Genomic DNA, 57,234 nt, shown 5'->3' on the forward strand with positions numbered 1-57,234 from the left:
GTATTGCTTGACCAGGGCCGCCGCGCTGCGCAGATAGTTCTTCATCGGCTCGCGCGCGATTTCCCGCGCGGTTTCGCGGTCGGCGGCCAGGCAGGTATGCAGCATCAGCGTGACGGTGAAATCCGCCGGGTCATGCCCCGCCTCGCGCAGGGCGGCATGATAATCGGCGATCCGCGCGGCAACCGTCTCGATGCTTTGACCCAGCAGATGGGTCAGGACGTTCATGCCAAGCCGACCCGCCTCGATCCAGGTGTCGGGGTTGCCGGCGACGGTCATCCACAGCGGCAATTCGCGCTGCACCGGGCGCGGCTGCGTCACGACGCCGAAGCTGCCGCCACCCGCGCGCGGAAACTCGACCGTCTCGCCCCGCCACAGGCGACGCAACTGGGCGATGCCCGCAATCATCGCCGTCTTGTTGTTCGGAGGCGCGTTTTCCGGGCGCAGCACGAAATCGTCCGGCTGCCAGCCCGAGGCGATGGCCAGTCCCGCGCGACCGCCGGTCAGGTTGTCGATGACCGCCCACTCCTCGGCCACGCGGGCCGGGTGGTGCAACGGCAGAACGCAGCTTCCGGCGCGTACGGCGATGTTCTTTGTCACCGCCGCCACCGCCGCGCCGGACACTGCGGGGTTCGGATAGGGGCCGCCAAAGGCGTGGAAATGGCGTTCGGGTGTCCACAGCGCGACAAAGCCGTTCTGGTCGGCAAAGCGTGCACCGTCCAGCAGAAGCTGGTATTTTTGCGGTCCCGGCCCGTCGTCATTGCCCCAATAGAACAGGCTGAATTCCATCCCGCCGGTCACATCGCGCCGCTTCATGGCAGGCGCATTGCCCGACACGGCCAGCCGCGACTCTTCGCCCGCGATGACCAGCCGCAGCCCGCGGGCGAGCGACCAGAAGATTTCCAGCACCGAGATGTCAAAGGACAGGCTGGTCACCGCCAGCCAGGTGTCGCCGGGACGATGGGGAATGACCGCATCCATGCCCACGAAGAAATTGGCGACGTTGCGATGCTCGACCATGACCCCCTTGGGCCGCCCGGTCGAACCGGAGGTATAGATCAGATAGGCAAGGTTCGCGGGCGTCACCCGTGAAGTGGGCAGCTGCGCCGCGACAGCCGGCACCCCCGAGGCGATGGGAACCGCGTGCGCCCCATGCGGGGGCAAACGGTCGCCCAGCCCCTCCTGCACCAGAACGACCTGCGCGCCGCTGTCCTGCAGGTAAAGCGCGATCCGGTCCGCCGGATAGTCGGGGTCAAGTGGCACATAGGCCCCGCCCGCCTTCCAGATCGCCAGCGCCCCGATCACCAGCTCGGGCGAGCGGCGGGCGAACAGACCGACCGGCTGGTCCGGGCCCACGCCCATGCCGGCCAGCTGCCCTGCCAAAGCGGTCGCGGCACGGTCAAGTTCGGCGCGCGTCAGCGTCCGATCCTCGAAGGCCAGCGCGATGGCATCGGGATCCTGCGTGGCCAATTGCGCGATCAGCTCATGGATGCAGGCCGGATCAAGCGGGACGGCGGTGTCATTGCGGGCGATCAGCAGGTCATCGCGCTCCGCCGGGTCCAGCAGAGACAGTTCGGACAGGCTTGTGCTGTCCGACATGGCAAGACCCGCATCCAGCGCGCGCGCGACCCGCTGCGCCTGCGCGGCACTGACCCGCGCCGGATCATGCAACAGCGCCGCGCCCGAAGGGGTCAGCGCCACCGTCAGGCCCGCTTCCCCAACCGGGGCGATTTCGGACAGGTTGATCGCCAGATCGGGCCGGGCGGCATCGCGCAATTCGGGTGCGCGATGGACAAGATCCGACATGAAATGGCGATGCGCCGCAGCTTCGGCCATTTGGACCTCGATCCCGGCGGCAAGCTCTGCCAGCGTCATTCCCGCCTGCGCGTCGATCGCCAGCGGCTGCCAGCCCGCGACGATCGCATCCTGCGGCAAGCCGACCGGACGCAGCGCCAGATCGAATTGCGACTGGGCGACAAGCCGCGCCAGCAAGGCGGCCGCCAACGCCACGCGATCAGGACCGGCGCCAGGGATCAGGTCGATGCGCGCCACCTGACCCGACCCTTCGCCCGGCAGGACGGCCGGGTTCATCGTGGCAAGCCGCCTGCGCCACCAGCCGTCATGCGGGGCCGCGGCATCGGCCAGCGCAGCAAGGTTTGCGCCATCTTCAGCCGTCAAGGCGGGCAGCACCGTACCCAAAGGCGGCAATTCGCCCCGCACATGCAGGCTGACCGCACCATCCGCGGCGGCAATGGTCACGGTGTCGCCGTCAAGGGCCAGCACCGTTCCCGGTGCGGCGGATGCGGCACCAATGCCTGCGAAGCCCACCACCGGACGCAAGGATCCGTCCGCCAGCCGGATTTTCGCCTCGGTCAACGGGTTCCAGTATCCGCCGTGGTCAAGCGCCCGGACCAGCGCACCAATCTGCGCCGCCGGACGCGCGAAATCGATGACCCCCGCCGCATCGGGGCGCTTGTCGCGCGCCATGTAGCTGCGTTGGGACAGATCCTGTCGCTGGCGCTGCGGGCCCGCGCCCTCAAGCTGGTCGACCACATCCGCAAAGCTTTCCGCCCCGCGGGCAAAGCAGCGGGCGTTCAGCGTCAGGGCAGTGTCATCCTCGCGCAGGTCGAACAGGCGCTGCGCCAGGATATCGCCTTCGTCAACGCCACCTTCGATCATGTGCCAGGTCACGCCATGTTGCGAGGCGCCCGCGTGGATCGCCCAGACCGGCGCGTTCAGCCCCGCCAGCCGCGGCAGCGGACCGTCGTGAAAGTTGATCGCGCCGCGCTGGCCCCGCGCCAGCATCGCGCGGCTGAGGATCGACAGGTTCGCGACGCTGAAAAGCCAGTCCGCCACCGGCGCCCCTTCGGCAAGGGGGGCGTCCTGATCCTCGACCGGCAGGCCCGCACCCTGCGCCCAGGCCTGCAATTCGGGATTGCGCGTCACCACCGCGACGACGCGATGCCCGCGCCCCAACAGCGTCTCGGCCGCGTGGCGCATGAGAAGTTCGTTACCGACCAGAATCGCGGAAAACTGCGTCATGGTTGACCCTTATCGACATGAACAGGCAATGGTTGGCGGCGCAGCGCGTGCCGCGTCAAATGCGACAAATGTCCGGGCGGCAGCTCGGTCCGCCGCCGCTGCAGCAGGCAGCGCAGACCCCACAATGCCGAGCCGCCCAAGACCGCCGCGGTGGCCCAAAGCGCGCCGCCGCGGCCATGATGCTTTTCGAAATAGCGCCGACGGGAATCGTACCAATAATCCGGCGCGCGCTTCCAGGTCTTCATCCCCGTGCTGGCCGAGCCGATATGCTCGACCTCGCTTTCCACGACGTAATGGGTTTCCCAGCCCGCCATCGCGGCGCGACGGCACAAGTCCGTTTCCTCGAAATAAAGAAAGAACCCCTCGTCGAACAGGCCGATGCGATCCAGCACCTCGCTGCGGATCATCATCGAGGCCCCCGCAGACCAGTCCACCCGCCCCGAGATCGGGGGCTGCGGCATGGCCACGACCTTGTCCCGCAAAAGCCGCGTCACCGGACCCGAGCGGCTGGCCGCCTCGAACTCTCCCGCGGCCGAGGGAAAGCGGAAGGCGGTCAGGTGCGGCGCGCCATCGGTGCCGCGCAATCGCGAACAGGCAAGCCCGACTGCGGGATGAGCGACCAGATAATCGCGCAGCACGCGGATCGCGCCGGGCTGCGGGATCGCGTCCGAATTCAGAAGATAGACCAGGTCGGGACGGCGCCCGTCCGGCAATCCCTGGCGGATGCCGTGGTTGTTCCCGGCCCCGAAGCCACCGTTCCAGCCCGATTGCAGCACCGCGACACGACCATCGGCAAGCCAGCCCCGCGCCTCGGCCTCGGCCTGCATCTTTTCGAACGAGCCATCGTCCGAACCATTGTCGACGATGGTGACGCCGCCATCCAGCCCTTCGATCTCGCGCAGGGCGGCTTCGGCGGCGACCAGCGACATGTCCGGGGTGCGCCAGTTCAGCACGACGACCTGCACCGAGGGATTGATCGCCATTACCAGTCCCCCTATTCCGCCGCCCGCGCCCGCGCCGGTGCGTCCGCATCGGCTTCAAGCAGGATGTCGCGCAGGACGCTGGCCATGCGGCGCACATTGGGCTCAAGCACCATCGAGTCGTGATCGCCCGGCACCTCGACGACGCGCAGACGCGGCATCCAGGGGCTCCAGCCGTTGTCGTCCAGCATATAGGTCCGGGCAGCAGTCACGAACCGTCCGGCCGAGACTTTCCAGCGCGGATCCAGCGGCGGGCGGAACATGGCAACAGGCCCGTCATAGGACGTGACCGTCATCCCCGGCAGCCAGGACAGGAAGGCCGCCTCGATCGCAAGATCGTGGAAGCTGCCCTGATCGGCCACCGCCCCGGCATCCAGCGCCTGCGATCGGCGCCGCTTGCCGATCTCATAGCGGATGCGGTCGCCGATCCATTGGCGCACAAAGCCCGCACCGCCTTCGCGCATCTCGCCCAGGCGGATCATCAGCCGGTCCTTGCGCGACAGCGGCTCGCGCAGGGGCAAGGGCGTGTCGAGCATCACGAGCATCGCGACCTCCTCGCCCTCGGCGCGCAATTGGCGGGCCATTTCATAGGCCGTCAGCCCGCCGCCCGAGAATCCGCCAAGCAGATAGGGTCCTTGTGGCTGCACTTCACGAATCTCGGCGATGTAGTCGCGGGCGGCCTCGGCAAAGCCGGGATGGGGTTCATCCTCGCCCAAAAGCCCGCGAGCCTGCAGGCCATAGAAGCGCCGGTCCGCACCCAGCCGCTGCGCAAGCTGCCGCAGGTTCATGACGTTGCCGAACATGCCCGCGACCATGAAGAAGGGCGTGCCTTCGCCGCGTCCGCCCATGTCGACCAGAAAGCGGCGGGACGGCCGCTCGGCCGTGGGCAGCGCACGGACATTGTCGGCGGCCGCGATCTCGCGCGGGCCGGTGCGTTGCTCGATCAGCGCGGCCAGTTCGGCAATGGTCGGCGCCTCGAACAAGGTCGAAATCGGCAGGTCCACCCCGAAGCCCTTGCGAACCTGACCGAACATGCGGACCGCGATCAGGGAATGCCCGCCCAGATCGAAGAAGCTGTCCGCCGCCCCGACCTGCGCGATGCCCAGAAGCTCGGACCAGATCGCGGCAAGCTCGGCCTGCACGCCCGGCGTCGGTTCCACGAAATCGCTGTCCAGATCCGGCCGCTCGAAGCCGCCTTCGGAAGGGGCTGCATCCTGCGTCACCCCCGCCTCGGCGATCAGCGCCGGAAGATCCAGCGACGAGACATAGACCTGTGCCAGTCCCGTCGAGATCGCGCGGGACAGCATCGCCGGGCCGATCGCGCCGGGAATGCCCTGGCTGATATTGTGGTGCAAGCGACGCTCGGCCGGGGACATGCTGCGCGTGGGCTGGACGCGCGTGCGTGGCGTCGCCGAAAGCGCGGCGGTCAGCTTGCGCAGGGCAAAGCCCCGGATCTCGACCGCGACCGTGCCGTCGGGCGCGGCCAGGGTGATGTCGAACTGCGCCATTCCCAGCGCATCGCTGTTTTCGGCGGCGTTGCGGATGCGGCTGACGACCTGAGCCGGAAGCGGGCGATGTATGCGGATCGCGCCATAACCCATCGGCACCCACAGGTGATCGGGCGACCAGCCCCGGATCAGCGCCATCGCCCAACCGGTCGCGATGTCCAGAAGCGCGGGATGGACCAACCAGCCCTGCCCGGCCTCGGCCGCGAATTCGGGGGAAAGCGACAGCTCGGCCACGCCTTCGTCCGCGGCGATGCGATAGCGGCGCAGCACCTTCCAGCGCGGGCCGAAATCCATCTGCCCCTCTTGTGCCGAAGGCAGCGCCTGCCCCTGCCCGTCCACGTCCCAGGGGCCCGAGACCACCAGCCGCGCCGGCTCTGCTGGGTCGTCCAGCGGGGCGACCTGGGCGCGGACATTCGCGCTGCCCTGCGGATCGTCAAGGATCTCGACCCCGAAGGCATCGCCGCGCGGGTCCAGTCGCGTCGTCACCAACGCGGTATCGGCGACCAGCACCGGGCGCTGGAACTCCAGATCGCGGATTTCCAGCGGCAGGCTCATGCCGGATTCCAGCGCGGCTTCGGCGATCAGTTCGATCCAGCCGGTGCCGGGCATCAGGGCCTGGCCCGCGGCGGTCTTGTGGCCGCCAATGATCCAGTGGTCCATCGACAGGGCCGTGCGGAACTCGCGCCCGCCGGGCATGGGCATGGTCTGATCGACAAGCGGCCGGTCGACCGGGGGTCCGGCGGCGACCGCATCCTCGATCCCGAGCGCGCGGGCGGCCATGCCGGTATCGGCCCAGACGCCCCAGTTCACGGCAACCACGCGACCCAACCCCGCAGGGGCGGCGCGCGCGACCGCGTTCAGATATTCGTTCGCCGCGACATAATCGGCCTGACCCGCCGGGGCGATGACGGAAGATGTCGATGCGAACAGCACCGTCAGCCGAACCGGATCGGCAGCCAATGCCTCGACCAGCGCGCGCGTGCCCAGCAGTTTCGGCGCCAGCACATCCCAGCTTTCATCGTCGGTCTTCGCCGCGATCAGGCTGTCACGGACAACGCCCGCCGCATGAAGGACCACGTCCAGCGCACCGAAACGATCGCGGGTGCCCGCAATGGCGCGGGCCATGTCCTCGGGGCTGGTGACATCGGCGCGAAGCGCGATCACCTCGGCCCCCATCGCCTCAAGCTTGCGGATCGCGGCGATGACCGGCCCCGCCTCAAGGCTGCCGCGGGTCGTCAGCGCCAGCCTTGCCCCGCCACGGCCCGCAAGTTCGCGCGCGATGGCCTGGCCGATCCCGCCGAAGCCGCCGGTGATCAGGCAGACCGAACCCGAGGGGATACCCTGCAAACCGTCATCAGGCAGCGGCACCGGCTCCAGCGACTGGACGAAACGTCTGCCATCGCGCCATGCGGCGATGGGCGCACCGGCCGGGGCCAGGGCCTCCTCCAGCAGCGTGGCGGCGACTGCGTCGGGGTTGGGACGCTCGGGCAGGCGGATATCGACCAGCCGTGCCGACACCCCCGGCATTTCATGCGGCAGCACGCGGACCGGACCGGCGGCGGTCGCCTTTTCGGGTGCGGGCGCAGCCTCGGCCGCCACGCGCAGGGCGTCGTTGCAGATCGCGATCAGGTCCAGCCGCGCATCGGGCATTTCCGCGCCGATCGCCTGCGCCAGATGAAGCAGGCTGAAGTAACCACGTTCAAGCCGGCTGTTCAGCAGGTTCGAACCGGCGCGGAACTGTGCGCCTTGCGTCAGCGACCACAGGTGCAGGATGCGGTCGGGCCGCATGTCCTGCGCCGCCAGCGCCGACAGCAGCATCTCGTAATCTTCGCGGTCCGATTCCAGCGGCAGGGTGAAGCGAGCATCACCCTTGTCGGCAAAGGTATCCGCGATCTGGACCGTCGCGACGCGCTGGCCCCTGCCCCGCAGCAGCGCGGCCAGCCGATCACCGATCCCCAGTTCGTCCGACAGAAGCAGCCAGTTGCGGGTGCCACTGACCACCGGACCGTCGGGGCCGATCTCCAGCGCGGGCGAGGCCAGCTTCCATGCGGGGCGCCAGCCCCATTCCGCAGGCTCGTCCAGACGCGCCAGTTCAGCCTCGGCCTCGGTCGCGGCATGGGCCGAACGCTCGATGAAATAGCGTTTGCGCTGGAAGGCATAGCCCGGCAGCGAAAGCCGCCTGCGCTGCGCGTCTCCCCAGATCTGGTCCCAGTCGATCGCGCCGCCACAGGCCCAGACCCGCGCCAGCGCCGCCATGAAGAACGTGTCGTCGCCCGTCTGGTGGTCGCGGTGGCGCAGGGCCGAGATCACCTGGTTCGCATTGACGGCAGGATGGGCCTTGGTCATGGCCTGCATCGCGCGCCCCGGCCCGACCTCAAGGAAGATCCGGTCGGGGTCCTGCGCCAGATGCGAGATCCCGTCGGCAAAGCGGACAGTCCCGCGCAAGTGCGCGACCCAGTAATCGGGGCTGGTCGCCTCGGCATCCGTCAGGGGCTGACCGCTGCGGTTCGAAATGATCGGGATCTGCGGGGCGCTTAGCCGGATCGAGGCCAGATAGGCGCGGAATTCATCCAGGATGCCGTCAAGCATCCGCGAATGCGCGGCAATCGAGATGGCGATGCGCTGGCATTCGATCTCTCGTGCGCTCACGCGGGCGGCAAAGGCGTCAAGCGCCGCATCCGGTCCCGACACGACGGACAGCCCCGGCCCGTTCACCGCGGCAAGGTCCAGTTGGCCCAGTTCCTCGGCGAGTTCCTCGGGCGGCAGCGGCACGCTCAGCATTCCACCCGCCGGGACACGGTCGAACAGCAGGCCGCGCAGGCGGACAAGCCCGATGCAATCCTCGAACGACATCACGCCCGCGATGCAGGCGGCGGTATTCTCGCCCATGGAATGGCCGATCAGGGCCGAGGGATGGACGCCCCAGCCGATCCAAAGCTGCGCCAGCGCATATTCGGTGATCATCAGCAGCGGCAATTGCAGCGAGGGCTGAAGCAAGCGGCGGTCCGCCTCGGCCTCGGCCCCGGGCTCGGGCAGCCACAGCGCGCGCAGGTCGGTTCCATGCGCGCTGGCCATGTGGTCCAGCCCCCGGTCCATCCATTCGCGGAAGACCGGTTCGGTTTCGTAAAGGCCTCGCGCCATGCCCGCATATTGCGCACCGCCGCCCGGCAGCATGAAGACCGCCGATGCCCCCGCGGCCACGGGCTGGTGGTCAAAGACCAGACGGGGGTCCAGCCCCTCCAGCAGGCCGGCCGCCTCGGCCGCATCATGGGCGACCAGTACCCGGCGACGGTCGAACTGGCGGCGGCCCTGCGTCAGGGTAAAGGACAGGTCGGCCATGTCCACGCCCGGATTGGCGCGCAGCCATTGCGCCAGCGCCGCCGCGTTCGCATCCAGCGCCGCCTTGCTGCGCCCGGAAACGGCGATGATGTGGAAGGGCCAGTCGGATTCCGCCGCCGCGGACAGGGCGGGTGGTTCCTGCAGCACCACATGGGCGTTGGTCCCGCCCACGCCCAGCGAGTTGACGCCAGCGCGGCGCAGACCCGGCAAGGGCCAGTCGCCCAGGCGGTCATTGACCCGGAACGGCCCACCGGCAAAATCGATGGCGGGGTTCGCGCTTTCATATCCAAGGCTGGCGGGAATCCGGCCGTGATGCAGGGCCAACGCGGTCTTGATCAGCCCCGCGCTGCCCGCCGCCGTATCGAGATGCCCGATATTCGTCTTGACCGAGCCGATGTGGCAAGGCCCCTGGCGCGTCCCGTCCGAGACCCGTGCATAGGCCTGATTCAGAGCCGCAACCTCGATCGGGTCGCCAAGCGCCGTGCCGGTGCCGTGGCACTCGACATAGCCGATCCCGTCCGAGGCGACGCCCGACATGACCAGCGCCTCGGCAATGGCCTGGGCCTGCCCTTCGACGCTGGGGGCCAGATAGCCCGCCTTGGCCGCGCCGTCGTTGTTGATCGCCGATCCCTTGATGACCGCCCAGACATGATCGCCATCGGCAATCGCGTCCTTCAGCCGGCGCAGCACCACGACCGCCGCACCGCTGCCAAAGACGGTGCCCTGGGCGCGGTGGTCAAAGGCGTGGCAATGCCCGTCCGGCGACAGGATCTCGTTCTCCTTGTAGAGATAGCCCAGGCCATGCGGCATCTCGATCGTGACGCCGCCCGCCAGCGCCATGTCGCATTCCCCGCTTTGCAGGGACTGGCAGGCCATGTGGATCGCGACCAGCGAGGTCGAGCAGGCCGTCTGCACGTTGACGCTGGGCCCGGTCAGGTCAAGGACATGGCTTGCGCGGGTCGACAGGAAGTCCTTGTCATTGCCGGTATGGCGCAGCAGGAAATGCCCGACCCCATCGACCAGATCGCGGTTCGAGCAGACGTTCCAGTAGAAATAGCTGCCCATGCCGCAGCCCGCCCAGACGCCGATCGGGCGGCGGAATTCCTCGGGGACATGGGCCGCGTCTTCAAGCGCGTGCCAGCAGGTCTCAAGGAACTTGCGGTGCTGGGGGTCCATGATCGCCGCTTCCTTGGGCGAAAGCCCGAAGAACTCGGCATCGAATTCGTCGAACTGGTCCAGGATGGCGGCAGCAGGAACATAGTTCGGATCGGAAAGCCTGCTCCTCGCCTCTCCGCGCGAGATCAGGTCGGCCTGGGACACGCGCTGGATCGATTCCACGCCCCGACAAAGGTTGTCCCAGTATTCGGCGACATTGGCCGCCCCTGGCAACTGCGCGGCCATCCCGACGATGGCAACATCGTTATCCAACACCTGGCTTTGATCCAAGGCCATGCATCCTTCAAAAAACTACGGTCCGCAGATTTCCTGCGACCGACACTAAACAACTGATGCGCGTATTCGGAATAGCGAATCCTGACCCCGCCACCAACCTATAAAACCGTTTGGAGGCCTGCCTTTTTCGGTAGAATCTGACTTGCGACCGGTCCATCGGCCGGTTCGTGGACACCGGCCAGCAGGCGCCGGGCATTCCCCATCAGTGTGCCGGCCATCAGCCATGTCACCGGCGTCAACGTCGCATTGGGGATCAGATCAAGGCAATTCATGGCCAGGATCAGCGCAAGACAGCCCAGAAGCCGGTATTCCGCCTGCGCTCCCGCCCCGATCCGCCGGGGCACGGCGCGCAGCATGGTCCAGATCGGCAGGATCAGCATCAGGAACTGCGCAAGATAGCCATAGACCCCTTTGGCCCCCATCCAGATCACCCAAAGCCCATCGGGAATTGCCGTCAACCTGCCGTTGAACGGATCAAGGAACAGGGAACGTCCCCAGCCCCCCCAGCCGAACAGCGGGCGTTCCAACGCGCGTTCGACCAGCTTCTCTTCGTTGGACAGGCGGAACTCCAGCGAACGCCCTCGCTCGGGCGAAAGCGACATGGCGGCGTCGACGATGCCGTTCAGCGGCACCAGGGACGAGGTGCGCAGCACCGGATAGGCAAAGGCAAGGCTGGCCACGACCGCTGCGGCGACGACCATCGTGCGCGGCCGTCCCAGCGCGACCAGCGGCGCGGCCATCATCGCCTGCAGCAGTGCCCCCGCCGACCGGCAGATCAGCAGGATGAAGGCCAGATAGCAGGCAATCAGCAGGTTCCGACGCGTCCGGTCGTTCCGCGCCACCACGATCGCCGAGACAAAGGCGCACATGGTCAGCACGGCCACCCAAAGCGGATGTTCCAGAAAGACGATGGGGCGGAACCCGCCATAGCGGATCGTCTGCCCGAAATCGTGCTGGAAATAGCCGTAAAGCATAATGTTCAACTGCGGGCTGAACCGCACCTCGAACAGCATCAGGACGCTATAGGCCAGGATGCCCAGCACCAGCGCGCGGACCAGGATCTCGGCCCCCTGCCGGTCCCAAAGCACGCGATAGCCCAAAAAGAACGGCAGAAGCTGGATATAGACCAGCATGGTTTCCGAAATGCCCTGGCTGATCGACAGCGCGGGACGATACTGGACCCCGCCGGGCAGAGGGTCGGAATTGGTCACGGTGGTCAGCATCGGGCTGGTGAAGTTCAGGATCAGCAGAAAGGTGACGAACTTGCCCCAATGGGGCGGCATCGGCGCGTCCTTGAACTTGTCACGCTGCAGGAACAGGAACAGCGCGGCGCACATCGCCGGGATCATGTGCTTGGTGATGCCCGGCACAGCCGGCAAGTCGATCGCGACTCCGGTCGGCAGCAGCAGATACCCTGCAAGCAGCGTCCAGACCACGGCCCTTTGCCGGTCCATCCGCGAAAACAATACTCCGGCCACCACCGGCCAAAGCAGCAGCATCATCAAGGCGACTGGCGGCAACCTCTCCCCCTGCCGGTTGGACCCGTCCGTCGGGGATCCGAATGTCGTTGCATTCGCTCCGACCCCGACCCATCCTGCCCAGGACCGGGGCCGGATGGGTCTTATCATGCAGTTCAGCTACCCCGACGGCAATGCCGTTCGGATCAATTGTCCAGATTCACCGACGCTGCTGGCCAAGGTGCGCGAACGCCTGGCCGAGGGTTATGGATTCGCGCTGGCAACGATCAATGTCGACCATCTTCAGCGCCTGTCCGAGGATGGGCACTTCCGCACCGCCTATGCCGCCCATGACCTTGTCTGCGCCGATGGCAACCCCATCGTCTGGCTGTCGCGGCTGGCCGGCCATCCGGTCAGGCTGGCCCCCGGCTCGGATCTGGTGCTGCCCCTTGCGGCCGAGGCGGCGGCGCTGGACCTGCCGATCGCTCTGGTGGGCAGCAACGACGAGTCGCTGGCGCTGGCAGCCCGCGCGATGCAGGCCCGCGTTCCGGGGCTGCGGGTGGCGCTGACCCATGCGCCGGGTTTTCCCTTCGACCCCGACGGGGCCGAAGCCCTGGGCATCATCGACAGCCTGCGCGCATCGGGCGCGCGGCTGTGCTTCCTTGCGCTTGGCGCGCCCCGGCAAGAGCTTTTCGCGATCCGCGCCCGCGATGCGCTGGGAAATGTGGGCTTCGCCTCGATCGGGGCGGGGCTGGATTTCCTGTCGGGGCAGCAGCGTCGCGCCCCCGCGCTGGTACGCCAGGCCAAGATGGAATGGCTGTGGCGGATGCTGTCGAACCCGCGGCGCCTGGCGCTGCGCTATGCCAAGGGCTTCGCGATTCTGCCCGGCCATGCGCTTGCCGCGATCAGGCAGCGCAGCGCGCGCCCCCAGGGCTGAGCGCGCCCCGCCCCGTTACGCGCCGGGGCTGAGAACCAACCAGTTCGATCCCTGAGGCGAGATATGGACCGTATCGCCCGCCTGCGGCAGCGCGGTCGCGGGCGCGTTGAAGCGGTCCAGAACGATATCGCGCTGACCCACCCGCGCCCGGAGCCGCTGGACCGAGCCCAGGAATTCGACCCCCGTCACCACCGCCGCGATGCCGGCATCGCCCAGCGCCAACCCCTCGGGGCGGGCGGCAAGGGTGATGCCCGCGGCGGGCAGCGGCCGGTTCAGCGCAACCTCGGTCCCTGCGACGCGCAGACGGCCGGTGGTGGGATCCAGAACCTCGGCATCAAAGCGGTTCAGCGTGCCGACAAAGCCCGCGACAAAATCGGTGGCCGGGTGGTCATAGATCTCGCGCGGGGTGCCGGTCTGGTCGGCGATGCCCTTGTGCATGACCACGATCCGGTCCGAGATCGACAGCGCCTCTTCCTGGTCATGGGTCACGAAAATGGTGGTGATGCCCAGCCGCTGCTGGATCTCGCGGATCTGGTTGCGCAGGCTGACGCGGATCTTTGCGTCCAGCGCCGAAAGCGGTTCGTCCAGCAAAAGGACACGCGGGCGCGGGGCGAGCGCGCGGGCCAGCGCCACGCGTTGCTGCTGCCCGCCTGAAAGCTGCCAGGGATAACGCCCACCCAGATCGGGCAGCCCGATCAGGTCCAGCATCTCGGCCACGCGGCTGGCGCGTTCGGATCGCGGCACGCCCGCGACCTTCAGGCCGAAACCCACATTGTCGGCGACCGTCAGGTTCGGGAACAGCGCATAGGCCTGAAACACCATGCCAATCTGGCGCTGGTTGGGGCGCAGCCGGGTCACGTCCTGCCCGTCGATCCTGATCCGCCCCTCGGTCGGGTCCTCGAAGCCCGCGACCATGCGCAGGACCGTGGTCTTGCCGCAGCCCGAGGGGCCAAGGAAGGACACGAACTCTCCCTTCTCGACAGACAGGTTGAAATCCTGCACGACCCTGGTCGCGCCAAAGGATTTCTGCAGGTGGTCGAGGGTCAGAAAGCTCATTTCGCGGTCTTTCGCACGCCCGCCAGGCGGGAGATCAGTTGCATGAGACCCATGCAGCCCCAGGTGGCGGCAAAGGCGATGACGGCCAGCGCGGCGGGTTCATAGGCGCGGTTCGCGCCCAGAAGCTGCATATAGGGCCCAAAGGCCGGGCGGTTCAGCAGCGCCGCCATCGTGAATTCACCGATGACGATGGCAAATGACAGGAAAGCCCCCGACATCACCGCGCCCAGCACGTTGGGCAGGATCAGACTGCCGATGATCCGCGCCCAGCCCGCGCCCAGGGACTGCGCCGCCTCGGTCAGGCTGCGCACGTCCAGGGTCGAAAGCCCGGTATCGACCGCGCGGTACATATAGGGCAGCGCCAGCGTGGCATAGCCGCACAGCAGCAGCAGGTTGGTGCCCTGGGCCGAGCCGGTCAGCGGCAGGATCGATGAGGTGTTGTAAAGCCGGACATAGCCGAAGACGACCACGATGGCTGGGATCACCAGTGGCAGCAGGGTCACGAACTCGATCACCGGGCGCAGTCGCGGCAGGCGCAGCCGCACCCAATAGGCCGTGGGCACCACCAGAAGTACGCCCAGCACGATCGTTGCCAGCGCCATGCCGACCGAATAGCCGAAGGTTTCCCGGAACTTCGGATCCGCCAGAACCGAGCGATAGGCGTCCAGCGTGTATTCCCCCCGCCGCATCCGCAGCGAGAATTCCAGAGTGCCGATCAGCGGCAGCAGGAAATAGATGCTGCCAAGGATGATCGCGCCCCAGGACCAGACCCGCTTCATCGCATCCACCTTTCGGCGCGGCTGCGCATGATGACATAGGCCAGGTTCGCAAGCCCCGTGACGACGATCATGCCAAAAGCCATCGCATAACCCAGATGCGGATCCTGCAGCACGTCGCCCCTGATCTGCGCGAACAGCATGATCGGCACGATCGATAGCGACGATCCTGTCAGCGCATAGGCCGTGGCCACCGCCCCGAAGCTGTTGGCAAACAGCAGCGCGAAGGTGCCCAGAAGCGACGGGAACAGGATCGGCAGCGCCACCATGCGCCAATATTGCCCGGTCGAGGCGCCCAGCACCTCGGCCGCCTCGCGCCATTCGCGCTTCAACCCCTCAAGCGCGGGGGTGATGATCAGGATCATCAGAGGAATCTGGAAGAACAGATAGGTCAGCGTCAGGCCCCAGAACGACAGCAGGTTGAAGCCCATCGCGTAGATGTTGATGCCGAACCATTGCCGCAGCAGCATGGTGACCAGACCTACCCGGCCCAGCGTCGAGATGAAGGCAAAGGCCAGCGGCACGCCCGCAAAGTTCGAGGCGACGCCCGAAAAGGTCATCAGCGGCGCCTTGATCCAGCCCGGCAGCCCGCCCATCACCACCGCAGCCGCCATCGCAAATCCGATCAGGCAACCCAGCGCCGCCGAAGCCAGCGAGATCTGGATCGAGATCGTGAAGCTGTCGACGATCCGGGGCGAGGACAGGCCTGCCAGATTGGCCAGCGTGAATTCGCCCTGCGGGTTCTGGAATGCGCCGATGACGATATTCATCGTCGGCAGCACCAGAAACAGCGCCGCGAAAGCGAAGAAGGGCACGACGCCCAGCCAGTTCCAGCCTGTTCTCATCCCCGTCCCTTCCGGCAGGCCCCGCCCTGAACGGGCGGGGCCATTCGCATCATTCCTTGACTGCGGCGCCCACGACGCTGTCCCAGCCCTCGGTCACGACCTTCTTGTTGGCCTCTTGCTGTTCCAGCGAGGGGAAAATCGCCTTTTCATAAGCCGCCGCCGGGGGCAGCGCGTCCAGCATTTCCTGCGGAACCTTGCCGTTCTTCACCAGGTCGTTGAAGCGGATCGGGTGGCAATAACCCTTGAGCCAGCCAAGCTGACCCTCATCCGAATACAGGTATTCCATCCACAGCTTCGCCGCGTTCGGATGCGGCGCAAAGGCCGAGATCGCCTGCACATAGACGCCCGCGACCACCCCATCCTCGGGGATCACGACTTCGACCGGGGGGTTGCCGTTCAGGCCGTCGCGCCAGCTGAGCAGGTTGTAATCCCAAGCCGTGACGATCGGGGTTGCGCCCTGCGCGATGGTCGCCGACTTGCCGATGACCGGGACGAAGTTCCCGGCCTTGTTGACCTGGGCCATCAGCTCCATGCCCTTCTGGCCCGACGCCTCGCCGGGTTCGCCGCCATTGGCGATGCCCGCCGCCATGACCGAGATGATCGCCTGCGCCGAGGCGCGCGGATCGCCGGCCAGCGCGAAGGCATTGGCGTATTCGGGCTTGGTCAGGTCTTTCCAGCTTGTCGGGACGGTGTCGACCAGGTCGGAGTTCACGCCAAAGGCCATGACGCCGTAATAGTCTCCGTACCAATAACCCTCGGCATCCTTCGCATCGTCCGGGATGCTGTCCCAGGTGGCGACCTTGTAGGGCTGAATCAGCCCTTCGGTCTTGGCCTGCGGACCGAAGGAAAGGCCCACATCGATCACGTCGGGCGCCTGCGGGCCCTTGTTGTCCTTGTTGGCGCGGATCGCCTCAAGTTCGTCGGCCGAACCCGCGTCGGGGTTCAGTTCGTTCACCTGGATGCCGGGGTATTTCGCCTTGAACCCCTCGATCACGGCGCCATAGCCGCACCAGTCATGCGGCAGCGCAATGGTGGTCAGCATGCCTTCGGCCTTTGCCGCCTGTTCCAGTGCCGCCAGATCCTGGGCCGAGGCAACCCCGGTCGAGGTCAATGCGATCATCGCGACAAGCCCGGTCGCGGTCGATTTACAGTTCATGTCGCAAACTCCGTTCGCAAACGAGCCGCAATCGGCGGCACCCCGTGCCACCTAGCGACGCCCAATGACAGTGATGCGACACAAGCCACTGCAACGCAAAGCTATTTCGATCTGCTTGCCTAAAAATCCAGGCGCTCAAGGAACAATCGTGGCCGAGACCTTCATCCCGCGCCCGAGCAGGTTGTATTCGACCTCGACCCTTTGCCCCGGAGCGAGAGGGCTGAAACTGGCAAAGGATCCCAGCGAAATGATCGAGCCGGGCTTCATCTCATACCCGCCCTCGCGGATCAGCCACAGCACCACATCCAGCGGATGTCCCATCAGGTGATCGCCGCGTGACACGGCCAATGTGGTGCCGTTCAGCTTCAGCGCGACGGTCATGCCCGCCAGCGCGGCAGCCGGGTCGGCAAATTCGGCAAGCGGGATGCCCTTGCCCATCACGCCGCGCCAGGGCGTCACGCCATAGGCCGCCATCAGCGGCCCGGTCGGAACCGAATTCCGCGCCAGGGCGATGTCGGGAAATTCGATGAAAGGGCGCACCTCGGACAGTGAGGCCGCGACTTCCTCGCGCGTCTGGGCCCGCATGATCGCGCTGTCCTTGACCACGACGACCAGGTCGGCCTCGTAATACGGGTTGCGACTACCCGTCAGGCTGAGGGTCGACCCGTCGGCTTGCAGCATCGGCGCAAAGAACAGTCCGGCGACCGGCTGGTCGATGGCAAAGCGCCGCTGCACCTCGGGCGAGGTGAAGCCCACTTTCACCCCGACAGGCGGGCCAAGTTCGGATTCCAGTACGGCGCGGAACGAGGCATAGGCGCAGCGCGCGTCGTCCATGTTCATGACCAGCGGGTCCGGCAGGCGCTGACCGGCAATCCAGCCGCGTGCAGCATTCTGCATCAGCGACGCGTCCGGACATGCGGCTTCTGCCGCCGACAGGCCGCAGCCAAGTGCCGCGGCCCAGATCACTGCTTTCATGCGGCCCTCGAACCACCGGTTTTGCCGCCACGATGCACCAAGGAAATCGCTGTGTCACCGCAGAATTCGCATCTTTTCAGGCGACAAGGTTTGCATCCCGCCCGCCATCCCATAGAAGGACTTACCCCAGCAGGACAGGGCAGCAGATGACCGACCAACCGACCCCGATGATGGCCCAGTATCTCGCGATCCGCGAGGCCAATCCGGGGTCGCTGCTATTCTATCGCATGGGCGATTTCTACGAGATGTTCTTTCAGGACGCGCTTGCCGCCTCGGCCGCGCTGGATATCGCGCTGACCAAGCGTGGAACGCATCTGGGCGAGCCGATCCCGATGTGCGGCGTGCCGGTCCATGCCGCCGAAAGCTATCTTCTGACCCTGATCCGCAAGGGTTTCCGCGTCGCCATCGCCGAGCAGATGGAGGATCCCGCCGAGGCCAGGAAACGCGGCGCGAAGTCGGTCGTCGCCCGCGACGTCGTGCGCCTTGTCACCCCCGGCACCCTGACCGAGGAATCCCTGCTGGAGGCGCGGCGGCACAATTTCCTGGCAAGCTTCGCCAATGTCCGGGACGATTGCGCGCTGGCGTGGGTCGATATCTCGACCGGCGAATTCCGGGTCATGCCCTGCCCCGCCCCCCGCCTTGCGCCCGAACTGGCCCGCCATGCCCCGCGCGAATTGCTGGCGGTCGAACGCTCGGGTCTGGACGAGATCGCAGCCGAAGCAGGTTCCGCCCTGACCGAGCTGCCGCCCGGCAGCTTCGACAGCGGTGCCGCGACCCGCAGGCTTTGCGCGCTGTTCCACGTGGAAACGCTTGAGGGCTTTGGCAATTTCGGCCGCGCCGAACTGGCCGCGATGGGCGCAATCGTCGACTATCTTGAGCTGACCCAGAAGGGCCGGATGCCGCTGCTGCGCCCGCCCGTGCGCGAAGCGTCGGGCGGGGCGATGCAGATCGACGCGGCGACCCGCCGCAATCTGGAACTGACGCAGGCCCTGTCGGGCGGGCGCGAAGGCTCGCTTCTGGCAGCGATCGACCGGACGATGACCGCGGGCGGCGCGCGCCTTCTGGAACGTCGCATCAGCGCGCCGTCGCGCGAGCTGGATCTGATCCATGCCCGCCAGTCCGCCGTCGCCCATCTGGGCAGCGATCCCCGCCTGACTGCCGACCTGCGCGAGGCCCTGTCGCGCAGCCCGGACATGGACCGCGCCCTGTCGCGACTGGCGCTGGACCGCGGCGGACCGCGCGATCTTGCCGCAATCCGCAGCGGGCTGACGCAGGGCGCCGCCATCGCCACCATGCTGGCCGAGGATGCGCCCGCCGTTCTGGCCGAGGCCGCGCGCGACCTGACCGGCCATGACGAGATCGTCGATCTGCTGGACGATGCCCTGATTGCCGAACCGCCGCTGCTGGCACGCGACGGGGGCTTCGTCGCCGCCGGTTACGACGCCGATCTGGACGAGACGCGCCGGCTGCGCGACGAAGGGCGCGGCGTCATCGCGCGGATGCAGGCGGACTATATTGCCGAAACCGGCGTCACCAGCCTGAAGATCAAGCACAACAACGTGCTGGGCTATTTCATCGAGACGACCTCGACCCATTCCGAGCGGATGCTGGCCCCACCGCTGAACGCGCGCTTCATCCACCGCCAGACCACCGCCAACCAGATCCGCTTCACCACGGTCGAACTGTCCGAACTGGAAACCCGGATCCTGAACGCCCGCGACCGCGCGCTGGAGATCGAGCGCGAGATCTTTGCCCGGCTGTGTCGCGCCGTGCTGGAGGCGGCGGGCCGGATCGGACAGGCCGCACGCGCCCTGGCGGAAATCGACCTGACCGGGGGCTTTGCCGATCTTGCCAGCGGTGAAGGCTGGGTGCGGCCCCATGTCGATGCCAGCCGGGCCTTTCTGATCGAGGGCGGCCGCCATCCGGTCGTCGAACGCGCCCTGAAGCGCAAGGGCGAAGCCTTCGTCGCCAATGACTGCGCCCTGACCGCGGGCGAAACTCCGGCGATCTGGCTGCTGACCGGCCCCAACATGGCCGGCAAATCGACCTTCCTGCGACAGAATGCGCTGATCGCGATCCTTGCGCAGGCAGGAGCCTTTGTGCCTGCCCGCAAGGCCCATATCGGCATGGTCAGCCAGCTTTTCAGCCGCGTCGGCGCGGCCGACGACCTGGCGCGCGGGCGATCGACCTTCATGGTCGAGATGGTCGAGACGGCGGCGATCCTGAACCAGGCGGACGATCATGCGCTGGTCATCCTGGACGAGATCGGGCGCGGTACCGCGACCTGGGACGGTCTCAGCATCGCTTGGGCGGTGATGGAGCATCTGCATGCCAGCAACCGCTGCCGCGCGCTTTTCGCAACGCATTACCACGAGATGACCTCGCTTTCCGCCCGCCTGCCGGGGGTCGAGAATGCCACCGTCGCGGTTCGCGAATGGGAAGGCGAGGTGATCTTCCTGCACGAGGTCCGCAAGGGCGCGGCCGATCGCAGCTATGGTGTGCAGGTCGCACGGCTGGCCGGGCTGCCACCCTCGGTCGTGGAACGTGCCAAGGAAATCCTGCACCAGCTGGAAAGCGGCGAACGCGAAGGCGCGGGCAAGCCCGCCGCCCTGCTGGACGACCTGCCGCTGTTTCGCGCCGCCCCACCGCCTCCGCCCCGGCCCGCAAAGGCACAGGCGTCCGAGGTCGAGGCGCGGCTCAAGGATGTGAACCCCGACGCGATCACCGCGCGCGAGGCGCTGGATCTGGTCTATGAACTGCGCGGGATGATGGTGGACCAGGCGGGCTGAGCGGCCTCAGATCTCGACCTTGCCGAAGCTTTCGCGAAGTGCCGCCGACCATGCTGCGGACATCGCCATGAAACCCGGATCGCCTTCAAGGATGCGGCGGCGATGGCTGACGCGCAGCGCGTCCTTTTCGATCACCGCAAGGTCCAGCGGCATGCCGACCGACAGGTTCGAGCGCAGGGTGGAATCCATCGACAGCAGCACCGCCTTTTGCGCATCGGCCAGGCTGGTCGCAGGCGTCACCACGCGGTCAAGGATGGGCTTGCCGTACTTATGCTCGCCAATCTGCAGGAAGGGCGTGTCCTCGGTCGCCATGATGAAGTTGCCCTGCGGATAGATCAGGAAAAGGCGCATCTCGCCCCCGCGACGCTGGCCCGCGACGATCATGCTGGCGCTGGCCTGCTGGGACAGTTCGCGGGTCTGTTCGGCGATCTCGCAGCGGGTGCGGTTCAAGGTGTCGCCGATGATCGTCGCGACCTGCAGCATCGAAGCGGCCTTCATGATCGAAGTCGTCTCATCCGCATCCGGATCCTCGATCGCCTCCTGCAGGCGGCCCAGCGTCGTCTGCGTGACGGACAGGCTGCCCGCGGTCAGGATGGCGATGACCCGCTCGCCCGGTTCCTCGAAGAAGAACATCTTGCGATAGGTCGAGATGTTGTCCAGCCCGGCATTGGTGCGCGAATCCGACAGCAGCACCAGCCCCGCATCCAGTATCAGACCGACGCAATAGGTCATGTCGCCCTCTCTCGTCACCTTCGTGAAGGATGCGTTACGATCCCGCCGTCTTCAAGGCAACAGGCCCGCGGACTATTGCTGAACCTCCTCGACATGGACGCGAACATCCAGGCTTTCGATGGCAATCCCGAAGGCCATGCCGCGCACCGGCGCAGCGTCCTGCGCGTCATAGCCCGAACCAAGCCGCACATAGCGGTCATCCGGGCAGCAGGCATTCGCCGCGTCGAAGCCGACCCAGCCCAGCGCACCGACATGAAGCTCGGCCCAGGCATGGGCGGCATCATGGGGCGTCCCGTCGACGGTCGAGTGCAGATAGCCAGAAACATATCGCGCGGGCAGCCCCGCCACACGCGCGCAGGCGATCAGGATATGCGAGAAATCCTGACAGACCCCCTGCCCACGGCCCAGCGCCTCGCTGGCAGTGGTCGAGGCGACGGTCGCGCCAGGGGTAAATGCCATTGCACCATGGACAGCGGCGGCAAGTCGGTGGGCCAGGTCAAGCCTGTCCTCACCGCTGACCGAGGCGGCAAGGCCGCGCAGCGCCTCGTCGGGGCGCGTCCCCGGCGTTTCGCGCAGATAGACAAGGGGGCTGACCGTCTCGCGATGGCCGCGCAGAACGCCCGCCGTGTCCCGCGTCTCGACCAGCCCGTCGATCGAAACCGTGACCGATTCGATCGGGCCGCGCACGGTCCAGGCCTCGATCCAGTCGCCCGCGCCGTCGCGGAAGCCCGCGCCCCGCTGGCCGTTGGTCACGCCGATGCGCCATTCGCCGACGCGCTGCCCTTCGTGGACCGAAGGCGTCAGGCGCAGGCTTTGGACCAAAGCCTCGACCGGCGTGTCATAGCTGTAGTTGGTCTCGTGGATGATCTTCAGTTTCATGCGGTCCCCCTTACATGCGGCCGCTCAGGTAATCGTCATGGACGGCATCCGAGATGCTGCCGATCTCGGCGATGAACCATGTCAGGAATTCGTGCAGGCCTTCGTCGAAGATGGCGTCGATATCGCGGGACATCAGCGCATCCAGCGTCACCCGCGCGCGGGCCGAGGCGGTGGCCGGCACACCTTCGCCATAGCGGCGGGTCAGGCCATCCAGGTTCCAGACCGCCTCGTAAAGCGAGGTCAGCAGCGACCGTGGGCTTTCGCCGTTCAGGATCAGGAAATCCGCAACCTTGTTTGCCGTGATCTCTCCGCCATAGGCCCAGTGAAAGGCGCGATGGGCCGACAGCGCGCGCAGGATCACCTGCCACTGGTAATTGTCCAAACCCGAGCCGATGAACTCGACCCGCGGCAGCAACACGTAATATTTCACGTCGAGCAGGCGAGAGGTCGCGTCGGCGCGTTCCAGCGAATAGCCCAGATTGATGAAATGCCAGCCGTCATTGCGCAACTGGCTGGCATTGATCGCGCCCCTGACCGTCGCCCCGTGACGGGTGGTGAAATCGGTCAGCATGGCGGTATCCAGCTCGCCCCGCGGGCGCCCCTTCAACTGGCGCAACTCTTGAAAGGCGGTGTTCAGCGCGTCCCAGACCTGGTTCGTCAACGCGGTGCGCACGATCCGGCCACCTTCCCGCGCCCGTTCGATGCACGAGGCGACCGAGGCGGGATTCTCGCTGTCGAAGAACAGCCAGGATTCGACGTTCTCCTGATTGATGGCGCTGCCATAGCGTTCGGCAAAGGTCAGCCTTGCGCCCGAGGCGCGCAGCAGCGACTCCCATTCGTTGCGATAGCCTTCCTCGGTATTCGGCAACAAGGTGATGCGCGCCCCCACGTCCAGCAGGCGGGCGGCGGTTTCGGCGCGTTCCAGGTGGCGGCCCATCCAGAACAGGTTGGCGGCGGTGCGGCTGAGCATGTGCGACCTTTCCTTATTCCGTCAGAACCCAGGTGTCCTTGACCCCGCCGCCCTGCGACGAGTTCACGACAAGCGAGCCTTCGCGCAATGCCACGCGCGTCAGCCCGCCCGGCACCAGCTCGACCCGGTCCCCGCACAGGCAGAACGGCCTCAGATCGACATGCCGGGGCGCGATGCCCTGATCGACAAATGTCGGGCTTGTGGACAAGGCCAGCGTCGGCTGGGCGATGTAATTGCCGGGATTGGCGCGGATCAGGGCGGCAAAGGCCTCGATCTCGGCGGCAGTGGCCTTCGGGCCGATCAGCATCCCGTACCCGCCCGAACCATGCACCTCCTTGACCACAAGATCCTTGAGGTTCTCCATGACATAGCGGTAATCGTCATCCTTCCACAGCGTCCAGGTCTGGACGTTCTGCAAAAGCGGCTCCTCGCCCAGATAGAAGCGGATCATTTCGGGGACGAAGGTATAGACTGCCTTGTCATCGGCGACGCCCGCCCCCGGCGCCGATGCGATCGCCACCCCGCCCGAGCGATAGACATCCATCAGCCCCGGCACACCCAGCATCGAATCCTTGCGAAAGCACAGCGGATCCAGAAACGGATCGTCGATGCGGCGATAGATGACATCGACCCGTTTCGGCCCCTGCGTCGTGCGCATGTAGACAAAGCCGCCATCGACGAACAGGTCGCTGCCTTCGACCAGCTCGACCCCCATCAGGTTCGCAAGGAAGCTGTGCTCGTAATAGGCGCTGTTGAAATGGCCCGGTGTCAGGATCACGACCGTCGGCGTCCCTTCGCATTTCGCCGGCGCGACCGAGGCAAGCGTGCGGCGCAGCAGTTCGGGATAGCGGTCCACCGGTTCGATCCGGTTGTTGCGGAACAGCGCCGGGAACATGCGCATCATGATCTCACGGTTTTCCAGCATGTAGCTGACTCCCGAAGGCGTGCGGCAATTGTCCTCGAGCACGAAGAATTCGTCGCGCCCGGTGCGCACGATGTCGATGCCCACGATATGGGAAAAGACGCCGCGCGGCGGCACGAAGCCGACCACGGATTTCTCATAGGCCGCGTTCTGGAACACCAGTTGTGCCGGAATCCGGCCCGCGCGCACGATTTCGGCACGGGAATAGACGTCGCGCAGAAAGGCGTTCAGCGCCCGCGCCCGCTGCTTGATCCCGCGTTCCAACCGGCGCCATTCGCTTTGCATGAAGACGCGCGGCATCATGTCGAACGGGATCAGCCGGTCGGGATCGCCGCCCTCGCCATAGACGGCGAAGGTGATGCCGATCCGGCGGAACAGGGCCTCGGCCTCGGCCTGCTTCATCTGGCGGATCTCGGCGGGCATCGAGTCGACCCAGTCCGACAGCATGGCATAGGGGGCGCGCACCTGCCCGCTTTCCATCATCTCGTTGTAATACATGCCCACCCCGGCTTCCCTCACCACTGCCCACGATCTTCGCAATCGGGCGGTCGGTGTCCATCTGGGCAACAGGAATTGCCCCTGTCGAGTTCCCGGCTGGCGCGCTGGACAGCATGGATGACCAAAAAAGCGGCAATTCCTCCGCAACCCCGGATCGCGTCGGATCGGTGGCATTTATGAAAAATGCCGCGCGGAAAGCCGGGGCGCGCGTCCCGCTGAGACCCCGCCGCTAAGCCTGCGCTAAGGATTTCCCCCTATGACCTTGCAGGACGAAAGCGCCAAGGGGACCAAGATGCAGCTAAGCCTGATGCCGCGGGATGACGGGTTGACGATCCGTGTCGATGAAAAGCGCCTGGATGCCGCGATTGCGACGGCGTTCAAGGACAAGGTGCGCACGCTTGCCACACATGGCGGCACACAGGTCACGCTGGACCTGACGCCGGTCGAGTTCATGGACAGCTCCGGTCTTGGGGCGGTCATCGCCATCTTCAAGGCGATGCCGTCGGGGCGCAGTCTGGTGCTGTCGGGACTGTCGCCGAATGTCGAACGCGTATTCCGCCTGACCCGGATGGACAAGGTGATGACGATCATTCCCGCCGCGACCGCCGTCTCCTCCGCGGTTCCGTCCTGCGGCACCGATCCCGCATGATGATGTCCTGCCCGCGGCCCTGTCTTTTTCCGACCCGCCATGGCCCCGCCGGACACGCCCCCGTTTTGCATCGCAGCTTCCGCGCGGATCCGGCGACGGTGCGAAAGGCGTTGCTTCTCCTGCGTGAAAGGTTCGATGGCAGCGTCGGGGACGAGGTCATCGGCCGTCTGGAACTGGCCTTGGCCGAGATCCTGAACAACATCTGTCAGCATGGCGCGCCGCAAGAGATCGGATCGCCCGGCGCGCGCCCGCGCTCTCCGCTGGTGCAGCTTTGCATCGTGGGCCACGGCGGCGGCATCGCCTGCGCGGTCAGCGACGACGGCGTGCCGCTGCCCCCGGACTGTCTTGGACCGCGCTGCCTGCCCGCCGGTATCGGCAGCACCTTGCCCGAGGGCGGTTTCGGCTGGTTTCTGGTTCACGAGCTGACGGCCTCGCTGCGCTATTCCCGCGAGGGCGAGCGCAACTTCCTAGCCTTCATCGTGCCCTTGCCGGACGCCCTGACGCCGGATGCGGAACCCGCAGCCGATCGGCCCGTGCAGTGACGCGGTACCGGCCTCAGTTCAGGCCGAATTGCAGGGGATAGCGGCCATCCTCGAACTCGCCGAACATCTCGTCGACCTCGGGATGCTCCAGCGGTTCGCCCGACACGTCAGGCATCAGGTTCTGTTCCGAGACATAGGCGACGTAATAGGTCGCCTCGGTTTCTGCATACAGATGATAGAAGGGCTGGTTGCGCGACGGGCGGGAATCCTCGGGGATGGATTCATACCATTCCTCGGTATTGGCGAATTCGGGGTCGACATCGAACACCACACCGCGGAACGGATGTTCCCGGTGGCGCACGATCTGCCCCAAGCTGTATTTCGCCGTCTTGGCCGGAATCCGCATCGTCATATTCCCGTTTCGCCGCGCTCATAGCGCGATGGACCGCCTGTGTCCACCTAAGCCCGCCCCGCGCCCGTGGAAGAGAAGGCCGCCCCGCTTTGCGCGGGAATGGCAAACGCTTTGCACTTTTTCCGGCCCGCAAGCAGTTTCAATGATTTGGCGCGCAACGCCCCGGCAGAGACCTGCCCCGATCGTGGAAACCCTCCGCGGCCAAACTGTCACAAACCTGGTTCCCCGCGTCCGGCGCGGCTCTGGCCGCGATCAGGCCAACAGGGTTTCGCGATGGACCGGCACGCGACCCGAGTCGATCAGCAGCTCAGGCTGTCCGCCATCAAGCACAACCACGCTCAGCGGGCCGCCATAGGCTGCGCCGGTGTCGATCGCCAGGCGGTTCCCGTAATGTGTGACCTGCTCGACGACGGTATGGCCATGCACGACAAGGGTGCCGTGATCGGTGGTGTCGTCCAGGAACCCCTTGCGGATCCAGACAAGGTCATGCTCGCTCTGCTGCTCCAGCGGTACGCCGGGCCGGATCCCGGCATGGACGATCAGCGCGCCTGGCAACACTTGCCACAACGGCAGGGCGTCCAGCCAGCGCAGATGCTCTGCCGGAACCTCGCGCAGGACATCGGCCAGGATCTCGGCATGGCTGCGCCCGTCCCGCGCGATCCCATACGAGGCCAGCGTCGCCGCCGCGCCGAGGTTGTCGTGATCCAGCCAGTGCCGCCCCGAAGCCAGCCCCGGATCGATCCATTCCGGATCGGCAACGAAACGCGGCAGGAAACGGTCGTGATTGCCCTTGAGGATCCTCCAGGGCTGCCCGTCCTGCTGGCCCCGCATCAGATAGTCGACGACGCCACGCGAATCCGGTCCCCGGTCGATCAGGTCACCGACATGGATGACCTGCCCTCCGCCGCCATGCACCGCATCATCATGTGCGATCCGGTCATGCGCGGCCTTCAGCAGACCAAGCTGGCCGTGGATGTCGCCGATGACATAGCTGCGCATGGGGCCTCCGAAAATGATGACGCCCCCGGAAACTATCCCGGGGGCGGTCGGGTGCAAGTCCGATCAGATCTCGAAATTGATCGGACGGACCTGCAGGAACTTGCCGGTAGCGCGCAGCGCCTCGATCGCCTCGGGCTTCAGCTCTTCGTCAAGATACAGGATCGCGATCGCGTCATCACCGGCCTTGGTCCGGCCCAGGGTAAAGTTCGCGATGTTGACGCCCAGATCGCCCAGCGTCATCCCCAGCGCACCGATCACGCCCGGAACGTCCTTGTTGCGGGTATACAGCATGTGCTGGCCGATCTCGGCATCGACATTGATCCCACGGATCTGGATGAAGCGCGGCTTGCCATCGCTGAAGACGGTACCCGCAATCGAACGCTCGCGCGACTCGGTGACGACGGTGACCTTGATATAGCCGTCGAAGATGCCGCCCTTGCCCTGCGTCGTCGTCGCGACCTGCACGCCGCGCTCGGCGGCCATGACCGGGGCCGAGACCATGTTCACGTCCGGGTTCGTGGCCTTCATCACGCCCGAGATCACCGCCGCGTTCAGCGCCTTCAGGTTCATCTCGGCGGCGACGCCATCATACAGCACGTTGATCGCCTTGATCGGCTCATCCGTCATCTGACCGATAAAGGCACCCAGATGCCCGGCCAGCTTGATCCACGGCCCCATGACCGCGGCTTCCTCGGCAGTGACCGACGGCATGTTCAGCGCGTTCTGGACCGCGCCGGTCAGCAGGTAATCCGCCATCTGCTCGGCGACCTGCAGGGCGACATTCTCCTGCGCCTCGTTGGTCGATGCGCCCAGATGCGGCGTCACGACGACATTGGGAAGGTTGAACAGCGGGCTGTCGGTCGCCGGTTCGGTCGCGAAGACGTCCAGCGCGGCGCCCGCGACGTGGCCCGATTTCAGCAGTTCGGCCAGCGCCTCCTCGTCGATCAACCCGCCGCGCGCGGCATTGACGATACGCACGCCCTTCTTGGTCTTGGCCAGATTCTCGCGCGACAGGATGTTGCGGGTCTTGTCGGTCAGCGGAACGTGCAGGGTGATGAAGTCGGCCTTGGCCAGCAGTTCGTCCAGCTCGACCTTCTTCACGCCCAGTTCCAGCGCGCGCTCTTCCGACAGGAAGGGGTCATAGGCCAGCACCTTCATGCGCAGGCCAAGCGCCCGGTCGATCACGATCGAGCCGATATTCCCCGCGCCGATGATGCCCAGCGTCTTGTTGAAGACCTCGACGCCCATGAAGCGGTTCTTCTCCCACTTCCCGGCATGGGTCGAGGCGCTGGCCTCGGGCAATTGCCGCGCCACGGCGAACATCAGTGCGATGGCGTGCTCGGCGGTGGTGACGCTGTTGCCGAAGGGCGTGTTCATGACGATCACGCCTTTTTTCGAGGCGGCGGGAATCTCGACATTGTCGACCCCGATCCCGGCGCGGCCGATGACCTTCAGGTTGGTCGCCTGCTCAAGCAGCTTCGCCGTCACCTTGGTGGCCGAACGGATGGCAAGGCCGTCATACTGGCCGATGATCTCGGCCAGCTTTTCCTTGTCCTTGCCGACATCCGGCAGGTAGTCCACGTCGACGCCGCGATCGCGGAAGATCTGGACGGCGGTTTCCGAAAGCTTGTCTGAAACAAGAACCTTGGGCATCTCTATATCCTCTGGATATGCAGGGGCCGTGCGGGTGCCTCTTCGGCCCCGCCCATGCCTTTCATCGTTTCACAAATACCCCGGGGGGTGCGGGGGGCAGCGCCCCCCGTCCTGGGATCAGGCCTCGACCGCCTGCGCCGCGATCTCCGCCTCGAAGGCGTATTCGATCCAGGGCATCAGCGCGGCCACGTCGGCGGTCTCGACGGTCGAGCCGCACCAGATGCGCAGCCCGGCCGGCGCGTCGCGATATGCGCCCGCATCCAGCGCCACGCCCTCTTTCTCCAGACGCTTGGCGACGGCCTTGGCAAAGGCGGCGCCGTCCTGGATGCGCGGATCGGTGAACTTCAGGCAGACCGAAGTGGTCGAGGCCGTGGCCGGGACCTCGGCCAGGTCGGCGATCCAGTCCTTGTCAGCGATGAAATCGCGGATCGCGGCGGCATTTGCATTCGCGCGGTCTTCCAGCGCCTTGCGACCGCCCAGCGATTGCGCCCATTTCAGCGCGACCAGGTAATCCTCGACACACAACATCGACGGCGTATTGATCGTCTCGCCCTTGAAGATGCCCTCGATCAGCTTGCCGCCCTTGGTCATGCGGAAAATCTTGGGCAGGGGCCATGCCGGAACATGGCTTTCCAGACGCTCGACGGCGCGGGGCGACAGGATCAGGACGCCGTGCCCGCCTTCGCCCCCCAGAACCTTCTGCCAGCTGAAGGTCACGACATCCAGCTTGTCGAAGGGCAGGTCCATCGCGAACGCGGCCGAGGTCGCGTCGCAGATGGTTAGGCCAGCGCGGTCCGCCGGGATCTTGTCGCCATTCGGGACGCGCACGCCCGAGGTGGTGCCGTTCCAGGTAAAGACGACATCCTTGTCGAAATCCACCTCGGCGAAGTCGACGATCTGTCCATAGGGTGCCTTGCGGACGGTGGCGTCCAGCTTCAGCTGCTTCACCACGTCGGTGACCCAGCCTTCGCCAAAGCTTTCCCAGGCCAGCATCTCGACGCCGCGTGCGCCCAGAAGCGACCACAGCGCCATCTCGACGGCCCCGGTATCCGAGGCGGGAACGATGCCGATGCGGTAATCTGCAGGAACGCCAAGGACCTCGCGGGTCAGGTCGATGGCTTCGGCAAGCTTGGACTTGCCGATCGCGGCACGGTGCGAGCGGCCAAGAGGCGCGTCAGCGAGCATGTCCAGCGAAAAATTGGGGATCTTGGCGCAAGGGCCCGACGAGAAGCGCGGATTGGCCGGCCGCGCGGCCGGAGCAGTGATGCTCATATGTGTAGCCTTCCAGCTATTTAGCGCCGCGTTGGGGCGGCGTGTCCCACGGACGGCCATATATCCCGGCCCTGATTCAGGCAAGAATTATTTCGCGGGTGCCCATCTGGAATTTCCTTGCTCGGGGCGATTGAAGCGCGGGGCGGCTTTGGCTAGTGCTGCCCGCGACCCCAGCGCGCGCCCCGGAGCCCACCGATGTTCACCGTCACCGTCCTTGCCGCCCCGAAACGAGCCGACCTTCGCCCCGAGCTGCTCGACCAGCTGCGCCGCGACTGGCAGGGCGGGCACACGATCTGGCTGAACCACGGAATCGCTGCGGAATTTCCGGTCGAGACCCCGCCCGCGGATTTCTGGCAGGTTTGGGAAAGCCTTCAGGAAAAAGGCTTCGACCTTGCCATCCAGCCGACCGCGGGGCGGCGCAAGTCGGTGCTGCTGGCCGACATGGATTCGACCATGATCCAGCAGGAATGCATTGACGAGCTGGCCGATTTCGCGGGCGTTGGCGAGCGCGTCGCCGCGATCACCGCCCGCGCCATGAATGGCGAACTGAACTTTCACGAGGCGCTGGTCGCCCGCGTCGGCCTGCTGTCCGGACTTTCCGAATCGGCGATTGGCGAGGTGCTGGACAGCCGCATCACCCTTGCCCCCGGCGGCAAGGAACTGGTCGCGACGATGCGGGCGCAGGGTGCCTATACGGCGCTGGTCTCGGGCGGATTCACGGTCTTTACCGGCCCGGTTGCCGCGGCGCTCGGCTTTGACGAACATCGCGCGAATGAGCTTTTGGCCGATCAGGGCGTGCTTCTGGGCACCGTCGCCCTGCCCGTCCTTGGCCGCGAGGCCAAGGTCGAGGCACTTGAGGAAATCACCGCCTTCCGCGGGCTGACCCCGGCGGATGCCATTGCCGTCGGAGACGGGGCGAATGACCTCGGCATGCTGAAACGTGCCGGAACGGGGGTCGCACTGCACGCCAAGCCCGTCGTCGCGGCCGAGGTCGACCTGCGCATCAACCACGCCGACCTGACCGCGCTGCTGTATCTGCAGGGCTATGCGATCGAAGAGTTCGTGGCCTAGGCAGCCGCGCTTCCCCGGCGTCATCCGGGCATATTCGGCATGCCTTCCGCCTTCACGAACTTGCGAACTTGGCGCATCGGTGACAGAAGCAAGACATGAAACTCCGCTTCAAAGCCCTGTCCGTCCACCTGCTGACTGCCACCGGCGCCGTGCTGTCGATGCTGGCGCTGCTGGCTGCCGTCAGCGCCGAATGGTCGCAGATGTTCTTCTGGCTCGTCATCGCCCTGATCGTCGACGGCGTCGATGGCCCGCTGGCGCGACGCTACAACGTCAAGGTCAACTGGCCGACCTATGACGGGGTCCTGATGGACCTCATCATCGACTATCTGACCTATGTGTTCATCCCGGCCTATGCGCTGTTCATGTCTGGCCTGCTGCCGGGCTGGACCGGCTGGATCGCGATCATCGCCATCACCTATGGCAGCGTGATCTATTTCGCGGACACGCGGATGAAGACCAAGGACTATTCCTTTGCCGGCTTTCCGGCCTGCTGGAACATGGTCGTGCTGGTGCTGTTCGCGCTGAAGCCGAATTTCTGGGTGATCCTGTTCGTCGTGGTCGCGCTGACCTTCACGATGTTCACGAACGTCAAGTTCATCCACCCCGTCCGGACCAGGCGTTGGCGCGCGATCTCGCTGCCGGTGACGGCGGCATGGGTCGCCTTCGCGGTCTGGGCGGTGCTGGTCGACTTCCACTCGGAAAGCTTTGCGCGCTGGGGCCTGCTTGTGACCTCGATCTGGCTGACCTGCGCGGGCTTCCTGCAGCAACTGACCGAGAAGCGGGCTTGATCCTTTCCGATTTTGGCTGAAAAGCTGGCCCCGACGCGAGCCGGGACCGGAGGAAACATGCCCAGGAAATTCTTGCAGGCCGCGGCTTTGGCCGCATTGACCGCGACGCCCGCGCTGGCCGCGCAGGACGCGATCACGCTGGGCATGGTGCTTGAGCCGCCAAATCTCGACCCGACCGGGGGCGCGGCGGCTGCCATCGACGAGGTCGTCTATGCCAATATCTTCGAGGGTCTGACCCGCATCGCGCCGGATGGCAGCGTCATCCCGGGCCTCGCCTCGGGCTGGGACGCCGAGGATGGCGGCAAAGCTTATCTGTTCCATCTGCGGCCCGGCGTCACCTTCCATGACGGCACCGCGTTCGACGCACAGGACGTGATCTTTTCGCTGGACCGCGCGCGGGCGCCCGACAGCACCAATGCGCAAAAGACCCTGTTCGAAGGCATCGACAAGGTCGAGGCGGTGGATCCGCAAACCGTCCGCGTGACGCTGAAGGCCCCGGACGGCGGCTTCCCCTACAAGATGGCCTGGGGCGATGCGGTCATGGTCGATCAGGACAGCATCGCCGACATCGCCACGCACCCCGTCGGCACCGGCCCGTTCCGCTTTGGCGAATGGGCGCAGGGCGACCACATCACGCTGGTCGCGAACGATGCCTATTGGGGCGAAAAACCCGCGCTGACCTCGGCCACCTTCCGCTTCATCCCCGATCCCTCGGCCGCCTTCGCGGCGATGATGGCCGGTGATCTCGACGCCTTCCCGATCTATCCCGCGCCTGAGACGCTGGCCCAGCTTCAGGCCGATCCCCGCTTCAAGGTCCTGGTCGGCACCACCGAGGGCGAGACGATCCTGGCCATGAACCACAAGAACCCCGCGCTGGCCGATGTCAAAGTGCGCGAGGCGATCGCCCATGCCCTGAATCGGAAAGAGATCATCGACGGTGCCATGTTCGGCTATGGCACGCCGATCGGCACCCATTTCGCGCCGCATAACCCCGATTACACGGACCTGACCGAGCTTTCGCAGTTCGATCCCGAACGCTCTCGCGCGCTTCTTGCCGAGGCAGGCGTCAAGGATCTGACCCTGCGGCTGGCGCTTCCCCCCACCCCCTATGCGCGCCGCGGTGGAGAAATTGTCGCGGCCGAACTGCGTGCGGTGGGCATCCAGACCCAGATCACCAACATGGAATGGGCCCAATGGCTCGAACAGGTGTTCAAGAACGCCGATTACGACCTGACCATCATCAGCCATGTCGAGCCGATGGATATCGGCATCTATGGGCGCAAGGGGTATTACTTCAACTACAGCAACCCCGCCTTCAACGACATGATGACCCAGCTTGATGCCGCGACCGATCCGGCCCAGCGCTCTGCCCTGCTCAAGCAGGCGCAAGAGATCATCGCCCGGGATTATGCCAATGCCTTTATCTTCCAGTTGCCGAAGATCGGCGTCGCCAAGGCCGAAATCCAGGGTCTGTGGGAAAACGCCCCCATGCCCGCGAACGACCTGAGCCAGGTGCGCTGGGGCGAATAGGTCGCGCCCACCGCATCTTCACCGTTTTTCAAATACCCATGCGGCGCTGCCCCCGGGCGGCGCCGTTTCAGTTCTTCAGGACGATGCAGCGCCCCCCGAAGGTGCGCAGGCGGGTGCAGAAGGCAAATGCCTCGGTCTTCGAGGAGTAGCCGATCTGGGCCGTATAGACCTTGCGCGGCCCGCCCGAGACCTTGCGCCGCACATAGCTGACGCGCTTGCCCCCCAGGATCGGGCGCAGCGTCTTGTTCAGGCGCGAGACCTGGTTCGTGACGCCCGACTGGCTGACATGGGTGGCCACGATCACGCCCCAGGGCCAGGGATGTTCGGGCGTGCGGAACTCACGCAGCTTGCGGCTTGCGGCCAGATCGACACAGGCGGCCAGGAAGGGACGTTCCTTGTCCAACCGCAGGTCCGTCTTCTGCGCGGGGCTGTCGCGCCAGCTGACGGCGGTCAGGCCGGTAATCGCCTGGACGTAATCCTGCGTCTCCCACGGCAGGCCACCGCCTTCCGAGATGAAGCGCGCCGCGCGGTTCTCGCCGCCGTTATAGGCCACCGCGGCCAGCCCGACATTGCCAAACCCGTCCGTCAGCGACCGCAGGTAACGGGCCGAGGCCGCGATCGCCTTGGCTGGGTTGAACGGATCGTCCAGCCCGACCATCTCGGCGGTGCCGGGCATGAACTGCGCGATCCCCATCGCGCCCACCGGACTGACGGCGCCCGGCTCGAACAGGCTTTCCTTCCACAGGAGACGGGCGAAAAAATGCGGGTCCAGCCCATTCTGTCCGGCCGCACGTTCGATCACCGTGCAGACATCGGGAATGTAATTCGCGACCGAGATGCAATAGCGCCCGTCATCGGTGCAGCGCGATTTCGGCGAGACGCTGCGCGGGGCGCGCTCACCATGAACCGCATCAACCGCCTCATAGGCGGACGCGGGGGACAGGGCCAGAACGGCCAGGAACCCAAGAACCAGACGACGCATAGGCGGTCTACTCGCAAGAACGCTGCGTTTGGGCAATAGCAATTCCCCGACCCGCTGGAAACGGGTCTTGGGCCATCGACGCTGCAAAGGATGGCGTCACTGTGTCTTTGCGGCCTTGTCCGCCTTGGCCCCCTTGCCGGGCTTGCCGTCCTTGCGAGCCTCTTTCTTCAGCTTGGCCTTTTTGCCGGGGGGCAGGCTCTGTTCCTTCAAAGCCAGTTTCTCGGCCTTGATCTGCGCGCGTTCAAGGGCCTTCGCGGTCTTGCGTTCTTCCCGTTCGGCGGCCTTCACGCGCTTCTTCTCGGCCCGCTCTGCCTCCTTGCGGAGCTTGGCTTCGGCGCGCTCGGCCTTGCCGGGCTTGGCCTCGACGGGTGGCGCCTCGGCCGCGGGGGCCGTGTCTTCCTGCTCGACGCTTCTTTCGCGCTTTTCCGCCGCGGCGCGACGGATCGCCTGGGCCAGGGCCTTTTGCATCCCGACGTCGGTTTCCTGCGCCTTCATCATGCGCAGGTCGCGCAGCAACGCAGCAAGCGCCCGGTTTTCAAGCGCGCGCAGGGCGGCGGGCTGGGTCTGTTCGACCATCTCGTCCAGATCGCGGGAATGGGTCACGCTGTCTTCGGGATTCCGGGCCATTCCAGGCTCCTTCCTGTCGTTCCTGCCTGCCGCAAACTGCCATGACCTTCGGGGCTTCGCCACAAAAAATACCCCGCCCTTTCGGGGCGGGGTGCAAAGCTGCCGATCGGCCGGGACCGTTACGGCTTGGGCGTGTCGGCCGTCGCGGATGCGGTGGTCACGGTCGGCGTCGCGGGTTCAAGATAGCCGTTCGGCATTTGGACCAGCGGCCCTTCAAGCTGTTCGCTTTCGCCCCGCGAACGAACCTTAACATGGGTTCCGGTCGGGATTTCGCCGAACAGGTCCATGACATCCTGGTTGAACATGCGGATGCAGCCAGCCGAAGTCGCCTTTCCGATCGACGACGGGTCCATCGTGCCGTGGATGCGGTACAGCGTGTCGCGCCCACCCTTGTAGAGATAGAAGGCGCGCGACCCCAGCGGGTTATCGATACCGCCCGGCAGGCCGTTGCGCAGCGGGCCGTAAAGGTCGGGCATGGTGCGGACCATGTTCGACGTCGGCGTCCAGCTGGGCCATGCCTGCTTGCGGTTGATGGTGGCATTGCCGGCGAAGTTCTTGCCCGCCTGGCCCACGGCCACGCCATAGCGCATCGCCTCGCCCGGCGCGATCACGTGATACAGGAAGCGTGCATAGGGATCGACCACGATGGTCCCGGGCGCTTCGGGTCCGTTATAGGCAACGCGCTGGCGCGTGTTACGCTCGGTCAGATAGGCATTGCGGACGGCGTGGATCTCGATCGGTTCTCCCCCCGGGCCGCTATCGGTGCGGGCACCATAAACGCCGGAACCCACGGAAGAGGTAGTGCCGGTCGGGGTCGTGGGCGCACAGGCAGCAAGGCCAAGCCCCATCGCCAGCATCAGCGAGGCTAGTCGCATCTGAGTTTCCCTTTGTAACGCGGCTGCGTACAGGCTCGCAGCCAAGGCAGCATTCAAGTCGTCAAATCGCGGAAGCCACCGAGCAGAGGCGGCTGCGACTCGCGCTAACTACAAAAATCCTCTGCGGGCGTAATGCGTCAAGGGCAAGCCTTTGTGATCAGGGGAATCAAACCGGAACTGTTGCCGAATGGCTTGGAAAAGACGGTGTTACGGCCCTTTCCTGAATTCCGATGGAACCATGCGCGGGAAAGCCCGTTGTTACGCCAACCGCGCGACGCAAAATCGCCGGTCGGAACGACAAGGGACCCAAAGATGACTGTCACGGCCTTAATCATCACGTTGCTGATCGGCGCAATCGCCGGCTGGCTCGCAGGGCTGATCGTCAAGGGGCATGGACAAGACCTGCTGACCAATATCGTCGTCGGCATCGTCGGCGCGATCATCGCCAGCTTCCTGTTCCCCGCGCTTGGCCTTGGAATGAGCATAGCCAGTCCGATCCTCGGCTCGATCATCTTCGCCACCATCGGCGCGGTGATCCTGCTGGTGATCCTGCGACTGATCAGACGCGCTTGAGGGCGCCAGGCCTCCTCCCTCGGGAGGAGGCCGACGAACAGCGCCCCTCCGATGCCCGGCCCGGAGGGGCAATGTCCGTTGCAGCGCGTTGCATCACCGCAAATGGCGTCGAGGCGCCACTCGGGGCTTGACCGATTGCGTCGCATCCGTCAGCCGATCGCCATGTTTCATGATCGCGATCGGCCTGCACATGTTGCATGCATGCGGCACGCACCGGGCCGGACAATCGTTGACCGTCCCGTGCCCCCGTTTCAGGCGTTGGCGGGGCTGAGCTTGCCCGATTCCCGGCTTTTCGTGCCTTTGACGTAGCGGGCATAGCCCAGGTCGTCCGCCTCGATCTCGGGGCCACGTCCTGAAATCAGGTCCGCCAGCACCCGGCCCGACCCTGCCGACATGGTCCAGCCCAACGTGCCGTGACCGGTGTTCAGGTAAAGGTTCGGGATCGGCGTCGCACCGACGATGGGCGTGCCATCCGGCGTCATCGGCCGCAGACCGGTCCAGAACTCGGCCTTGGCCGGGTCTCCGGCGCCGCCGAACAGCTCGGTTACCGACTTCGTCAGGGTTGCGCGGCGCCGATCGTTCAGGCTGAGGTCATAGCCCGCGATCTCGGCCAGGCCGCCCACACGGATGCGGTCGCCAAGACGGGTGATCGCAACCTTGTAGGTTTCGTCCATGACGGTCGAAACCGGGGCGCGGCCCTCATCCTCGATCGGGATGGTCAGCGAATACCCCTTGAGCGGATAGATCGGCAGCTTCAGCCCCAGGTGCCGGACAAGCTGCGGCGAATGCGGCCCAAGCGCCAGCACATAGCGGTCCGCAGTCAGGCGACCCTTGTCGGTGCGAACGCCCGTGATCCGGCCACCCTCGGCCTCAAGCGCGTCGATCGAGACGCCCCAGCGGAAGGTCACGCCCAGCGCCTCGGCCATGCGGGTCAGGTTGTTGGTGAACTTGAAGCAGTCGCCGGTCTGGTCGCCCGGCAGGCGCAGCCCGCCCACGATCCGGTCGGCCGAGGAGGCAAGCCCCGGTTCCGCCGCGACGCAGCCAGCGCGGTCCAGAACCTCGAACGGGACGCCGTCGGCCTTCAGGACCTCGATATCCTTGCTGGCGCCATCCATCTGCTCCTGCTTGCGAAAGACCTGCAGCGTGCCCTGACTGCGCTCGTCGAAACGGATGCCGGTTTCGGCGCGCAGGTCGTCCAGGCAATCGCGGCTGTATTCGGCGATGCGGACCATGCGGCTTTTGTTCACGGCATAGGCGGCGCTGGTGCAGTTCGCCAGCATCTTTGCCATCCAGCCCAGCCGCTGCATGTCCAGCCGCGGCTGCAGGACCAGCGGCGCGTGGCGCTGGAACATCCATTTCAGCGCCTTGAGCGGAATTCCCGGCGCCGCCCAGGGCGAGGAATAGCCGGGCGAAATCTCGCCCGCATTGGCGAAGCTGGTTTCCAGCGCGGGCCCGGGCTGGCGGTCGATGACCGTCACCTCATGACCCGCCTTGGCCAGATACCAAGCCGAGGTGACCCCGATTACGCCTGCTCCAAGAACAATGACCTTCATCTTCGTGCGCCTTTGAGAAGAGATTGCGCAAAGACTAGCGCAGCGCCCGGAAATGAAATCCCGATCTTGGCCGTTCCATACCAGATTCGCGCATGTTTATTCGAAATTTTTGCGCGTTCCCGGTTAAATCTGCGCCTATTCTTCAAATAGGCGGATGATATGCCCAGAATGGCATGGGGGAAACTCGCCGATGATCGCCCGGCGGGAGTTGCCGCCCCCCGGCACCCTGCCTAAGCTGTGGCGCGAAGCACAGGTAACACCGGCCCATGCCCGCACAGACCCAAAAAAGCGCATTTGCACCCTTCCGCCACGGCGATTTCCGCCTTCTTTGGTCAGCGACGCTGATCTCGAACTTCGGGGGGCTGGTGCAATCCGTCGGCGCCGCCTGGATGATGACCCAACTGACCGATTCGCCAACGCTGATCGCGCTGGTACAGGCCTCGAACACACTGCCGATCATGCTGTTCGCGCTCGCCTCGGGCGCGCTTGCGGACAATTTCGACCGCCGGACCCTGCTGCTGGGGGCGCAGCTGTTCATGGCCAGCGTCTCGTTGGTGCTCGCGGTGCTGACCTGGCAGGGCCTGATGACGCCGCTGCTGCTGCTTTCGCTGACCTTCCTGATCGGTGTCGGACAGGCGCTGTACAACCCACCCTGGCAGGCCAGCATGGGCGATCTTGTCCCGCGCGAGGATCTGCCCGCGGCGGTGACGCTGAACTCGGTCGGGTTCAACATGATGCGCAGCGTGGGACCTGCCGTGGGCGGCATCATCACCGCGGCCTTTGGCGCGGCGGCCGCCTTTGCCGTGAACGCTGCAAGCTATATCCCGCTTTTGGGCGCGCTTCTCAGATGGCACCCCCGGACGCCCGAGCGGCTGATCTCGCGCGAACCCTTCCTCTCGGCAGTTGGCGCCGGATTGCGCTATGTCGCGCTGTCGCCAAATCTCATGCGGGTGCTGTCGCGTGGGGCACTGTTCGGCTTCGCGGCCATCGCGATCCTTGCCCTGCTGCCCCTTGTGGCGAAGCAGCACCCCGAGGGCGGATCGCTGCTTTTCGGCCTGCTTCTGGGCTGCTACGGGCTGGGTGCGATTATCGGCGCGGTTCTCAACCCGCGCATCCGCGACCGTTTCAGCAATGAAAGCATAGTCCGCCTCGCCTTTGTCGGTTTCGCCATCGCGGCGCTGGTGCTGGCATTGACGCAGCCCGTCTGGCTGCATGCGCTGGCCATGCTGCCCGCAGGGGCAAGCTGGGTGCTTGCCCTTTCGCTTTTCAACGTCTCGGTCCAGCTTTCGACGCCGCGCTGGGTCGTGGCCCGCGCATTGGCGCTTTACCAGACGGCGACCTTCGGCGGCATGGCGCTTGGCAGCTGGGTCTGGGGCGAGATCGCATCCAATCAAGGTATCAATGTCGCGCTGGCCTGTGCGGCGATCCCCCTGCTGTTCGGGGCCGTCGTGGGCTACTGGTTCCGTCAGCCGGAATTCGGCACGCTCGACCTGGACCCCGTGAACAGCTTCCGAGAGCCGAAGCTGAAGCTGGACCTGCGCGGTCGGTCGGGGCCGATCATGGTTCTGATCGACTATCAAATCGACCAGAAGGACGTGCCCGACTTCTTGAAGCTGATGGCGCGGAGACGCGACATCCGGCGCCGGGACGGGGCGCGAAACTGGGCGCTGCTGCGCGATCTGGAACATCCCGAGCAATGGTCGGAAAGCTATCACATCGCGACCTGGGACGAATATGTCCGCCACAACCTGCGCCGCACCAAGGCCGATTTCGAAAGCTATGAGGCGCTGCACAAGATGCATCGAGGCGATACCCCGCCCGTGGTGCACCGCATGATCGAACGGCACAGCGTGGACGCCAGCGACGACCTGCCCCTGATCGGCAAGCTGGAATTGCCTCAATAGCCAAGGAAGCCGTTGCAGCGGAAGGCTTTACCGAATCCCGGACGCCGTTTAGTTTCGCGGCATGCACCGCTTTGTCCTTCGCCGCATGATCGTCCTGTGCCTCAGCCTTGCTGTGGCCTCGGCGGCGATTTTCGGGGTGGTCGAACTGGTGCCGGGCGATCCGGCCAGCTTCATGCTGGGAACCGGCGCGCAGCCCGAAACCGTGGCCGCCTTGCGTGACCAACTGGGTTTGGACCTGCCCTGGGCGCTGCGCTATGCCCATTGGCTGGGCGGCGTGCTGACCGGCGATCTGGGCCACAGCTTCACCTACAAGACGCCGGTGGCCGGGATGATCCTGGATCGGTTGCAGGTCTCGCTGCCGCTTGCACTGATCGCACTGGCGCTGTCAGTCGTAATTGCGCTGCCCGTCGGGCTGTTCGCGGCGTCGCGCCAGGGTCGCGCCGGGGACGGCGTGACGATGGGGATCACGCAGATCGGCATCTCGCTGCCGAATTTCTGGTTCGCGATGCTGCTGGTCCTGCTGTTCGCGGTCCGGCTGCGGCTGCTGCCCGCAGGCGGATTTCCGGGCTGGGGACATCCCGTGGCGGCGCTGAAGGCGCTGATCCTGCCATCGATCGCGCTGGCCTTGCCGCAGGCGGCGATCCTTGCGCGCGTCCTGCGCTCGGCCCTGGTCGAGACGATGGGGCAGGATTACATCCGCACCGCGCGCGCCAAGGGGCTGAGCCGGGGACAGGCGCTGCGCCGCCACGCGCTGCGCAACGCGTTGATCCCGGTGCTGACGATCCTGGGAATGCAATTCTCGTTCCTTCTGGCCGGGGCCATCATCATCGAGAACGTGTTCTATCTGCCCGGCCTGGGGCGGCTGATCTTTCAGGCGATCACCCAGCGCGACCTGATCGTCGTGCAGGGCGCGGTGCTGGTGCTGGTCGCGGCGGTCATTCTTGTCACCTTCCTGGTCGACCTGGCCTATGCCGCCGTGGATCCAAGGTTGCGCCGCAAATGAGATTGTCCCTGATCCTGGGCGCGTTACTGGCGGGGCTGGCGGTCCTGATGGCGGGTCTTTCCTTCCTGTGGACGCCGGGCGATGTGCTGCAACTGGACGTCGCCGCCAAGCTGCAACCGCCCTCGGCCGCGCATTGGCTGGGAACCGACCATCTGGGCCGGGACATGATGTCGATGATCATGGTGGGCGCGCGCACCTCGATCGCGGTCGCGCTGGTCGCGGTCGGAATCGGCATGGGACTGGGCGTGCCGCTGGGGCTGACCGCCGCAGCGCGCCCCGGCAGCTGGCTGGATGAGATCATCATGCGCGGCAACGACCTGATCTTTGCCTTTCCCAGCCTGGTCATCGCGATCCTGATCACTGCGGCACTGGGGCCTTCGGCTCTGAACGCGATCATCGCGATCGGCATCTTCAATATCCCGGTCTTTGCCCGCGTCACGCGTGGCTCGGCGCTGCCGCTTTGGACGCTGGATTACCCCCGTGCGGCGCGGGTGGCGGGCAAGGGCACGGCGCGGATCAGCCTGCAGCATATCCTGCCCAATGTCGCCAGCGTGCTGATCGTGCAGGGCACCATCCAGTTCAGCCTTGGCATCCTGGCCGAGGCGGGCCTGTCCTATGTCGGGCTGGGCGCGCAGCCTCCGACGCCCAGCTGGGGCCGGATGCTGGCCGATGCGCAGACGATGATCTCGCTTGCGCCGCATGTGGCGATCGTGCCGGGCCTTGCCATCGTGCTGACGGTGCTGGGGCTGAACCTTCTGGGCGACGGGTTGCGCGATGCGCTGGATCCCAGATTGCGCGGCACCCGATGATCGAGGTCGGCGAACTGAACGTCACGCTGGGCGGCCTGCAGCTGCTGCATGGCGTGAGCCTGCGACTTGAGCCGGGACAGATCACCGCGCTGGTCGGCGAAAGCGGCTCGGGCAAATCGCTGACCGCGCTTGCGATCATCGGCCTGCTGCCCGAAGGGATGAAGGCCGAGGGGCGGGTGGATCTGGACGGAACCAACCTGTTGCCCTTGCCCGAACGCCAGATGTGCCGCATCCGCGGCAAGCGCATCGGCATGATCTTTCAGGAGCCGATGACGGCGCTGAACCCGCTAATGACAATTGGCGATCAGGTGGCCGAGGTGCTGCGCCAGCATGGCGGCATGTCCCGCCGCGATGCGCTGCAACGCGCGCGGGAACGCCTGGACCGGGTGGGTCTGTCCGCCGACCGCTTTCCCCTGTCGCTTTACCCGCACGAGCTGTCCGGCGGGCAAAGGCAGCGTGTCGCCATTGCCTTGGCCATCGCGGAACGGCCCGACCTGCTGATCGCGGACGAACCGACGACCGCGCTGGACGTGACGACCCAGGCCCAGATCTTCGATTTGCTCAAAGGGCTGGTCCGGGACGAAGGAATGTCGCTTCTGCTGATCACCCACGACCTGTCCGTCGTGGCTGGCCTGGCCGATCAGGTCGCGGTCATGCAGCGCGGCATCGTGGTCGAACAGGCACCGGCCAACCGCATTTTTGCCCGTCCCGCGCATGGCTATACCCGCGAATTGCTGGCGGCCGCCGATTACCGGCCCCGACTGGTTCTGACCGATCCCGACGCGCCGGTTCTGCTGAAGGTCGAAAACCTGGTGCGGACCTATCCCGCGCGCCACCAGCGTGACCGCGTGCGCGCACTCGACGATGTCAGCCTTGCCATCCGTGAACGCGAGGCCGTGGGTCTCGTCGGCGAATCCGGCTGCGGCAAGTCGACCCTGACCCGCGCAATCCTGGGCCTAGATCCTATTCAGGCCGGGCAAATCACGCTGAACGGCCAGCAGGTCCGCGCCGATGGCCGGATGCCGCGCCCGCTGCGCGCGCGCATCCAGGCAGTTTTTCAGGATCCCTTCGGCAGCTTCGATCCGCGCTGGCGCGTCGAACATCTGGTGGCCGAGCCGTTCCACCTGACCGGTCGGCCCCCGGACTGGCGCGACCGCGTGGCCGAGGCGCTTTACGATGTCGGCATTACCGGCGATGCGATGCGCCGGCATATCCACGAATTTTCGGGCGGCCAGCGGCAAAGAATCGCGCTGGCCCGCGCCCTGATCATCCGGCCCAGCCTGATCGTGCTGGACGAGGCGGTCAGCGCGCTGGACGTCCGCGTGCGTGCACAGGTGCTGGAGCTTCTGGCCCGGCTGCGGGTGCGTCACGGGCTGGCCTATCTGTTCATCAGCCACGACCTGTCCGTGGTGCGTCAGGTCACCGACCGCGTGCTGATCATGCGCGAGGGGAAGATCGTCGAATGCGGTCCGACCGCGCGCGTATTCGATACGCCGGAGCATCCCTATACGCGCGAATTGCTTGCGGCGACGCCGCGCCTGCCCCGGACCTGCGACAAAACCGCGCGAGTCTAGGCACGCCGGGTTGCGGAATCCGGACTTAGTCCTTACCTGCTGCGGACTTCGAAGGAACAGGAGCTCGGGCATGAGCGTTACGAGCAAGCGCGCCGTTTCGGCACCGATCATGGGCAGGACCGAATCCGCCGCCGAGAAATTGATTTCCGCCTCGCTTTCCGCGCAGGCCGGGCTTGTTGGACATGATGCCACGCGGGTGATTCCCGCGGTGGCCGAATCACCTATTCCCGTCCTGGCCCCCCGAAACCGGACCCCGGACCCGCGCAGCACGCGCGCCCGAACCCGCCTTCAGCGCGACTGACGACAGCCGGGGCACGGGCCCATCATCGGGCTACCCCGCCCATCTGTCGCAATTTTGTCATATATTTGAACGGACAGCGCTGACGAGTTTACCCAGGACTGAAAAAAACAACAGGCCCCGCTTGCCGCGAGGCCTGCTGCTCCTCCCCCTTCATGGCGACCAAGCCTCCCCGAATGGTCGCCCAGGTATTCCGTTGTGGCCTAGGCGTTGATCAGCTCCGCCTGCCGCACGATCATTTGTGCCTGACGAATTGACGCGATGTCAACCAGTCTACCCTTGTATACAGTGGCACCGGCACCGGTTTTCCGGGCTTCGTCCATCGCGACCAGAATCTCGCGCGCCTCGGCCACCACCTTTTCGCTGGGCGTGAACACCTCGTTCGCCAGCGCGACCTGCCGGGGGTGGATCGCCCATTTCCCGACCATGCCCAGCGTGGCAGAGCGCAGAGCCTGCGCGCGGAACCCGTCATCATCGCTGAAATCGCCGAAGGGACCGTCCACGGGCAGGATGCCATGCGTGCGGCAGGCCGCCACGATCGCCGCCTGCGCCCAATGCCAGGGATCCGACCAGTGCTTTTGCCCTTCGTGCAGCATGTAGTAGTTTTCTTGCGTCCCCCCGATGCCGGTGGTTGCCATGCCCATGCTGGCTGCGAAATCCGCTGCCCCCAGGCTGATCGCCTGCAAGCGTGGAGACGCGGCGGCAATCTCCTCGACATGCGAGATGCCGGCGGCGGATTCGATGATGACCTCGAACCCGATACGCTTCGTGCGCCCTCTGGCCGCCTCGACCGCGGTCACGAGCGCATCGACGGCATAGATGTCGGCGGCATTGCCGACCTTGGGGATCATGATCTGGTCCAGCCGCTCGGACGCGTTCTCAAGCAGGTCCACGACGTCGCGATACCAGAAGGGCGTGTCGAGCGCGTTGATGCGCACGGACAGGGTCTTGCTGCCCCAGTCCACGTCCCCGATCGCCTCGATGATGTTGCGCCGGGCCTGGGCCTTGTCATCGGGCGCGACCGAATCCTCAAGATCAAGGTTGATCACGTCCGCTGCCGAGGCAGCCATTTTCTCGAACAAGGCGGGGCGCGATCCGGGACCGAAAAGCTGGCAGCGGTTCGGCCGGGCGGGCGGTGCAGGTTGGATGCGAAAGGACATATCACCCCGTCAGCAATGATGTTTCAAACCTTATCGGCAAAGTGATAGATAATTGCTGCGCCTGCATCAAGCCTATTCTGCACCTGCATCGTTCCGAGTTTTGTCCGGCTTGACCCCTGCGCGCTTTAGGCGCAGGACCGCGACATCAAGCCGCTGGGCAAATTGAGGAGATGAAGATGACCCGCACCGTCTATCTGAATGGCGAATACCTGCCGGAAGCCGAGGCCAAGGTCTCGATCTTCGATCGTGGATTCGTCATGGCCGACGGCGTCTATGAAGTGACCAGCGTGCTTCAGGGCAAGCTGCTGGACTTTCCGGGCCATCTGAAGCGGCTGACCCGCTCGCTTTCGGAACTGGGCATGGGCAATCCCCTGTCGGACGACGAATGGCTGGCGATCCACCGCAAGCTGCTGGAACTGAACGACGTTCGGGACGGCATGATCTATCTGCAGGTGACGCGCGGCAATCCGGGCGATCGCGACTTTGCCTTTCCGCCCGAAGGCACGCCCCAGACCGTGGTGCTGTTCACTCAGGCGAAACCCGGCCTTGCCGACAACCCGGTCGCAAAGACCGGGATGCGCGTGATCTCGGTCCCGGACCTTCGCTGGGCGCGGCGTGACATCAAGACGGTGCAGCTGCTTTACCCCTCGCTCGCCAAAATGGAGGCGAAGAAGCAGGGCGCCGATGACGCCTGGCTGGTCGAGGACGGCTTCGTCACCGAAGGCACCTCGAACAACACCTATATCGTCAAGGACGGCAAGATCATCACGCGCGACCTGTCTACCGACATCCTGCACGGCATTACCCGCGGGTCGCTGCTGCGCTATGCCGCGGAAGCCCAGATGCAGATCGAGGAACGCCCCTTCACCATCGAAGAGGCGAAACAGGCGGATGAGGCGTTCTTTACCTCGGCCTCGGCCTTCGTGCTGCCAGTGGTCGAAGTCGACGGCGCCAAGGTCGGCACGGGCACGCCGGGCCCCGTCGCAACCCGCCTGCGCGAGCTTTACCTTGAAGAATCGCTGAAATCCGCGATCTGATCCCCCCGGACATGACGAAGGGCGCGACCGTTACCGGCGCGCCCTTTTCCTTTGCCTTTTCGGCTGTCCTGCCGTCAGGCGGCGTTCTCACGCACAAGAGAGATATTGCCGACGCTGTCGACATCGGTATCGCGCAGCACGGCCAGAACCTCGCCATTGACGATCAGGTTGACGTTCTCGCCATCCTGTTCCAGCTCGTATTCTGCGGCACCGTCGTAATCCTCGGTCAGGGTCACGGTGATGCTGTCAGAGCTGCCATAGGTCACATTCGCTGCACCCCCGGCATCGCTGCGCAGCACGATATGATCCGAACCCTCGCCCGGATCGACGATATCATTCGCACCGGCGTGGATGGTGTCATTGCCATCGCCGCCCAGCAGCGTGTCGGGCGCATCCGGATCCGAGGCATCGGGCGACAGGATCAGGTCGTCATCTTCCTCGCCATCGATATAGACAGTGCCGCCGTGATCCTCGATCCGGTCGTCACCTTCGCCGCCGGTGATCGAATGATTGCCGTAATTGGTGATGATGGTGTCATCGCCATAGCTGCCGTCGATGGTGTCATTGCCCTCATCGGCACCCAGGTCATAGGCGCCATAATGGTCGTCGTCATAGCCGAGATAGATTTCATCGTCCCCGGCATCGGCGGTCACGGTATCCTCGCCATAGCCGGTCCAGATGAGGTCGTCCCCTGCCCCGCCCGAAACCGAATCGTCACCGTCATAGGACTGGATCGCGTCGTCCCCGTCGGTCCCGATCATCGTATCCGCTTCGTCGGTGCCCTCGGTCACCTCACGCCCGCCAAAGGGATCGTCGGAAGGTGCATCCGGCCCCTCGTCATCGTCATTGCTCGACACGAGCGAACCGATTCCGACAACGCCCAAAAGGCCCAGCAACAACAAAAGGGTCTGATTCATCCGCCCACTCCACTCTCTTGGCCGGCAAGATAAACCGGGCGCTTCCCATCCGGCAACCTGCCAGAGAACGAACACGCAGCTGTGTGATATCCCGGTGCCGCCCATTGGCAGGCAAGGGGCGCCACAAGACGCCCCTTGCCTGCCGGTTCAATGCCCCAGGATCTGGCTGAGAAACAGCTTCGTCCTTTCGCTTTGCGGGTTGTTGAAGAACTCGGTCGGGCTGTTCTGCTCGACGATCTGGCCCTGGTCCATGAAGATCACGCGGTGGGCGACGGCCTGCGCGAAGCCCATCTCGTGGGTGACGCACAGCATGGTCATGCCGTCCTCGGCCAGCTCGATCATCGTGTCCAGAACCTCCTTGATCATCTCGGGGTCAAGGGCGCTGGTGGGCTCGTCGAACAGCATGATCCGGGGCTTCATGCACAGGGATCGCGCGATCGCCACGCGCTGCTGCTGCCCGCCCGAAAGCTGGCCGGGATATTTCAGCGCCTGTTCCGGGATCTTGACCTTTTCCAGGAATTGCATCGCCGTTTCCTCGGCCTGCTTCCTTGGCACCTTGCGCACCCAGATCGGGGCCAGCGTGCAGTTTTCCAGGATGGTCAGATGCGGGAACAGATTGAAATGCTGAAAGACCATCCCGACCTCGGACCGGACCTTGTCGATGTTCTTCAGATCGTTGGTCAGTTCGGTCCCGTCCACGATGATGCGTCCGGCCTGATGTTCCTCAAGCCGGTTGATGCAACGGATCAGCGTCGATTTTCCCGACCCCGAGGGGCCGGCGATCACGATCCGCTCGCCCCGGCCAACGGTCAGGTCGATATCGCGCAGCACGTGGAAGGTCCCATACCATTTGTTCAGCTTCGAGATCGAGATCGCGGCCTCGCCAAGGCGCTGCTGGGTCTGCGGTTCTGTTGCCATGCGATGCTCCTCAGCGGTGATCGCGCTTCAGGCGGCGTTCCAGATACATGGAGTAACGCGACATGCCGAAGCAGAGGATGAAGAAGATCGAGCCCACGAAGATATAGGGCTCCCAATAGGCGCCCTTCCATTCGAAGCTCGCGCGGATGGTGTCGGACATCGCCTTCAGCGGGTCGAACAGCCCGACGAAGGTGACCAGCGTCGTGTCCTTGAACATGCCGATGAAGGTCGAGACGATGCCGGGGATCGAGATCTTCAGCGCCTGCGGCAGGATGATCAGGCGCTGCGCCTTCCAGTAATCCAGACCCAGCGCGTCCGCGGCCTCGTATTGCCCCTTGGGCAGCGCCGCCAGCCCACCGCGGATCACTTCGGCCATATAGGCCGAGGCGAACAGCGTGACCATGATGATGACCCGCAGGATGATGTCGAAATTCGTGCCCGGCGGCAGGAAATAGTTCAACAGCAGCGAGGCCACGAACAGCAGCGCGATCAGGGGCACGCCGCGGATGAACTCGATGAAGATCACCGCCATCATCTTGACCACCGGCAGATCGGACCGCCGCGCCAGCGCCAGGATGACCCCCAGCGGCAGCGACAGCGCGATGCCCGAGACCCCGATGGTGATCGACAGGACGAAGCCCCCGAACAGGTCCGAGGACACCGGCACCAGCCGCAAGGGCAGGACCGCCGCAAGTCCGCGCATGACATAGTCCGACAGAAGCAGCCACCACAGCGCGGCCGCGACCACGGCGGCGGCAAAGGCGAACATGCCGAACCGTGCCAGAAGCTGCCAGACGATGAAGCCGACCGCAAAGCCTGCCAGCGCAACGACAGGTCCCCAGATCGTGCCCCCCCACAGCAGCCAGACCGCCAGGAAGGGATAGATCAGGCTGGCCAGCAACGCCCAGCCGGGCTGGCGCTCGATCAGGACGATCCAGGCCAGCATCAGCAGGGTCATCGCGCCCAGCTCATGCCCCTTGGCCCCCAGCACCATTGAGATCAGGACCGTCAGAAACAGCGCAAGCCCGGTCACGATCCAGCGCGCCTTGCGGTTTTCCGAAAACAGCACCGGTGCCAGCGCAAGGAACAGCGTGCCGAAGGCCAGCACCGGCCGCCAGTACAGATCGACCGGATAGAAGCCGAAGACGAACTGGTTCCAGCGATGCTTGATGATCGCGAAGCACGCGCCCGAGGCATCGGGACCGTGGGTCGCGGCGACGATCTTGCGGCACTCGGCCATGCTGTTGGCGTTCCAGACAGCGTGGGACAGCCACGGCCAAAGCGTGCTGAAGACCAGCCACAGGATGCCAAGTCCCAGCAATGTCAGCGCAATGTTCAGCGGCCCCGAGAACAGGTTCTGGCGCAGCCAGGGCAGCACCCCGGTACTGCGCAGCGGGGGTGGCTCTGGCGGCAGCATTGTCTCACGCACGAAGGCCGCGGCGTCGGGTTGGGAATCGCTCATCTTACCGCTCCCTCAGTTTGACGCGGCTGTTGAAGACGTTCATGCCGCCCGAGATGATCAGGCTGAGGATCAGATAGATGCCCATCATCAGCAACATGCACTCCATCTCGCGGCCGGTCTGGTTCAGCGTCGTCCCGCCCAATGTGCCGCGCAGGTCCATGAAGCCGACCGCGATGGCCAGCGAGCTGTTTTTGGTCAGGTTCAGATATTGCGAGATCAAAGGCGGGACGATCACCCGCAGCGCCTGAGGCAGGATCACCAGGCTCATCGTGCGGCCGGGACGCAGTCCAAGGGCAAAGGCTGCCTCGGTCTGACCGCGGCTGACGGCCAGGATGCCGCCGCGCACGATCTCGGCGATGAAGGCCCCCGTATACAACGTCAGCGCGATCCACAGGACCACGAAGGCGTTGTCGAGGTTGATTCCATCGGCAAAGTTGAAGCCGCGCAGCACCGGCGGGATCAAATGCAGCCCGAAATGCCAGGTCAGCAGCAGCACTGGCAGCAGGTACATCGCCAGCGTGATCCACCAGGTCGTCGGGCGTCGCCCGGTCCGGTCCTGCACCCGCCGCGCCCATTTGCGCAGGATGCGATGACCGATGATGGCCAGCACCAGCACGGTCGCATAGGCGATGAAGGCCCAGCTGATCCCCTCTCGTCCCAGCGCGATGATGCCGGGGGGGTTCGACATGCCGATTCCGGGGACCGCGGTATAGCGGTTCGTGGGCGCGATCAGATCGAACAGGATCATGTTGGCCGCCGGATTCTCGCCACGGTAATCCCTTGGCGCCGGCATGATCTCGGTAAAGATCGCAAGGATGACCAGGATCCACAGCAGCAGCGGGATGTTGCGGAAGACCTCGACGTAAACGGTCATCAGCCGCGCGATCAGCCAGTTCGAGGAAAGCCGCAGCACGCCCACGATCACGCCAAGGATGGTCGCCGAGATGCAGCCCAGGATCGAGACCTGCAGCGTGTTCAGCAGCCCGACGATGGTCGCCCGCAGGTGGGTGTCGTCGGAGTTATAGGGGATCAGCTGCTGGGGGATGTCATATCCCGCGCGCCGAAACAGAAAGTCGAAACTGAGCGTCTTGCCGATAATGGCAAGGTTCTTCAGCGTGTTGTCGATAAGCCAGCTGGCCATCAGCATGACCAGGATGAACACGACGGCCTGGATCGTCAGCGAACGATAGCGCCGATCGTAAATCAGCATCGACAGGCGGAAAGGCGGACTGGCCGCGCCTGGATAATCTACCATATTGTATCCCCTGTTGGCCGGCGGTCGGGTCTTTTGCCCATGTTCTTGCCGGCACGTGGCGAAACGGGCGGGGTTTTACCCCGCCCGTTCGTATCTTTTGCGCTTAGCGGAAGGGCATCGCGTACATCAGCCCGCCCTGGGTCCATTGCGCGTTCAGGCCGCGCGCCAGGCCGATCGGAGTCTGCTCGCCGATGGTCGCGGCAAAGATCTCGCCATAGTTGCCCTGCGCCTTGATCGCGCGCTTGGCCCATTCGGCATCAAGCCCCAGCATCTTGCCCAGATCGTCCGAGGCGCCCAGCAGGCGCTGGACTTCCGGGTTCTGCGAGGATTTCGACAGCTCGTCGATATTGGCCGAGGTGACGCCGTATTCCTCGGCCGCGATCAGCGCGTAAAGCGTCCAGCGCGCGATGTCGCCCCAGTTGTTGTCGCCGTGGCGAACCGCCGGTCCCAGCGGTTCCTTCGAGATGATCTCGGGCAGGATGATGTGGTTTTCCGGATCGGCGAAGGCCGCCCGGGTCGCCGCCAGCCCCGAGGCATCGGTGGTATAGGCATCGCAGGCGCCAGCCATGTATTGCTGCTCGCCCTCGGCGTTCGAATCGATGTTGACCGGCTGATAGGTCATGTTGTTGGCCTTGAAGTAATCGGCCAGGTTCAGTTCCGTCGTGGTGCCGGTCTGGATGCAGATCGTCGCGCCTTCCAGTTCCTTGGCCGAGCTGACGCCCAGGTCCTTGCGAACCATGAAGCCCTGGCCATCGTAATAGTTCACGCCGATGAAATCGAGCTTCAGGTCGGTGTCGCGCTGGAAGGTCCAGGTCGAGTTCCGGGCCAGAAGATCGACCTCGCCCGAGCTGAGCGCGGTAAAGCGCGTCTGGCCGGTCGTGGGCACATATTTCACCTTGGTCGCATCGCCCAGAACGGCGGCGGCCACGGCCTTGCAGAAGGCCACGTCGAAGCCGGACCAGTTGCCATTGGCATCCGGGGCGGCAAAACCGACAAGGCCGGTATTCACGCCACAGTTGAGCACGCCGCGGGCTTTGACCTCTTTCAGCGTGTCGCCTTCAGCGGCAATGGCACCCGTCGCCATCAAGGCGAAGGCGGTGACAGAGCCGAAGAGTGCAGATTTCTTCATGGGGTTCCTCTCTGTTGGTCTTCCGACCCTTGACGCGGGCCGTTGGGAAGCTGGGGCCGTAGGCTAGCCCGCTTGAGCCAAGGGGCAGGTCCACTGCCCCTATAAGCGGCATTGTGCCAATGAAGTTCCCTGCGTCAAGAATTAGGGAGGTTGTGTCAGGCGGTTCTGCTGAGAAGCCAGAAGCGCTCAGCGTTCTTCATCTGCGCCAGTCGCGCCGCCGCGGCCTCGTCCGCCTCTTCGTCGCGGCCCCAGTTTTCTGCCTGATATTCCTCATCAATTCGGGCCAAAGCGTGCGAGGATTCGGCATCCAGGCGGCCGCGCAAAACCGCCAATCCCAAGATCAGCGACCCCGGAAGCGTGACCAGATCGTGCAGCGCGGTCAGGCCGTAAGCATCCAGCGCCATGACCTCTGCCCGCAATTTCAGCAGGCTCGCGTCGTCCTGCGGCACCGGCAGAACACCGTGGGTGATGCGCAGCGGGGCGCGCAGCTCGGTCGCGGCCCAGTCGATCAGCGGATCCCAGCCTTCGGCCTGGGCGCGGATCAGCGCCTCGGGCGCCTCGGCGCGATAGGACAGAAGGTCGGTCCCGCCATATTCGGCCAGCATGTTCGCCACCGCCTCGAACTGCGGGGTCACGCGCTCAACCGCAGAGTTGGCGGCGCGGGTCAACGGCATTGTGTTCGGGTCGATGATCTCGTCCTGCGCGTCCCATTCCGCGGCAATCGCCTGTGCCAGCGCGGCGGTCGGCAGGATCAGCGCCAGTTTGCCCGGTGTGCGGACGGGGCGTCCGTCCAGCGTGATTTCAAACCCGTCCGCGGCCTCGCGCAGCTGCGAGGACGTCCAGAACCGCCGGGCTTTCCATTCCCCGCTCATGCCGCGTGCTCCAGCTTTGCCCAATCCATCAGGGCCTGCGTCAGCGAGGGATAATCCAGCGCGACCAGCGCCGCACCCGCCGCGTGCAGGTCCGCCGTCGGGTGATAGCCCCAGTCTACGCCAAACGCGGTCATGCCTGCGGCGCGGGCCATTTCGATGTCGAAGACCGTGTCCCCCACCATCACGGCATCCTCGGGCCCCAGCCCGGCATCGAACAGCGCACTTTCCAGCATTGCCGGATGCGGCTTCGATGGGTGCCCGTCCGCCGTCTGTCGCGTAAAGAAGCGTCCGGTCAGCCCGTGCGCCTCAAGCAGCGCGGTCAGCCCGCGCATCGGCTTGCCGGTCGCAATGCCCAGCAGCACATGGTCCAGCGAGGCCAGCGCGTCCAGACAATCCAGCGCGCCGGGATAAAGCGGCGGCACCGCGCCATTGGCCCGCGCCGTTGCAAAAGCCTCGCGATAGCCGAGGACGACACGTTCATGCATCTCGGCCGAGGCTCCGGGCAGCAGCCGCGCCACCGCGATCGGAAGGGACAGACCCACGATCGACAGGATCTCGGCCGGCTCCATCTCGGGCAGACCGGCGGCGTGCAGACCCTGGTTCATGGCATGAGCGATCTCGTGCTGGCTGTTGACCAGCGTGCCGTCGACGTCGAACAGGACCAGCTTCATTGCACGTCCTCGAACGGATCCTCGGGAACGTCGCTTTCATGCCAGCCCAGCGTTTCCCAGGTCCGCGACATATGGTCGGGCAAGGGCGCGGTGATCGTGATCAGCTTCTTGGTGATCGGATGCTCGAACCGGATCACGCGGGCATGCAGATGCAGCTTGCGGCTGATTTCGCCGCCCAATTGTGCGCCCCAGCCGTCGCCAAGGTTTTCCTGCCCCGAACCGCCATACTTGCCGTCACCGATGATCGGATGCCCCATTTCGGACATATGTGCGCGAAGCTGGTGGGTCCGCCCGGTCACGGGCACCATCGCTACCCAGGAAACTCGCCCGCCAAGCGCCGAGAGGACAGCGTAATCGGTATGGGCGCGTTTCGCGCCCTCGGTCTCGGCCACGGCCGAAGGATGGACCGCGACCATCTTTTCGCCCTCGCCCATGCGACCGCGGCCCGGCGCCTTGACGAGACCATATTTGATCGAGCCCATGCGCGGATGCGGCACGCCCGCCACCGCCGCCCAATAGATCTTGCGCGTCAGCCGGTGGCGGAACGCCTCGGACAGGGAACGGGCAATCCGGTCGGTGCGCGCCAGCAGCAGAACGCCCGACGTGTCCTTGTCCAGCCGGTGGACCAGCTTCGGGCGGTCCTTGTAGCCGAACATCAGCGCCTCGGTCAGCCCGTCCACATGCCGGTCCCCCTGCCCCGAGCCGCCCTGCGACGGCAGGCCCGGCGGCTTGTTCAGCGCGATGATATGCTCATCGCGCCAGAGCACGCAGGACTGGATCATCTCGGCATCGGACTGCTTCACGCGCGGCTTCGCCGCAACCGGGGGCGGCGCGCCATCGGGCAATGGCGGAACCCGCACCTCTTGCCCGATCTCAAGCCGGGTATTGGCCTTGACCCGCCCGCCATCGACGCGAAGCTGACCGGTGCGGCACATCTTTTCGACCGCGCCTTGCGTCAATTGCGGAAAACGCTTCTTCAGCCAGCGATCAATGCGCTGGTCGCCCTCATCCGCGCCGATACGGATTGTCTGAACACCACTCATACGAAAAACCCCCGGCCAACGGCCAATCCGGCGGTGACCGCCAGAAGTGAAATCAGGACAGAAGCCAGGACATAGCCTGCGGCGGTCACGGTCGCGCCACGCTCCCACAGGACCAGCGTATCCAGCGCAAAGGCCGAAAACGTGGTGAATCCGCCCAACACACCCGTCAGCAGAAGGGGCGCCAAATGCTGCCCCCCGCGCTGCGCGATGACCGAGGCGAGCAGCCCCATGACGAAACAGCCGACGATGTTGACCGTCAGCGTGCCCAGCGGAAAGCCGGCGGTGATCCGCCCGGCCAGAATGTTGACGCCGTAACGCGCCATCGACCCCAGGGCGCCACCCAGTGCGACCTGAAGGAATGCATGTTTCATGTCTTGCCCTCTGTCCGTCGCTTTTGACGGAGGCTGGCGAACCATTCAACGCGCTTTTTCAGGTCGCGTTCGAATCCGCGCTCGACAGGAAGGTAAAGGACGGGACGTTTCATGCCCTCGGGGAAGTAATCCTGCCCCGAGAAGCCATCTTCGGCATCGTGGTCATATTGATAGCCCGCGCCATAGCCCTGATCCTTCATCAGCCCGGTTGGCGCATTCAGGATATGAGCGGGCGGCATCTGGCTGCCCGAGCGTCGCGCCAGGTCGCGCGCCCCCTTGTAGGCGGCATATCCCGCATTCGATTTCGGGGCGAGCGCCAGATAGATGACGGCCTGCGCCAACGCCAGCTCCCCCTCGGGACTGCCCAGACGTTCGTAAAGCGCCCAGGCGTCCAGGCAATGGCGCTGCGCGGCGGGATCGGCCAGGCCGATATCCTCGACCGCCATGCGGGTGATGCGCCGTGCCAGATAGCGCGGATCCTCTCCACCCTCCAGCATGCGCGAGAACCAGTAAAGGGCTGCATCCGGATCACTGCCCCGAACCGATTTGTGCAGCGCCGAGATCAGGTTGTAATGCTCGTCCCCCGACTTGTCGTATTTCGCGGCCCGTCGCATCAGGCGCTGCGACAACTGGTCGGTGTCAAGCTTGCCTGCGACCTTCCAGGCCATCACCTGCTCGATTAGGTTCAGCGCCGCACGACCGTCGCCATCGGCCATCTCCAGCAGGCGGTCACGCGCTTCGGCGGCCAGGGGCAAGGCGCGTCCCAGTTCCTGCTCGGCGCGCTGCGCGAGCCGTTCCAGATCGGCAAGGCTCAGCCGCTCCAGCACGATGACCTGCGCGCGCGACAAAAGCGCGGCGTTCAGTTCGAAGCTGGGATTTTCGGTGGTGGCGCCGACAAGGACGATGGTGCCGTCTTCCATATGCGGCAGGAAGCTGTCCTGCTGGGCCTTGTTGAAGCGGTGGATCTCGTCCACGAAAAGCAGGGTGCCGCGACCCTGCTGGCGGCGTAGGCGCGCTGCGTCAAAGACCTTGCGCAGCTCGGGCACGCCCGAAAAGATGGCCGAAATCTGGACGAAGGCCAGGTCCGTCTCCAACGCCAGCAGCCGCGCGATCGTGGTCTTGCCCACGCCCGGCGGCCCCCACAGGATCAGCGAGGAGAGGCTGCCCGAGCCAAGCATCGCGCCCAAGGGCCCGTTGGGCCCCAGAACTTTTTCCTGGCCCACGACCTCCGCCAGGCGGGAAGGCCTGATGCGGTCTGCCAGGGGGCGATTCGCATTGGGTGCGGGGGCGCCGGCATCCGGCGCATTGTCGAAAAGATCTGCCATCGGGGCGGCATGTTACGCCGCCCGTGACATGCGCGGAAGTCCCCTCCGCGCGAACATTCCCTAGTGCATCTTGGGCGCAAGATTGATCGAAACGCATTGGAAATAACCGTCGTCGATCCACACTACCGGACCCATCGCCTGTGCATCCAGGCCACAAGGCACCAGCCAGCGCGGCCAGGTCGAAGCGACCAGACAGACCAGCTTTGACGCGCCCAGCTCCCGCGCGGAGCTGGTCATCTCCTTGACAAGATTCAGGTGGACGCGGCGGCGCTGACTTTGCGGGATGGTGTGATCCACGAACAGGCGGCTTGCCTCCCAGGTGCCGACTTCGACCGGCGCGGATTCATCCAGCAGGTTCTTCGGGATCGAGCCCCCCAGCAGATCAAGCTGCGCATCGCGGATCATGTAGGAATACATGCCGCAGCGCGCCGTGGTCGGCGTCAGGCGAACGCCGGCAAGAACATTGCCCCGTTCATGAATCGCGACCCAGCGGCTCATCGGGGTGTCGTACTGGTCGAACTCCATATCGTCGGTCTGGGGCAAGTCCCAGCGTTTCTGAACGATAAAGCTTTGCTTCCGGGCACGGAAAATATTGGCAAACAGTTCGCCGTGATTGTGGAGGTTGGCGAACGAAAGCGTGGTGGTCTGCATGGTAGTCTCCTGGGGTTGTGGTGGGTGGTGGCCCCCAGGGTGTAACCGCGCGATAGTGAACCGTTGTCTTACAGCAAGCGGTAGTCCTTGGCTCTCTGCAGCGCCTCGGCAGTCGTGCGCGCCATGAGACGTTCGCGCGCCGATATGAGACGAGCCTTGAATGCGCTTTCAGTAATGCCAAGCTTTGCTGCCGCCGCCGCGTGCCGATCTCCTTCTGCGATGCACCTTAGGGCCTCTTGTTGAGCCTTGGTAAGGCTCTCCGGCGGCTCCGTGATGTCGTGAAGCCGTCGAATCGTCGCCGAGATCACTTCGATCTCGTCATCCGTGAATTCCCGCTTGTCATGCGCAAAGCAGCAGATTGTCCGCGACTTGATGGGACCATGCGCAATGGCGAGCCCATAGTTCAGCCCGTGATCCGCCGCATCCTGCAGGATCGAGAACGGATCCGGGATCGGCAGCACGCTCCACCGACAGGCGCCGGTGGTCGAAAACCCCCAGGCGATGGTCGGATCGCGAAGCGCGTAGGCCCGCTCGGAGTAACGCAGCGACCATTCCTTGTTATAGGTCTGGAACTGCATCAACGGAGCAGCAAAACGAATATGCAGGCCGACAAAGTATCCGGCCGGAGAAAGCTTTCTGAGCTTTGCGAGTGCTGCGTTGATATCCGCGCGAGACGACATGACTAATTGGACAGATTGAGTTTTCTAACGGTCACTGCCAGAAATGGCATGAGGACGAGTGTATTCAAGCGTATCTGGTTTTGCGAGCGGTGTTTTCATAAACCCACTTTCAGAGCCCGAATCTGTATTCCACAGCAGCACTTGTCGCAAACTGCCTGCAATGCGCGAGTCCGTGGAATTTTATCCACCAAAAGCAGAGCCATGCGTCAAATCGGCCCTTCGGACGACCCTTGAAAAGCCCCCGATCTGCGACCTTCACATGTTGCAAAAAGCCCGCAGCCGAACCTTCGACCGCGGGCTTAAATGATCTCGTAACCCTAAGAAAGGATTGCGAATCTTATTCTTCAGTAGCCGATTCGGCTTCCAGACGGGCGCGATC

The 57,234-nt window shown here is 65.2% G+C and carries 49 protein-coding genes (2 of these 49 running past the window's edge); 14 read left to right on the plus strand and 35 right to left on the minus strand.

The window, feature by feature from the left end; all coding sequences use genetic code 11:
* From RM190_RS00875 to RM190_RS00890, 4 genes are all read right to left on the minus strand, one after another.
* On the minus strand, positions 1-3,039 hold the 5' portion of the coding sequence (locus RM190_RS00875; protein WP_311757499.1) for a MupA/Atu3671 family FMN-dependent luciferase-like monooxygenase. It extends 1,587 nt beyond the left edge of the window; the window shows 3,039 of its 4,626 coding nt (coding positions 1-3,039); the start codon lies at positions 3,037-3,039; its stop codon lies beyond the left edge, outside the window.
* Complete coding sequence (locus RM190_RS00880; RefSeq protein ID WP_311757500.1) at positions 3,036-4,022, minus strand: glycosyltransferase family 2 protein; 987 nt, start codon at positions 4,020-4,022, stop codon at positions 3,036-3,038. Before RM190_RS00880 ends, RM190_RS00875 begins: the two co-directional genes overlap by 4 nt.
* Before the next feature lie 11 nt (positions 4,023-4,033).
* Positions 4,034-10,318, minus strand: a complete 6,285-nt coding sequence (locus RM190_RS00885; RefSeq protein WP_311757501.1) for a type I polyketide synthase — start codon at positions 10,316-10,318, stop codon at positions 4,034-4,036.
* A 98-nt stretch (positions 10,319-10,416) separates the two neighbouring features.
* Positions 10,417-11,820, minus strand: coding sequence for a hypothetical protein (locus RM190_RS00890; RefSeq protein ID WP_311757502.1), 1,404 nt, complete (start codon positions 11,818-11,820; stop codon positions 10,417-10,419).
* Between the two features lie 124 nt (positions 11,821-11,944).
* Here RM190_RS00890 and RM190_RS00895 point away from each other — a divergent pair, with 124 nt between their 5' ends.
* Positions 11,945-12,712: a WecB/TagA/CpsF family glycosyltransferase gene (locus RM190_RS00895; protein ID WP_311757503.1), complete on the plus strand. Its 768-nt coding sequence runs from the start codon at positions 11,945-11,947 to the stop codon at positions 12,710-12,712.
* 15 nt (positions 12,713-12,727) lie between these two features.
* On the opposite strand, the gene RM190_RS00900 is transcribed toward RM190_RS00895, so the two are convergent.
* From RM190_RS00900 to RM190_RS00920, 5 genes are all read right to left on the minus strand, one after another.
* The gene (locus RM190_RS00900) at positions 12,728-13,768 is read right to left on the minus strand and encodes an ABC transporter ATP-binding protein (protein ID WP_311757504.1); all 1,041 of its coding nucleotides are present in this window, start codon (positions 13,766-13,768) and stop codon (positions 12,728-12,730) included.
* Positions 13,765-14,547 (minus strand): ABC transporter permease, encoded by a 783-nt coding sequence (locus tag RM190_RS00905; protein WP_311757505.1) that lies wholly within the window; start codon positions 14,545-14,547, stop codon positions 13,765-13,767. The genes RM190_RS00900 and RM190_RS00905 overlap by 4 nt, the downstream gene beginning before the upstream one ends.
* A complete protein-coding gene (locus tag RM190_RS00910) occupies positions 14,544-15,389 on the minus strand; it encodes an ABC transporter permease (protein WP_311757506.1) in 846 nt (281 codons plus the stop codon). Before RM190_RS00910 ends, RM190_RS00905 begins: the two co-directional genes overlap by 4 nt.
* A 49-nt stretch (positions 15,390-15,438) precedes the next feature.
* Positions 15,439-16,509 carry an ABC transporter substrate-binding protein gene (locus tag RM190_RS00915; protein ID WP_390907799.1) on the minus strand — a complete coding sequence of 357 codons (1,071 nt, stop codon included), beginning with the start codon at positions 16,507-16,509 and terminating at the stop codon, positions 15,439-15,441.
* Positions 16,510-16,680: 171 nt separating this feature from the next.
* Positions 16,681-17,520 carry a 2-keto-4-pentenoate hydratase gene (locus RM190_RS00920; protein ID WP_311757508.1) on the minus strand — a complete coding sequence of 280 codons (840 nt, stop codon included), beginning with the start codon at positions 17,518-17,520 and terminating at the stop codon, positions 16,681-16,683.
* Between the two features lie 146 nt (positions 17,521-17,666).
* Between RM190_RS00920 and mutS the strand changes: the two genes are divergently transcribed.
* Positions 17,667-20,309 (plus strand): DNA mismatch repair protein MutS, encoded by a 2,643-nt coding sequence (mutS, locus tag RM190_RS00925; protein ID WP_311757509.1) that lies wholly within the window; start codon positions 17,667-17,669, stop codon positions 20,307-20,309.
* Positions 20,310-20,315: 6 nt separating this feature from the next.
* On the opposite strand, the gene RM190_RS00930 is transcribed toward mutS, so the two are convergent.
* The 4 genes from RM190_RS00930 to RM190_RS00945 all read right to left on the minus strand — a co-directional run bounded on the left by RM190_RS00930 (position 20,316) and on the right by RM190_RS00945 (position 24,310).
* A complete protein-coding gene (locus RM190_RS00930; protein ID WP_311757807.1) occupies positions 20,316-21,041 on the minus strand; it encodes a peptidase in 726 nt (241 codons plus the stop codon).
* A 72-nt stretch (positions 21,042-21,113) separates the two neighbouring features.
* The gene (locus RM190_RS00935; RefSeq protein WP_311757510.1) at positions 21,114-21,920 is read right to left on the minus strand and encodes a transglutaminase family protein; all 807 of its coding nucleotides are present in this window, start codon (positions 21,918-21,920) and stop codon (positions 21,114-21,116) included.
* A gap of 10 nt (positions 21,921-21,930) precedes the next feature.
* Positions 21,931-22,890, minus strand: a complete 960-nt coding sequence (locus tag RM190_RS00940) for an alpha-E domain-containing protein (protein WP_311757511.1) — start codon at positions 22,888-22,890, stop codon at positions 21,931-21,933.
* 13 nt (positions 22,891-22,903) lie between these two features.
* Positions 22,904-24,310, minus strand: coding sequence for a circularly permuted type 2 ATP-grasp protein (locus RM190_RS00945; protein WP_311757808.1), 1,407 nt, complete (start codon positions 24,308-24,310; stop codon positions 22,904-22,906).
* A 256-nt stretch (positions 24,311-24,566) separates the two neighbouring features.
* On the opposite strand from RM190_RS00945, the gene RM190_RS00950 reads away from it, so the two are divergent.
* The gene (locus tag RM190_RS00950; protein ID WP_311757512.1) at positions 24,567-24,959 is read left to right on the plus strand and encodes an STAS domain-containing protein; all 393 of its coding nucleotides are present in this window, start codon (positions 24,567-24,569) and stop codon (positions 24,957-24,959) included.
* Between the two features lie 2 nt (positions 24,960-24,961).
* Positions 24,962-25,501, plus strand: a complete 540-nt coding sequence (locus RM190_RS00955; RefSeq protein WP_311757809.1) for an ATP-binding protein — start codon at positions 24,962-24,964, stop codon at positions 25,499-25,501.
* 13 nt (positions 25,502-25,514) lie between these two features.
* On the opposite strand, the gene hspQ is transcribed toward RM190_RS00955, so the two are convergent.
* The 4 genes from hspQ to RM190_RS00975 all read right to left on the minus strand — a co-directional run bounded on the left by hspQ (position 25,515) and on the right by RM190_RS00975 (position 29,777).
* Positions 25,515-25,847, minus strand: coding sequence for a heat shock protein HspQ (gene hspQ / locus RM190_RS00960; RefSeq protein WP_311757513.1), 333 nt, complete (start codon positions 25,845-25,847; stop codon positions 25,515-25,517).
* Between the two features lie 258 nt (positions 25,848-26,105).
* The gene (locus tag RM190_RS00965) at positions 26,106-26,852 is read right to left on the minus strand and encodes a metallophosphoesterase (RefSeq protein ID WP_311757514.1); all 747 of its coding nucleotides are present in this window, start codon (positions 26,850-26,852) and stop codon (positions 26,106-26,108) included.
* 63 nt (positions 26,853-26,915) lie between these two features.
* Positions 26,916-28,505: a phosphoglycerate dehydrogenase gene (gene serA / locus RM190_RS00970; protein ID WP_311757515.1), complete on the minus strand. Its 1,590-nt coding sequence runs from the start codon at positions 28,503-28,505 to the stop codon at positions 26,916-26,918.
* Between the two features lie 117 nt (positions 28,506-28,622).
* The gene (locus RM190_RS00975; RefSeq protein WP_311757516.1) at positions 28,623-29,777 is read right to left on the minus strand and encodes a phosphoserine transaminase; all 1,155 of its coding nucleotides are present in this window, start codon (positions 29,775-29,777) and stop codon (positions 28,623-28,625) included.
* A 195-nt stretch (positions 29,778-29,972) separates the two neighbouring features.
* Between RM190_RS00975 and serB the strand changes: the two genes are divergently transcribed.
* From serB to RM190_RS00990, 3 genes are all read left to right on the plus strand, one after another.
* Positions 29,973-30,848 (plus strand): phosphoserine phosphatase SerB, encoded by an 876-nt coding sequence (gene serB, locus RM190_RS00980; protein WP_311757517.1) that lies wholly within the window; start codon positions 29,973-29,975, stop codon positions 30,846-30,848.
* A 95-nt stretch (positions 30,849-30,943) separates the two neighbouring features.
* Positions 30,944-31,636 carry a CDP-alcohol phosphatidyltransferase family protein gene (locus tag RM190_RS00985; RefSeq protein WP_311757518.1) on the plus strand — a complete coding sequence of 231 codons (693 nt, stop codon included), beginning with the start codon at positions 30,944-30,946 and terminating at the stop codon, positions 31,634-31,636.
* 57 nt (positions 31,637-31,693) lie between these two features.
* A complete protein-coding gene (locus RM190_RS00990) occupies positions 31,694-33,166 on the plus strand; it encodes an ABC transporter substrate-binding protein (protein ID WP_311757519.1) in 1,473 nt (490 codons plus the stop codon).
* 67 nt (positions 33,167-33,233) lie between these two features.
* Here RM190_RS00990 and RM190_RS00995 read toward each other — a convergent pair whose 3' ends face one another.
* The 3 genes from RM190_RS00995 to RM190_RS01005 form a co-directional block, all read right to left on the minus strand.
* Positions 33,234-34,148 (minus strand): lytic transglycosylase domain-containing protein, encoded by a 915-nt coding sequence (locus RM190_RS00995; RefSeq protein WP_311757520.1) that lies wholly within the window; start codon positions 34,146-34,148, stop codon positions 33,234-33,236.
* A gap of 96 nt (positions 34,149-34,244) precedes the next feature.
* Entirely contained in the window at positions 34,245-34,775 is a 531-nt protein-coding gene (locus RM190_RS01000; RefSeq protein WP_311757521.1) for a hypothetical protein, read from the minus strand.
* 119 nt (positions 34,776-34,894) lie between these two features.
* The gene (locus RM190_RS01005; RefSeq protein WP_311757522.1) at positions 34,895-35,650 is read right to left on the minus strand and encodes a L,D-transpeptidase; all 756 of its coding nucleotides are present in this window, start codon (positions 35,648-35,650) and stop codon (positions 34,895-34,897) included.
* Between the two features lie 312 nt (positions 35,651-35,962).
* On the opposite strand from RM190_RS01005, the gene RM190_RS01010 reads away from it, so the two are divergent.
* Positions 35,963-36,223, plus strand: a complete 261-nt coding sequence (locus RM190_RS01010) for a GlsB/YeaQ/YmgE family stress response membrane protein (RefSeq protein ID WP_311757523.1) — start codon at positions 35,963-35,965, stop codon at positions 36,221-36,223.
* 251 nt (positions 36,224-36,474) lie between these two features.
* On the opposite strand, the gene RM190_RS01015 is transcribed toward RM190_RS01010, so the two are convergent.
* A complete protein-coding gene (locus tag RM190_RS01015) occupies positions 36,475-37,800 on the minus strand; it encodes a D-amino acid dehydrogenase (RefSeq protein WP_390907802.1) in 1,326 nt (441 codons plus the stop codon).
* Positions 37,801-38,042: 242 nt separating this feature from the next.
* Between RM190_RS01015 and RM190_RS01020 the strand changes: the two genes are divergently transcribed.
* From RM190_RS01020 to RM190_RS01040, 5 genes are all read left to right on the plus strand, one after another.
* Complete coding sequence (locus tag RM190_RS01020; RefSeq protein ID WP_311757525.1) at positions 38,043-39,680, plus strand: MFS transporter; 1,638 nt, start codon at positions 38,043-38,045, stop codon at positions 39,678-39,680.
* A gap of 61 nt (positions 39,681-39,741) precedes the next feature.
* Positions 39,742-40,683 (plus strand): ABC transporter permease, encoded by a 942-nt coding sequence (locus tag RM190_RS01025; protein WP_311757526.1) that lies wholly within the window; start codon positions 39,742-39,744, stop codon positions 40,681-40,683.
* Complete coding sequence (locus RM190_RS01030; protein ID WP_311757527.1) at positions 40,680-41,492, plus strand: ABC transporter permease; 813 nt, start codon at positions 40,680-40,682, stop codon at positions 41,490-41,492. Before RM190_RS01025 ends, RM190_RS01030 begins: the two co-directional genes overlap by 4 nt.
* Complete coding sequence (locus RM190_RS01035) at positions 41,489-43,066, plus strand: ABC transporter ATP-binding protein (protein WP_311757528.1); 1,578 nt, start codon at positions 41,489-41,491, stop codon at positions 43,064-43,066. The genes RM190_RS01030 and RM190_RS01035 overlap by 4 nt, the downstream gene beginning before the upstream one ends.
* Positions 43,067-43,136: 70 nt before the next feature.
* Complete coding sequence (locus tag RM190_RS01040; RefSeq protein WP_311757529.1) at positions 43,137-43,367, plus strand: hypothetical protein; 231 nt, start codon at positions 43,137-43,139, stop codon at positions 43,365-43,367.
* 200 nt (positions 43,368-43,567) lie between these two features.
* On the opposite strand, the gene RM190_RS01045 is transcribed toward RM190_RS01040, so the two are convergent.
* Positions 43,568-44,524, minus strand: coding sequence for an L-malyl-CoA/beta-methylmalyl-CoA lyase (locus tag RM190_RS01045; protein WP_311757530.1), 957 nt, complete (start codon positions 44,522-44,524; stop codon positions 43,568-43,570).
* A 176-nt stretch (positions 44,525-44,700) separates the two neighbouring features.
* On the opposite strand from RM190_RS01045, the gene RM190_RS01050 reads away from it, so the two are divergent.
* On the plus strand, positions 44,701-45,561 hold the full coding sequence (locus RM190_RS01050) for a D-amino-acid transaminase (RefSeq protein WP_311757531.1): 861 nt from the start codon (positions 44,701-44,703) through the stop codon (positions 45,559-45,561).
* A 74-nt stretch (positions 45,562-45,635) separates the two neighbouring features.
* Here the strand turns inward: RM190_RS01050 and RM190_RS01055 are convergent, their stop codons facing one another.
* From RM190_RS01055 to rplQ, 13 genes are all read right to left on the minus strand, one after another.
* Complete coding sequence (locus RM190_RS01055; protein ID WP_311757532.1) at positions 45,636-46,478, minus strand: calcium-binding protein; 843 nt, start codon at positions 46,476-46,478, stop codon at positions 45,636-45,638.
* Positions 46,479-46,625: 147 nt separating this feature from the next.
* On the minus strand, positions 46,626-47,396 hold the full coding sequence (locus RM190_RS01060) for an amino acid ABC transporter ATP-binding protein (RefSeq protein WP_311757533.1): 771 nt from the start codon (positions 47,394-47,396) through the stop codon (positions 46,626-46,628).
* 10 nt (positions 47,397-47,406) lie between these two features.
* Entirely contained in the window at positions 47,407-48,858 is a 1,452-nt protein-coding gene (locus tag RM190_RS01065; RefSeq protein WP_311757534.1) for an amino acid ABC transporter permease, read from the minus strand.
* 1 nt (position 48,859) lies between these two features.
* On the minus strand, positions 48,860-50,113 hold the full coding sequence (locus RM190_RS01070) for an amino acid ABC transporter permease (protein WP_311757535.1): 1,254 nt from the start codon (positions 50,111-50,113) through the stop codon (positions 48,860-48,862).
* Positions 50,114-50,216: 103 nt separating this feature from the next.
* Positions 50,217-51,242 carry an amino acid ABC transporter substrate-binding protein gene (locus RM190_RS01075; protein ID WP_311757536.1) on the minus strand — a complete coding sequence of 342 codons (1,026 nt, stop codon included), beginning with the start codon at positions 51,240-51,242 and terminating at the stop codon, positions 50,217-50,219.
* A gap of 155 nt (positions 51,243-51,397) precedes the next feature.
* The gene (locus RM190_RS01080) at positions 51,398-52,114 is read right to left on the minus strand and encodes an ATP12 family chaperone protein (protein WP_311757537.1); all 717 of its coding nucleotides are present in this window, start codon (positions 52,112-52,114) and stop codon (positions 51,398-51,400) included.
* Positions 52,111-52,785 (minus strand): HAD-IA family hydrolase, encoded by a 675-nt coding sequence (locus RM190_RS01085; protein ID WP_311757538.1) that lies wholly within the window; start codon positions 52,783-52,785, stop codon positions 52,111-52,113. Before RM190_RS01085 ends, RM190_RS01080 begins: the two co-directional genes overlap by 4 nt.
* The gene (locus RM190_RS01090; protein ID WP_311757539.1) at positions 52,782-53,828 is read right to left on the minus strand and encodes an RluA family pseudouridine synthase; all 1,047 of its coding nucleotides are present in this window, start codon (positions 53,826-53,828) and stop codon (positions 52,782-52,784) included. The genes RM190_RS01085 and RM190_RS01090 overlap by 4 nt, the downstream gene beginning before the upstream one ends.
* Positions 53,825-54,199 (minus strand): fluoride efflux transporter CrcB, encoded by a 375-nt coding sequence (gene crcB, locus RM190_RS01095; protein ID WP_311757540.1) that lies wholly within the window; start codon positions 54,197-54,199, stop codon positions 53,825-53,827. Before crcB ends, RM190_RS01090 begins: the two co-directional genes overlap by 4 nt.
* Positions 54,196-55,524: a replication-associated recombination protein A gene (locus RM190_RS01100; RefSeq protein ID WP_311757541.1), complete on the minus strand. Its 1,329-nt coding sequence runs from the start codon at positions 55,522-55,524 to the stop codon at positions 54,196-54,198. The genes crcB and RM190_RS01100 overlap by 4 nt, the downstream gene beginning before the upstream one ends.
* 60 nt (positions 55,525-55,584) lie before the next feature.
* A complete protein-coding gene (locus RM190_RS01105; RefSeq protein WP_311757542.1) occupies positions 55,585-56,175 on the minus strand; it encodes an acyl-homoserine-lactone synthase in 591 nt (196 codons plus the stop codon).
* A 68-nt stretch (positions 56,176-56,243) separates the two neighbouring features.
* Entirely contained in the window at positions 56,244-56,855 is a 612-nt protein-coding gene (locus tag RM190_RS01110; protein WP_311757543.1) for an autoinducer binding domain-containing protein, read from the minus strand.
* A 337-nt stretch (positions 56,856-57,192) separates the two neighbouring features.
* A protein-coding gene (rplQ, locus tag RM190_RS01115; protein WP_311757544.1) for a 50S ribosomal protein L17 crosses the window boundary here: on the minus strand, positions 57,193-57,234 show its end. 378 nt of this gene lie beyond the right edge of the window; only the last 42 of its 420 coding nucleotides appear in the window; its start codon lies off the right edge, out of view; its stop codon occupies positions 57,193-57,195.

This window comes from Paracoccus broussonetiae (assembly GCF_031854425.1).
Classification (GTDB): domain Bacteria; phylum Pseudomonadota; class Alphaproteobacteria; order Rhodobacterales; family Rhodobacteraceae; genus Paracoccus; species Paracoccus broussonetiae.

What these genes read in the sequence shown, in the direction of transcription:
- hspQ (WP_311757513.1), bottom strand. Translation starts at nt 25,847, where the DNA reads ATGCGGATTCCGGCCAAGACGGCGAAATACAGCTTGGGGCAGATCGTG.
- serB (WP_311757517.1), top strand. Translation starts at nt 29,973, where the DNA reads ATGTTCACCGTCACCGTCCTTGCCGCCCCGAAACGAGCCGACCTTCGC.
- RM190_RS01045 (WP_311757530.1), bottom strand. Translation starts at nt 44,524, where the DNA reads ATGTCCTTTCGCATCCAACCTGCACCGCCCGCCCGGCCGAACCGCTGC.
- RM190_RS00985 (WP_311757518.1), top strand. Translation starts at nt 30,944, where the DNA reads ATGAAACTCCGCTTCAAAGCCCTGTCCGTCCACCTGCTGACTGCCACC.
- RM190_RS00940 (WP_311757511.1), bottom strand. Translation starts at nt 22,890, where the DNA reads ATGCTCAGCCGCACCGCCGCCAACCTGTTCTGGATGGGCCGCCACCTG.
- RM190_RS00975 (WP_311757516.1), bottom strand. Translation starts at nt 29,777, where the DNA reads ATGAGCATCACTGCTCCGGCCGCGCGGCCGGCCAATCCGCGCTTCTCG.
- RM190_RS00910 (WP_311757506.1), bottom strand. Translation starts at nt 15,389, where the DNA reads ATGAGAACAGGCTGGAACTGGCTGGGCGTCGTGCCCTTCTTCGCTTTC.
- serA (WP_311757515.1), bottom strand. Translation starts at nt 28,505, where the DNA reads ATGCCCAAGGTTCTTGTTTCAGACAAGCTTTCGGAAACCGCCGTCCAG.
- RM190_RS01020 (WP_311757525.1), top strand. Translation starts at nt 38,043, where the DNA reads ATGCCCGCACAGACCCAAAAAAGCGCATTTGCACCCTTCCGCCACGGC.
- RM190_RS00905 (WP_311757505.1), bottom strand. Translation starts at nt 14,547, where the DNA reads ATGAAGCGGGTCTGGTCCTGGGGCGCGATCATCCTTGGCAGCATCTAT.
- RM190_RS01100 (WP_311757541.1), bottom strand. Translation starts at nt 55,524, where the DNA reads ATGGCAGATCTTTTCGACAATGCGCCGGATGCCGGCGCCCCCGCACCC.
- RM190_RS01070 (WP_311757535.1), bottom strand. Translation starts at nt 50,113, where the DNA reads ATGGTAGATTATCCAGGCGCGGCCAGTCCGCCTTTCCGCCTGTCGATG.
- RM190_RS01050 (WP_311757531.1), top strand. Translation starts at nt 44,701, where the DNA reads ATGACCCGCACCGTCTATCTGAATGGCGAATACCTGCCGGAAGCCGAG.
- RM190_RS00890 (WP_311757502.1), bottom strand. Translation starts at nt 11,820, where the DNA reads ATGATGCTGCTGCTTTGGCCGGTGGTGGCCGGAGTATTGTTTTCGCGG.
- RM190_RS00955 (WP_311757809.1), top strand. Translation starts at nt 24,962, where the DNA reads ATGTCCTGCCCGCGGCCCTGTCTTTTTCCGACCCGCCATGGCCCCGCC.
- RM190_RS00895 (WP_311757503.1), top strand. Translation starts at nt 11,945, where the DNA reads ATGCAGTTCAGCTACCCCGACGGCAATGCCGTTCGGATCAATTGTCCA.
- mutS (WP_311757509.1), top strand. Translation starts at nt 17,667, where the DNA reads ATGACCGACCAACCGACCCCGATGATGGCCCAGTATCTCGCGATCCGC.
- RM190_RS00920 (WP_311757508.1), bottom strand. Translation starts at nt 17,520, where the DNA reads ATGAAAGCAGTGATCTGGGCCGCGGCACTTGGCTGCGGCCTGTCGGCG.
- RM190_RS01025 (WP_311757526.1), top strand. Translation starts at nt 39,742, where the DNA reads ATGCACCGCTTTGTCCTTCGCCGCATGATCGTCCTGTGCCTCAGCCTT.
- RM190_RS00935 (WP_311757510.1), bottom strand. Translation starts at nt 21,920, where the DNA reads ATGAAACTGAAGATCATCCACGAGACCAACTACAGCTATGACACGCCG.
- RM190_RS00900 (WP_311757504.1), bottom strand. Translation starts at nt 13,768, where the DNA reads ATGAGCTTTCTGACCCTCGACCACCTGCAGAAATCCTTTGGCGCGACC.
- RM190_RS01065 (WP_311757534.1), bottom strand. Translation starts at nt 48,858, where the DNA reads ATGAGCGATTCCCAACCCGACGCCGCGGCCTTCGTGCGTGAGACAATG.
- RM190_RS01060 (WP_311757533.1), bottom strand. Translation starts at nt 47,396, where the DNA reads ATGGCAACAGAACCGCAGACCCAGCAGCGCCTTGGCGAGGCCGCGATC.
- RM190_RS00885 (WP_311757501.1), bottom strand. Translation starts at nt 10,318, where the DNA reads ATGGCCTTGGATCAAAGCCAGGTGTTGGATAACGATGTTGCCATCGTC.
- RM190_RS01005 (WP_311757522.1), bottom strand. Translation starts at nt 35,650, where the DNA reads ATGCGACTAGCCTCGCTGATGCTGGCGATGGGGCTTGGCCTTGCTGCC.
- RM190_RS01090 (WP_311757539.1), bottom strand. Translation starts at nt 53,828, where the DNA reads ATGAGTGGTGTTCAGACAATCCGTATCGGCGCGGATGAGGGCGACCAG.
- RM190_RS00965 (WP_311757514.1), bottom strand. Translation starts at nt 26,852, where the DNA reads ATGCGCAGCTATGTCATCGGCGACATCCACGGCCAGCTTGGTCTGCTG.
- RM190_RS00880 (WP_311757500.1), bottom strand. Translation starts at nt 4,022, where the DNA reads ATGGCGATCAATCCCTCGGTGCAGGTCGTCGTGCTGAACTGGCGCACC.
- RM190_RS00930 (WP_311757807.1), bottom strand. Translation starts at nt 21,041, where the DNA reads ATGACCTATTGCGTCGGTCTGATACTGGATGCGGGGCTGGTGCTGCTG.
- RM190_RS00995 (WP_311757520.1), bottom strand. Translation starts at nt 34,148, where the DNA reads ATGCGTCGTCTGGTTCTTGGGTTCCTGGCCGTTCTGGCCCTGTCCCCC.
- RM190_RS01105 (WP_311757542.1), bottom strand. Translation starts at nt 56,175, where the DNA reads ATGCAGACCACCACGCTTTCGTTCGCCAACCTCCACAATCACGGCGAA.
- RM190_RS01030 (WP_311757527.1), top strand. Translation starts at nt 40,680, where the DNA reads ATGAGATTGTCCCTGATCCTGGGCGCGTTACTGGCGGGGCTGGCGGTC.
- RM190_RS01040 (WP_311757529.1), top strand. Translation starts at nt 43,137, where the DNA reads ATGAGCGTTACGAGCAAGCGCGCCGTTTCGGCACCGATCATGGGCAGG.
- RM190_RS00945 (WP_311757808.1), bottom strand. Translation starts at nt 24,310, where the DNA reads ATGTATTACAACGAGATGATGGAAAGCGGGCAGGTGCGCGCCCCCTAT.
- RM190_RS01085 (WP_311757538.1), bottom strand. Translation starts at nt 52,785, where the DNA reads ATGAAGCTGGTCCTGTTCGACGTCGACGGCACGCTGGTCAACAGCCAG.
- RM190_RS01035 (WP_311757528.1), top strand. Translation starts at nt 41,489, where the DNA reads ATGATCGAGGTCGGCGAACTGAACGTCACGCTGGGCGGCCTGCAGCTG.
- RM190_RS00990 (WP_311757519.1), top strand. Translation starts at nt 31,694, where the DNA reads ATGCCCAGGAAATTCTTGCAGGCCGCGGCTTTGGCCGCATTGACCGCG.
- RM190_RS01075 (WP_311757536.1), bottom strand. Translation starts at nt 51,242, where the DNA reads ATGAAGAAATCTGCACTCTTCGGCTCTGTCACCGCCTTCGCCTTGATG.
- RM190_RS00950 (WP_311757512.1), top strand. Translation starts at nt 24,567, where the DNA reads ATGACCTTGCAGGACGAAAGCGCCAAGGGGACCAAGATGCAGCTAAGC.
- RM190_RS01055 (WP_311757532.1), bottom strand. Translation starts at nt 46,478, where the DNA reads ATGAATCAGACCCTTTTGTTGTTGCTGGGCCTTTTGGGCGTTGTCGGA.
- RM190_RS01010 (WP_311757523.1), top strand. Translation starts at nt 35,963, where the DNA reads ATGACTGTCACGGCCTTAATCATCACGTTGCTGATCGGCGCAATCGCC.
- RM190_RS01110 (WP_311757543.1), bottom strand. Translation starts at nt 56,855, where the DNA reads ATGTCGTCTCGCGCGGATATCAACGCAGCACTCGCAAAGCTCAGAAAG.
- RM190_RS01000 (WP_311757521.1), bottom strand. Translation starts at nt 34,775, where the DNA reads ATGGCCCGGAATCCCGAAGACAGCGTGACCCATTCCCGCGATCTGGAC.
- RM190_RS00915 (WP_390907799.1), bottom strand. Translation starts at nt 16,509, where the DNA reads ATGATCGCATTGACCTCGACCGGGGTTGCCTCGGCCCAGGATCTGGCG.
- crcB (WP_311757540.1), bottom strand. Translation starts at nt 54,199, where the DNA reads ATGAAACATGCATTCCTTCAGGTCGCACTGGGTGGCGCCCTGGGGTCG.
- RM190_RS01080 (WP_311757537.1), bottom strand. Translation starts at nt 52,114, where the DNA reads ATGAGCGGGGAATGGAAAGCCCGGCGGTTCTGGACGTCCTCGCAGCTG.